Source organism: Niallia sp. MER 6 (assembly GCF_023714395.1).
Classification (GTDB): domain Bacteria; phylum Bacillota; class Bacilli; order Bacillales; family Cytobacillaceae; genus Niallia.
Genome location: NZ_JAMAUK010000010.1, coordinates 57,672 through 115,342 on the forward strand (window position 1 = coordinate 57,672; position 57,671 = coordinate 115,342).

56 protein-coding genes and 1 other annotated feature (2 of these 57 cut by a window edge) are annotated in these 57,671 nt (G+C 37.8%); of the genes, 40 read left to right on the forward strand and 16 right to left on the reverse strand.

Annotated features, from left to right (window positions below; translation table 11 throughout):
* Positions 1-65: the 3' portion of a Crp/Fnr family transcriptional regulator gene (locus tag M3600_RS14145; RefSeq protein ID WP_251646469.1), read on the forward strand. Its footprint begins 637 nt before the window's first position; the window shows 65 of its 702 coding nt (coding positions 638-702); its start codon lies off the left edge, out of view; it ends in the stop codon at positions 63-65.
* A gap of 8 nt (positions 66-73) precedes the next feature.
* Positions 74-550, forward strand: a complete 477-nt coding sequence (locus M3600_RS14150) for a DMT family transporter (protein ID WP_251646535.1) — start codon at positions 74-76, stop codon at positions 548-550.
* 37 nt (positions 551-587) lie between these two features.
* Here the strand turns inward: M3600_RS14150 and M3600_RS14155 are convergent, their stop codons facing one another.
* On the reverse strand, positions 588-1,490 hold the full coding sequence (locus tag M3600_RS14155) for a LysR family transcriptional regulator (RefSeq protein ID WP_251646470.1): 903 nt from the start codon (positions 1,488-1,490) through the stop codon (positions 588-590).
* A 149-nt stretch (positions 1,491-1,639) separates the two neighbouring features.
* Between M3600_RS14155 and ssuE the strand changes: the two genes are divergently transcribed.
* From ssuE to M3600_RS14230, 14 genes are all read left to right on the forward strand, one after another.
* Positions 1,640-2,170: an NADPH-dependent FMN reductase gene (gene ssuE, locus M3600_RS14160; protein ID WP_251646472.1), complete on the forward strand. Its 531-nt coding sequence runs from the start codon at positions 1,640-1,642 to the stop codon at positions 2,168-2,170.
* Between the two features lie 5 nt (positions 2,171-2,175).
* Positions 2,176-3,204 (forward strand): LLM class flavin-dependent oxidoreductase, encoded by a 1,029-nt coding sequence (locus M3600_RS14165; protein WP_237943359.1) that lies wholly within the window; start codon positions 2,176-2,178, stop codon positions 3,202-3,204.
* Positions 3,204-3,461 carry a glutaredoxin family protein gene (locus M3600_RS14170; protein ID WP_233316963.1) on the forward strand — a complete coding sequence of 86 codons (258 nt, stop codon included), beginning with the start codon at positions 3,204-3,206 and terminating at the stop codon, positions 3,459-3,461. The genes M3600_RS14165 and M3600_RS14170 overlap by 1 nt, the downstream gene beginning before the upstream one ends.
* A 64-nt stretch (positions 3,462-3,525) precedes the next feature.
* Entirely contained in the window at positions 3,526-4,857 is a 1,332-nt protein-coding gene (locus M3600_RS14175; protein ID WP_233316962.1) for an LLM class flavin-dependent oxidoreductase, read from the forward strand.
* Positions 4,858-4,871: 14 nt separating this feature from the next.
* A complete protein-coding gene (locus M3600_RS14180; protein WP_233316961.1) occupies positions 4,872-5,798 on the forward strand; it encodes an ABC transporter permease in 927 nt (308 codons plus the stop codon).
* Positions 5,799-5,812: 14 nt separating this feature from the next.
* Positions 5,813-6,706 (forward strand): ABC transporter permease, encoded by an 894-nt coding sequence (locus M3600_RS14185; protein ID WP_245400082.1) that lies wholly within the window; start codon positions 5,813-5,815, stop codon positions 6,704-6,706.
* Complete coding sequence (locus M3600_RS28980; RefSeq protein ID WP_282581447.1) at positions 6,706-8,712, forward strand: ABC transporter ATP-binding protein; 2,007 nt, start codon at positions 6,706-6,708, stop codon at positions 8,710-8,712. Before M3600_RS14185 ends, M3600_RS28980 begins: the two co-directional genes overlap by 1 nt.
* Positions 8,713-8,744: 32 nt before the next feature.
* Positions 8,745-10,376 carry an ABC transporter substrate-binding protein gene (locus M3600_RS14200; RefSeq protein ID WP_251646474.1) on the forward strand — a complete coding sequence of 544 codons (1,632 nt, stop codon included), beginning with the start codon at positions 8,745-8,747 and terminating at the stop codon, positions 10,374-10,376.
* Between the two features lie 35 nt (positions 10,377-10,411).
* Positions 10,412-11,476, forward strand: a complete 1,065-nt coding sequence (locus tag M3600_RS14205; RefSeq protein ID WP_233316959.1) for an LLM class flavin-dependent oxidoreductase — start codon at positions 10,412-10,414, stop codon at positions 11,474-11,476.
* A gap of 241 nt (positions 11,477-11,717) precedes the next feature.
* Positions 11,718-12,281, forward strand: a complete 564-nt coding sequence (locus M3600_RS14210) for a GNAT family N-acetyltransferase (RefSeq protein WP_233316958.1) — start codon at positions 11,718-11,720, stop codon at positions 12,279-12,281.
* Positions 12,282-12,299: 18 nt separating this feature from the next.
* Positions 12,300-13,067 (forward strand): amino acid ABC transporter permease, encoded by a 768-nt coding sequence (locus tag M3600_RS14215; RefSeq protein WP_251646476.1) that lies wholly within the window; start codon positions 12,300-12,302, stop codon positions 13,065-13,067.
* 25 nt (positions 13,068-13,092) lie between these two features.
* Positions 13,093-13,926 carry a transporter substrate-binding domain-containing protein gene (locus tag M3600_RS14220; protein WP_237943355.1) on the forward strand — a complete coding sequence of 278 codons (834 nt, stop codon included), beginning with the start codon at positions 13,093-13,095 and terminating at the stop codon, positions 13,924-13,926.
* A gap of 17 nt (positions 13,927-13,943) precedes the next feature.
* Positions 13,944-14,654 (forward strand): ABC transporter permease subunit, encoded by a 711-nt coding sequence (locus tag M3600_RS14225; RefSeq protein ID WP_251646478.1) that lies wholly within the window; start codon positions 13,944-13,946, stop codon positions 14,652-14,654.
* Positions 14,651-15,391, forward strand: a complete 741-nt coding sequence (locus M3600_RS14230; protein ID WP_233316954.1) for an amino acid ABC transporter ATP-binding protein — start codon at positions 14,651-14,653, stop codon at positions 15,389-15,391. The genes M3600_RS14225 and M3600_RS14230 overlap by 4 nt, the downstream gene beginning before the upstream one ends.
* 57 nt (positions 15,392-15,448) lie before the next feature.
* On the opposite strand, the gene M3600_RS14235 is transcribed toward M3600_RS14230, so the two are convergent.
* Positions 15,449-16,162, reverse strand: a complete 714-nt coding sequence (locus M3600_RS14235) for a CPBP family intramembrane glutamic endopeptidase (protein ID WP_251646480.1) — start codon at positions 16,160-16,162, stop codon at positions 15,449-15,451.
* Positions 16,163-16,410: 248 nt separating this feature from the next.
* Here M3600_RS14235 and M3600_RS14240 point away from each other — a divergent pair, with 248 nt between their 5' ends.
* The 4 genes from M3600_RS14240 to M3600_RS14255 all read left to right on the forward strand — a co-directional run bounded on the left by M3600_RS14240 (position 16,411) and on the right by M3600_RS14255 (position 22,488).
* Complete coding sequence (locus M3600_RS14240; RefSeq protein ID WP_233316952.1) at positions 16,411-17,997, forward strand: catalase; 1,587 nt, start codon at positions 16,411-16,413, stop codon at positions 17,995-17,997.
* Positions 17,998-18,238: 241 nt separating this feature from the next.
* Positions 18,239-19,678 carry a MocR-like pyridoxine biosynthesis transcription factor PdxR gene (pdxR, locus tag M3600_RS14245; RefSeq protein WP_233316951.1) on the forward strand — a complete coding sequence of 480 codons (1,440 nt, stop codon included), beginning with the start codon at positions 18,239-18,241 and terminating at the stop codon, positions 19,676-19,678.
* Between the two features lie 462 nt (positions 19,679-20,140).
* Positions 20,141-21,598 carry a benzaldehyde dehydrogenase gene (yfmT, locus tag M3600_RS14250; RefSeq protein WP_251646482.1) on the forward strand — a complete coding sequence of 486 codons (1,458 nt, stop codon included), beginning with the start codon at positions 20,141-20,143 and terminating at the stop codon, positions 21,596-21,598.
* A gap of 20 nt (positions 21,599-21,618) precedes the next feature.
* Entirely contained in the window at positions 21,619-22,488 is an 870-nt protein-coding gene (locus tag M3600_RS14255) for a methyl-accepting chemotaxis protein (RefSeq protein ID WP_233316949.1), read from the forward strand.
* Positions 22,489-22,555: 67 nt separating this feature from the next.
* Here the strand turns inward: M3600_RS14255 and M3600_RS14260 are convergent, their stop codons facing one another.
* Entirely contained in the window at positions 22,556-23,551 is a 996-nt protein-coding gene (locus M3600_RS14260; protein WP_251646484.1) for a hypothetical protein, read from the reverse strand.
* 1,085 nt (positions 23,552-24,636) lie between these two features.
* Here M3600_RS14260 and M3600_RS14265 point away from each other — a divergent pair.
* Complete coding sequence (locus tag M3600_RS14265) at positions 24,637-25,551, forward strand: ROK family protein (RefSeq protein WP_233316946.1); 915 nt, start codon at positions 24,637-24,639, stop codon at positions 25,549-25,551.
* A gap of 67 nt (positions 25,552-25,618) precedes the next feature.
* Here M3600_RS14265 and M3600_RS14270 read toward each other — a convergent pair whose 3' ends face one another.
* Together M3600_RS14270 and M3600_RS14275 are read right to left on the reverse strand one after the other, a co-directional pair.
* On the reverse strand, positions 25,619-26,272 hold the full coding sequence (locus M3600_RS14270) for an HAD family hydrolase (protein ID WP_233316945.1): 654 nt from the start codon (positions 26,270-26,272) through the stop codon (positions 25,619-25,621).
* A gap of 142 nt (positions 26,273-26,414) precedes the next feature.
* Positions 26,415-28,118, reverse strand: coding sequence for a 2-isopropylmalate synthase (locus M3600_RS14275; protein ID WP_251646537.1), 1,704 nt, complete (start codon positions 28,116-28,118; stop codon positions 26,415-26,417).
* Between the two features lie 73 nt (positions 28,119-28,191).
* Positions 28,192-28,412, reverse strand: a binding site (T-box leader).
* 190 nt (positions 28,413-28,602) lie between these two features.
* On the opposite strand from M3600_RS14275, the gene M3600_RS14280 reads away from it, so the two are divergent.
* Positions 28,603-29,457 (forward strand): YitT family protein, encoded by an 855-nt coding sequence (locus M3600_RS14280; RefSeq protein ID WP_233318253.1) that lies wholly within the window; start codon positions 28,603-28,605, stop codon positions 29,455-29,457.
* Between the two features lie 479 nt (positions 29,458-29,936).
* Complete coding sequence (bcaP, locus tag M3600_RS14285) at positions 29,937-31,322, forward strand: branched-chain amino acid transporter BcaP (protein WP_251646486.1); 1,386 nt, start codon at positions 29,937-29,939, stop codon at positions 31,320-31,322.
* Between the two features lie 171 nt (positions 31,323-31,493).
* On the opposite strand, the gene M3600_RS14290 is transcribed toward bcaP, so the two are convergent.
* Together M3600_RS14290 and M3600_RS29375 are read right to left on the reverse strand one after the other, a co-directional pair.
* Entirely contained in the window at positions 31,494-31,970 is a 477-nt protein-coding gene (locus M3600_RS14290; RefSeq protein ID WP_233318249.1) for a GNAT family N-acetyltransferase, read from the reverse strand.
* Between the two features lie 130 nt (positions 31,971-32,100).
* On the reverse strand, positions 32,101-32,397 hold the full coding sequence (locus M3600_RS29375) for a TIGR04104 family putative zinc finger protein (protein ID WP_396953812.1): 297 nt from the start codon (positions 32,395-32,397) through the stop codon (positions 32,101-32,103).
* Between the two features lie 329 nt (positions 32,398-32,726).
* Between M3600_RS29375 and M3600_RS14295 the strand changes: the two genes are divergently transcribed.
* Both M3600_RS14295 and M3600_RS14300 read left to right on the forward strand, forming a co-directional pair.
* Complete coding sequence (locus M3600_RS14295) at positions 32,727-33,260, forward strand: hypothetical protein (RefSeq protein ID WP_251646488.1); 534 nt, start codon at positions 32,727-32,729, stop codon at positions 33,258-33,260.
* Positions 33,261-33,339: 79 nt separating this feature from the next.
* The gene (locus tag M3600_RS14300; RefSeq protein WP_233318245.1) at positions 33,340-33,573 is read left to right on the forward strand and encodes a hypothetical protein; all 234 of its coding nucleotides are present in this window, start codon (positions 33,340-33,342) and stop codon (positions 33,571-33,573) included.
* Between the two features lie 53 nt (positions 33,574-33,626).
* Here M3600_RS14300 and M3600_RS14305 read toward each other — a convergent pair whose 3' ends face one another.
* Positions 33,627-34,067: a GNAT family N-acetyltransferase gene (locus tag M3600_RS14305; protein ID WP_233318243.1), complete on the reverse strand. Its 441-nt coding sequence runs from the start codon at positions 34,065-34,067 to the stop codon at positions 33,627-33,629.
* 108 nt (positions 34,068-34,175) lie between these two features.
* On the opposite strand from M3600_RS14305, the gene pdxR (M3600_RS14310) reads away from it, so the two are divergent.
* The 7 genes from pdxR (M3600_RS14310) to M3600_RS14340 all read left to right on the forward strand — a co-directional run bounded on the left by pdxR (M3600_RS14310) (position 34,176) and on the right by M3600_RS14340 (position 40,490).
* Positions 34,176-35,579: a MocR-like pyridoxine biosynthesis transcription factor PdxR gene (gene pdxR / locus M3600_RS14310; RefSeq protein ID WP_251646490.1), complete on the forward strand. Its 1,404-nt coding sequence runs from the start codon at positions 34,176-34,178 to the stop codon at positions 35,577-35,579.
* A 51-nt stretch (positions 35,580-35,630) separates the two neighbouring features.
* The gene (locus tag M3600_RS14315; RefSeq protein ID WP_251646492.1) at positions 35,631-35,786 is read left to right on the forward strand and encodes a hypothetical protein; all 156 of its coding nucleotides are present in this window, start codon (positions 35,631-35,633) and stop codon (positions 35,784-35,786) included.
* A 22-nt stretch (positions 35,787-35,808) separates the two neighbouring features.
* A complete protein-coding gene (locus tag M3600_RS14320; RefSeq protein ID WP_233318239.1) occupies positions 35,809-36,144 on the forward strand; it encodes a hypothetical protein in 336 nt (111 codons plus the stop codon).
* 138 nt (positions 36,145-36,282) lie between these two features.
* Positions 36,283-36,741 carry a DinB family protein gene (locus M3600_RS14325; RefSeq protein WP_233318237.1) on the forward strand — a complete coding sequence of 153 codons (459 nt, stop codon included), beginning with the start codon at positions 36,283-36,285 and terminating at the stop codon, positions 36,739-36,741.
* A 288-nt stretch (positions 36,742-37,029) separates the two neighbouring features.
* A complete protein-coding gene (locus M3600_RS14330; RefSeq protein WP_251646494.1) occupies positions 37,030-38,418 on the forward strand; it encodes a glycoside hydrolase family 1 protein in 1,389 nt (462 codons plus the stop codon).
* A gap of 37 nt (positions 38,419-38,455) precedes the next feature.
* The gene (locus tag M3600_RS14335; protein WP_233318234.1) at positions 38,456-39,202 is read left to right on the forward strand and encodes a MurR/RpiR family transcriptional regulator; all 747 of its coding nucleotides are present in this window, start codon (positions 38,456-38,458) and stop codon (positions 39,200-39,202) included.
* Positions 39,192-40,490: a PTS sugar transporter subunit IIC gene (locus tag M3600_RS14340; RefSeq protein WP_237943324.1), complete on the forward strand. Its 1,299-nt coding sequence runs from the start codon at positions 39,192-39,194 to the stop codon at positions 40,488-40,490. The genes M3600_RS14335 and M3600_RS14340 overlap by 11 nt, the downstream gene beginning before the upstream one ends.
* 53 nt (positions 40,491-40,543) lie before the next feature.
* Here M3600_RS14340 and M3600_RS14345 read toward each other — a convergent pair whose 3' ends face one another.
* The 5 genes from M3600_RS14345 to M3600_RS14365 form a co-directional block, all read right to left on the reverse strand.
* Positions 40,544-41,446, reverse strand: coding sequence for an ABC transporter substrate-binding protein (locus M3600_RS14345; RefSeq protein WP_233318230.1), 903 nt, complete (start codon positions 41,444-41,446; stop codon positions 40,544-40,546).
* Positions 41,447-41,467: 21 nt separating this feature from the next.
* Complete coding sequence (locus tag M3600_RS14350; RefSeq protein WP_237943322.1) at positions 41,468-42,478, reverse strand: FecCD family ABC transporter permease; 1,011 nt, start codon at positions 42,476-42,478, stop codon at positions 41,468-41,470.
* Complete coding sequence (locus tag M3600_RS14355) at positions 42,479-43,501, reverse strand: FecCD family ABC transporter permease (RefSeq protein WP_233318226.1); 1,023 nt, start codon at positions 43,499-43,501, stop codon at positions 42,479-42,481.
* Between the two features lie 203 nt (positions 43,502-43,704).
* Complete coding sequence (locus M3600_RS14360; protein ID WP_251646496.1) at positions 43,705-45,084, reverse strand: PepSY-associated TM helix domain-containing protein; 1,380 nt, start codon at positions 45,082-45,084, stop codon at positions 43,705-43,707.
* 240 nt (positions 45,085-45,324) lie between these two features.
* Positions 45,325-46,245 (reverse strand): Ppx/GppA phosphatase family protein, encoded by a 921-nt coding sequence (locus M3600_RS14365; protein WP_251646498.1) that lies wholly within the window; start codon positions 46,243-46,245, stop codon positions 45,325-45,327.
* A gap of 252 nt (positions 46,246-46,497) precedes the next feature.
* On the opposite strand from M3600_RS14365, the gene M3600_RS14370 reads away from it, so the two are divergent.
* The 4 genes from M3600_RS14370 to M3600_RS14385 all read left to right on the forward strand — a co-directional run bounded on the left by M3600_RS14370 (position 46,498) and on the right by M3600_RS14385 (position 50,416).
* A complete protein-coding gene (locus M3600_RS14370) occupies positions 46,498-48,723 on the forward strand; it encodes an RNA degradosome polyphosphate kinase (RefSeq protein ID WP_251646500.1) in 2,226 nt (741 codons plus the stop codon).
* A 156-nt stretch (positions 48,724-48,879) separates the two neighbouring features.
* A complete protein-coding gene (locus M3600_RS14375) occupies positions 48,880-49,362 on the forward strand; it encodes a DUF2975 domain-containing protein (RefSeq protein WP_251646502.1) in 483 nt (160 codons plus the stop codon).
* Between the two features lie 10 nt (positions 49,363-49,372).
* Positions 49,373-49,591: a helix-turn-helix domain-containing protein gene (locus M3600_RS14380; protein ID WP_233318218.1), complete on the forward strand. Its 219-nt coding sequence runs from the start codon at positions 49,373-49,375 to the stop codon at positions 49,589-49,591.
* A gap of 27 nt (positions 49,592-49,618) precedes the next feature.
* Positions 49,619-50,416 carry a DUF817 domain-containing protein gene (locus M3600_RS14385; RefSeq protein WP_251646504.1) on the forward strand — a complete coding sequence of 266 codons (798 nt, stop codon included), beginning with the start codon at positions 49,619-49,621 and terminating at the stop codon, positions 50,414-50,416.
* 216 nt (positions 50,417-50,632) lie between these two features.
* On the opposite strand, the gene M3600_RS14390 is transcribed toward M3600_RS14385, so the two are convergent.
* Positions 50,633-50,839, reverse strand: a complete 207-nt coding sequence (locus M3600_RS14390; protein WP_233318212.1) for a hypothetical protein — start codon at positions 50,837-50,839, stop codon at positions 50,633-50,635.
* A gap of 212 nt (positions 50,840-51,051) precedes the next feature.
* Here M3600_RS14390 and M3600_RS14395 point away from each other — a divergent pair, with 212 nt between their 5' ends.
* Positions 51,052-51,630, forward strand: a complete 579-nt coding sequence (locus M3600_RS14395) for a CBO0543 family protein (RefSeq protein WP_251646506.1) — start codon at positions 51,052-51,054, stop codon at positions 51,628-51,630.
* A 223-nt stretch (positions 51,631-51,853) separates the two neighbouring features.
* Positions 51,854-53,071, forward strand: a complete 1,218-nt coding sequence (locus M3600_RS14400; protein ID WP_233318208.1) for an MFS transporter — start codon at positions 51,854-51,856, stop codon at positions 53,069-53,071.
* A 60-nt stretch (positions 53,072-53,131) separates the two neighbouring features.
* Here M3600_RS14400 and M3600_RS14405 read toward each other — a convergent pair whose 3' ends face one another.
* Together M3600_RS14405 and M3600_RS14410 are read right to left on the reverse strand one after the other, a co-directional pair.
* A complete protein-coding gene (locus M3600_RS14405; RefSeq protein WP_251646508.1) occupies positions 53,132-54,112 on the reverse strand; it encodes an aldo/keto reductase in 981 nt (326 codons plus the stop codon).
* Positions 54,113-54,259: 147 nt separating this feature from the next.
* On the reverse strand, positions 54,260-55,495 hold the full coding sequence (locus tag M3600_RS14410; protein ID WP_251646510.1) for a cytochrome P450: 1,236 nt from the start codon (positions 55,493-55,495) through the stop codon (positions 54,260-54,262).
* A 296-nt stretch (positions 55,496-55,791) separates the two neighbouring features.
* Here M3600_RS14410 and M3600_RS14415 point away from each other — a divergent pair, with 296 nt between their 5' ends.
* Positions 55,792-56,697, forward strand: a complete 906-nt coding sequence (locus M3600_RS14415) for an AraC family transcriptional regulator (protein WP_233318203.1) — start codon at positions 55,792-55,794, stop codon at positions 56,695-56,697.
* Between the two features lie 200 nt (positions 56,698-56,897).
* Positions 56,898-57,671: the 5' portion of a sugar phosphate isomerase/epimerase family protein gene (locus M3600_RS14420; RefSeq protein ID WP_233318200.1), read on the forward strand. 168 nt of this gene lie beyond the right edge of the window; 774 of the gene's 942 nt are visible here — the first part of the coding sequence; the start codon lies at positions 56,898-56,900; its stop codon lies beyond the right edge, outside the window.

Consider the following 57,671-nt stretch of genomic DNA (forward strand, 5'->3'; position numbering starts at 1 on the left):
TTATTACGATTAAAGACAGTGCTGGACTTATGAAGATGGCAAAGGATAATATTTACGAACAATAAGGAGGAATATTATGCTGGGAATGATACTGGCTACTATGGCAGGAGCGCTTGTTGGAGTGCAAAATATCTTTAATAACAAAGTGATGGTGAAAGCTGGCTCATGGACAACAACGACATTAGTTCTTGGAATGGGATTTGCTGCATCGTTCTTCATTGGTTTAGCTGTGGAAGGGAAAAGCCTTTTTGACTTTTCTAATATGGAGCTATGGTATTTATTTAGCGGCTTTATTGGTGTCTGTGTCGTTTATTGTGTAACGAAAGGAGTAAAGCTGCTTGGGCCAACATTCGCTATTGCAATAGTGATGTTTGCACAACTCGGTTTTGCTGTATTATCTGATACTTTTGGCTGGTTCGGTACAGAGCCTATTCCATTCACCTTTAAACAGCAGCTAGGGGTATTGATTATTATTGGCGGTATTTTAATGTTTAAGTTAGGCGACAGCAAGAAAGGTAACGTTTCTGGAGTGTTAAAGAAAGCAAGTTAAAAGGGCTTGATAGCCCTTTTTTATTTTGTAAATAAGTTTAAACATTTTTTTGCAATATATTCTTCTTCAAGAAGGCTTCTTCAATTAATGATAATAAATGTGTGGAGGCTTTGCCGTTTAAATTGTTTGTTCTTCGTAATAGCCCGATTACAGGTGCAGCGTCTATCCCATTAATCTCTAATACTTTTGTGCCAGGAAAGGGGAAGGAATGAGCTGTACGGGTAAAAAGAGATATCCCTAGGCCAGCCTGAACATAATGCTTGTGTGCCATACTGCTCGAAATCTCAAGCTTTTTATAATTTGTACCGATTTTCTCTACAATTGTTTGTTCAATTTTTATTCTTATCGGGCAATTATGAGGTGTAAATAGAATGGTCTCCTCCAGTAAATCCTCCACTTCTGCTATTCCCTTTTCAGTAAGCGGATGCGACTCAGAAACTAGCAGAACAATGTCATCATAATATAACGGTTTAAATACATTCTCCATTGAAACTTCCGGTGCTCCGCAAATGGCAAAATCAATCTCGTCTTGATAAAGCATTGTACTTAATGTATTGGCATCAGCAACATGAAGAGAAATTTCTACTTTTGGAAACTTTTCAACAAAATCAGCGATAATGGCTGGGAGTTCAAGACTTGCTGTAGGCTCTGAAACACCAATGCGAATTAAACCTGCCAAACCGCCTTCCAAGTCCTGCAATGTTTTATCAAGGCGATCATACTCTCTTAATAAAGCATTGGCGCGTTCATAAAACAGCCGGCCAGCTTCTGTCATTTTTAATGTTTTGCCTCGCTCTAGCAGTTTTTCGCCGACTTCTTCCTCCAGATGTTTAATATGAAGTGTAATTGTTGGCTGCGAATAATTTAATGCTTCTGCCGCCTTTAAAAAGTTTCCATATTTTACAATTGTCGTGAATGTGCGGATTGCACGAATCTCCATGTTAAACACCTCTTTAAGTTATAAATTTAGTAATTCTGAATCCCAGCTTTAATTTTACTGATTATACTTTCTGAATTATTTGCTTTATTATAATCTATATTATCAACTAATCCAAGTGGTTTAGAGGGAATTTCGAAAGGGGAAGTAAAATGCCGACAATTACAATCGTAGCTGGTGGGAATTCTATTCACTCTCGTTTAACAGGCATATTGAATTATGCAGAGGAATTTTTGAAAAGCAACAGTATCGATGTTGAAATTATCCAAGTTCATCAGCTTCCAAGTGAAGCATTAATCAAGGCCGATTTCAAAAATGAGAAAATTCAAGAGGTAAATCAATTAATTGAAAAGAGTGATGGTGTGATCTTTCTAACCCCAGTGTATAAGGCAGCGTACTCTGGTATTTTGAAAACATATATTGACCTTCTGCCACAGAAGGCTTTAAAAGACAAGGCAGTGCTCCCACTAGCTTTAGGAGGTACATACGGTCATCTATTAGTGATCGATTATGTGCTTAAACCGGTGCTGATCAACTTAGGAACAACAAATATAAATGGCGGTGTCTATATACAGGATACACAAGTGACAAAGCAGGATGATAATACTTTTACGCTGGCAGATGAAACAATATCAAGATTAAATGAATCATTATCCCAATTTGTTAAATCAATCGTGAGGTGAAAAATATGGCATTTAAATTAAGCATTCTTGATCAGAGTCCTGTTGGTGAAGGAGAAACAGCAGAACAGGGGCTCCAAAATACGGTGAGGTTAGCACAGGCAGCTGATCAGTTGGGCTATCATCGTTTTTGGGTTTCAGAGCATCATAATAACGGTCAATTAGCTGGGTCTGCACCAGAAAGCTTAATCGGCTTTCTGCTGGCAACTACTAAAAATATTAGAGTCGGTTCTGGGGGCATAATGCTACAGCATTACAGCCCATATAAAGTTGCCGAAGTGTTTCATGTGCTCTCATCGCTCGCTCCAGGAAGAGTCGATCTTGGTGTGGGCAAAGCACCAGGTGGCTTAAACTTATCTACAAAAGCACTGCAGGAAGACAAAGTAGAAGCCCAAAAGTCTTTTGAAGAAAAACTGGCTGATTTAAAGCAATATATTTACCATAAGGAGCGTGACTTAGATTTAGTGGCTGCTCCTACTCCAAGGGTGAGACCAGATCTTATACTTCTTGGAGGAAGTGCAGAAAGTGCAGAACTGGCTGCAAAACTTGGAATATCCTTTGTGTTTGCTTACTTTATAAATGGAGAGCAAAATGTTCTAAAAGAAGCAAGAGAACGGTTTAAGCAGTTTTCACCGGCTGGTGGTGGGCAATTTATAGTGGCATTGACAGTAGCTGTTGCTGAAACTGATGAAAAAGCTGATTCCTTTATTAAGCAAAGAGAGTCTGTCAAGGTAATACTGGCAGATGGGAAGAAGTTAAATGTAGGTTCTTTGGAGCAGGCGGAAAAGGTAATCAGCCAGTATGAAGAAACAGATTATCAGCTTATCGTTCAAAAAGCGGGTTATGTTGCAGGTTCGAAGGAAAGTGTCAGGGATGCTCTTAGCAGTCTTGCTAAAGAGCATGAAATCGATGAAATCATTTCCTTATCACCAATTGTGGACATTAATGACAGGTTAAGTTCTTATAAGCTATTAAGTGAGGCATTTGCAGAAGAGAGTATTCACATAGAAAAAGAAAATGAAGGAGTGGGAATATAATGAGTCAAAATAAAAAAGTGGTAGTGTGGAGCAAAGTTGGATGTAGTTATTGTGAACAAGTCAAATCTTACTTATCAGATAATAATTTTGAGTATTCAACAATTGATGTGACAGAAAATGATTCTTTAAGAGATGTGCTTGAAGTTAAATATGGTATTCGCTATGTACCGGTAGTAGAGGTAAGTGACGGGGATTCTGCAGAATATAAAGCCGTTTTTAAAGTAGACCTGGAAGCATTAAAAGAAGCATTAGCTTAATTTTTTAATTTAAAGTTGACTATTTTCATTGGAATAATAAAAATTTGTGGAAGGTGGCTAAAACATGGTGAAGAAAATAAAGTTTGGTGCAATGATTCATGGAATTGGCGGGACAACAGATGGATGGCGTCACCCATCTGTTCCTGCAGATGCAAGTGTTAGTTTACCGTTCTATAAAGAACGAGCAAGGCTTGCAGAAAAAGCAAATTTCAGCTTCATTTTTGTGGCTGACGGACTGTCTATCAATGAAAAGTCACTGCCTCATTTCTTAAACAGGTTTGAGCCGATTACTTTACTGACTGCAATAGCAGGTGCTACAGAAAGGATAGGGATTGTCGGGACACTTTCCACTTCCTATAGCCAGCCTTTTAATGTCGCCAGACAGTTTCTATCATTAGACCATATAAGTGCAGGAAGAGCAGGCTGGAATGTTGTAACATCTCCATCAGCTGGAGCAGCTCAAAATTTCAATGAGACAGAGCTTCCTTCCCATGAGGAGCGCTATAAAAAAGCATCTGAACATCTCACTGTAGTTAAAGGACTATGGGATTCTTGGGAAGACGGTGCATTTGTCAGAAATAAGGACACTGGAGAATTTTTTGATAAAGAAAAAATGCATGCGTTAAATCATGAGGGAGAGTTCTTTTCCGTTAAAGGACCTTTGAATTTGGAAAGATCACCGCAAGGATATCCTGTTATATTTCAGGCTGGATCATCTGAAAGGGGCAAAAAATTTGCGGCGGAGTCAGCAGATGCGATTTTTACAGGTCACGAAACGTTAGAAGAAGCTATTGCGTTTTATCATGATGTAAAAACGAAGGCTGCTGAAAATGGTCGCAGTCATGATGATATTTTAATATTCCCTGGAATCAGTCCTATTGTAGCTGACACAGTAGAGGAAGCAAATAAGATATATGAGGATTTTATCAGCTTAGTGCCGATTGATAATGCGATTACGTATCTTGGAAGGTTTTTTGACCAATTTGACTTCAGTGTTTTTCCGCTGGATGAACCATTTCCGGATATAGGGGATATAGGCAAGGAAGCTTTTCAGAGCACAACAGACAAAATAAAAAGAATGGCAAAGGAAAATAAGCTGACACTACGCCAAGTGGCTCAGCAGGTTGCCGTTCCAAGAAGCACCTTTATCGGCACTCCTGAAATTGTGGCAGATAAGATTCAGAGCTGGTTTGAAAGCGGCGGTGCAGACGGCTTTATCATCAACTCTGACATTCCAAGCCAATTTAAAGTGTTTGTAGAAAAAGTTGTGCCAATTCTTCAAGCAAGAGGCATTTATGAGGAAGAATATTCAGGCAGCACATTAAGAGACCATTTAGGCCTAAAAAAGCCGATTAATCAGCACAGTCTAAAAAACAATAAAGCTTTAGAAGTATAAAACAGGTAGCGTTTATGGGGAAATTTATCGTTAACAGAATGATTGCTGCTGTTTTTGTCTTGTTAGGATCTTTGTTTTTAGTGTTTATCATTAATTATTCCCTCCCAGGAGATGCAGTCGATCAAATGCTTGAGGGGACAGGTGCCACTCCTGAGATGGCAGCTAATTTACGGAAAGAGCTAGGTCTGGATTTACCTTTCCACACTCAGTTTTTTGAATATTTAAATAATATTTTGCGAGGAGATTTCGGGAACTCCATTGTTAATCATTCACCCGTGTTATCCAAAATTATTACACAGTTTCCCGCTACCATTGCTTTAACTGTTGTTAGTGCGATTCTATCTATCGTGTTCGGCATTACTTTAGGTGTTTTTTCAGCAATCCACCATAACACCGTGATTGATTATGTTGCAAGATTAATCGGACTTTTTGGCATTTCTATGCCAACCTTCTGGTCAGGCATCTTACTAATTCTCATATTCTCCGTGACCTTAGGCTGGTTTCCTTCCATAGGATCTGACGGTTGGATTACATTAGTACTTCCTTCTATCGCACTTGGACTTGTAGGTTCTGGTGCAATCGTCCGTATGGTAAGGAACAGTATGCTTGAGGTGATGACTGAGCAATACATCCTGACATTAAGGTCGAAGGGGTTATCAGAAAAGGTGGTTATGTATAAACACGCTTTAAGGAATGCTCTAATTCCATCGATTACAATTATAGGAATGATGATCGGTGATATGCTGGGCGGGGCGGTAGTGATTGAAACGGTATTTTCCCGTCAAGGCATCGGAAGGCTTGTGGCAGATGCCATTACGGCAAAGGATTTGCCAGTTGTCCAAGGGGTAGTGTTTTTTTCTGCGATTGTTTATATATTAATAAATTTTATTGTGGACATCTTATATTCAGTTATTGATCCTCGTGTCCGAAAATCATTTTAGGAGGTGTGACTCACTTGAAAGAAACGGTATTAGCTGGGCAAATCAAAAAAACGACTGTAGTTAAAAAGAAAAAACGAATTTTCCACCCCGAGCATGTTTTTATCTATGTGGCCGGAAGTATTATTTTTTTCTTATTGGTTTGTGCAGTATTTCCACAGTGGGTAGCACCTTATGCCCCCACAAAAATGTTTACAGATGCAATTATGCAAGCACCTTCGGCCACTCATATTCTCGGTACAGACTACTTTGGCCGGGATGTTTTCAGCTTGATTGTCTTTGGAAGCAGGACATCTCTCATTATCGGTATTTTGTCCGTTATTGTGGCAGCTACTATCGGAATGCTCATCGGGTCTGTAGCTGGATATGCTGGAGGGATGATCGACCTTATTTTCATGAGAATTATTGATATTTTAATGACAATTCCAGGAATGCTGCTGTCTCTTGCCTTTGCCGCAGCATTGGGACCGAGTTTGATGAATATTATTCTCGCCATATCGATCTCGGCAGTGCCTGGCTATGCAAGATTGATGCGGGGACAAATTCTCACATTAAAAAGGAGGAATTTTGTCATTGCTTCAAAATCAATCGGGGTAAGCGATCTTGTCATTTTTTTTCGCCACATTTTGCCTAATGCTTACTCCCCGCTGTTAGTTATGGCGACTAATGGGCTAGGGTCCTCCATTCTTTTGGGAGCAGGGCTAAGCTTTTTAGGATTAGGAATCGTCCAAGAGGTTCCCGACTGGGGAACACTGCTGTCACAAGGCAGAGGCTACTTAGCAGCCGCTTGGTGGATTGCTACATTTCCTGGTATTGCAATCACTTCTTTTGTATTGTCAGCAAATATTATTGGTGACAGTCTCCGTGATTTCCTTGATCCAAAGAAACAGCAGAAAGGAGAAAACGCCTAATGCTCGATATAAATAAGATAAATATAGAATTTAAAACAAAAACAGGGCTCCTTACTGCTGTGTCTGAATTGAACCTGTCTATTAAGGCTGGTGAGTCTGTCTGTTTAGTCGGTGAATCAGGAAGCGGAAAAACAATAACATCAAAGGCCATTATGAGATTGATTGAGTATGAGAATGGCATCATCTCACAAGGAGATATAACCTTTCAAGGTACCAACCTTACTACCAGTGATGAAAAGATGCTCACGTCTATTAGAGGGAAAAAAATCGCGATGATTTTTCAAGAACCTTTGTCTGCTTTTGATCCAGTTTTCACAATTGGCCATCAGATAACGGAAATGATCAGAAAGCATCAAAAAACTTCACAGAAGGCAGCTTGGGAAAAAGGAATAGAACTGCTGAAAAAAGTGGGAATATCAGAGCCAGAGTATCGAATGAAGCAGTATCCGAATGAGTTCTCAGGCGGTATGTTGCAGCGGGCTATGATTGCAATGGCGATATCTTGTGAGCCTGATTTGCTTATAGCGGATGAGCCTACTACAGCATTGGATGTCACTATCCAACAGCAAATTATCGAGTTATTAAAATCATTAAAAGATGAATTTAATATGGGGTTACTGCTGATCACTCATGATTTAGGGATTGCTGCCGAGCTCGCAGACAGAATTGTTGTGATGTATGCAGGAGAAATAGTCGAGAATGCAACTGTTTCGCAGCTATTTCAAACACCGCATCATCCTTATACTAGAGGGCTGCTGAAATCTATGCCGAGCATATCAGCAAGTATTGGCAAGCTGTATTCCATTGAAGGTAGCATACCGAGTTTAAATGACCTGCCAGAAGGCTGCCTTTTTCATCCCCGCTGTCCATTTGCGACGGAAAAATGTAAAAGAGTAAGACCGAATCTTGAAATAGTAAATGACCGTTACTCTGCTTGTTTCTATGCAGAGGAGTTAGTGACAAAATCTGAATGGAGCTTAAGTGATCAACTACAAGAGGAAAAGCTCGCAGAAGACATCGTTATGGAAAAGGCTAACGATAACCCGGAAATCTTGTTGGATATTAAGCAAATCAGCAAGCACTATCCGCTTGGAAGTGGTTTGAAATTTACAAAAAAACAAGTCAAGGCAGTAGATGATGTGTCATTCTCCATTAAAAAAGGCGAGACTTTTGGACTTGTTGGAGAATCTGGAAGCGGGAAATCGACGTTAGGAAGGGCCATTTTGCAGCTGGAAAAACTGTCTGGCGGGGAAGTGCTCTATAATGGTAATCCATTATCAGGACTTAACAGCCGAAAAATGGGCAAATATCGGAAAGAAATGCAGATGATTTTCCAAGACCCCAATAGTTCTGTCAATTCTCGTCTAAAAATAGGAGAGATTATTGCAGAGCCATTAAAGTGGCATTTAAAGCTTTCCAAGGAGGAAATACAAGAAACAGTAGAAGAGCTGCTGGAAAAGGTCGGATTAAAGCGCGAATGGACTGCAAGATATCCTCATGAGTTTTCAGGCGGACAGAGGCAAAGAATTGGAATTGCTAGAGCGATTGCCTTAAATCCATCCTTTATTCTCGCAGATGAAGCACTTTCTGCTTTAGATGTTTCCGTACAGGCTCAAATTATTAATTTACTCCAAGATCTTCAGAAGAAAATGGGCTTGACGTATTTGTTTATTGGCCATGATTTAGGTGTTGTCCAGCATATTTCTGACAGAATTGGTGTTATGTATTTAGGAAAGCTTGTGGAGATTGCACCAAGTAAGGAGATTTTCGAAAAGCCAGCCCACCCTTATACAAGGACATTGATTGACTCTATTCCAAATAGGAAGGGCAAGAAAAAGCTTGAAGCAAAAGGAGAGATTCCCTCGCCGGCAAATCCGCCGTCAGGATGCCGGTTCCGTACGAGATGTCCGTTTGCGAATAGGAAATGTGCCATGGAAGAGCCGGTGTTAACGGAAATACAGAAAGATAGATTTACAGCATGCCATTATCCTTTAGCGTTTATTTAAAGTAGATAAAAAGAGATTAGGGGGAGACAAAGATGTTGCAATTAATTGGATTGCGAAAGCCTGTCCTATTTTATATAATGGCAGTTTTGCTGGTGCTGACTGCTTGCGGTAATGCTAACGAAAATACTTCTGCAAGTGAAGATGCAGAGCCCAAAGAAGGAGGCGAACTGGTTTATGGCCTGGCAACAGCGCCGGACAGTCTTGACCCTCATACGAGCGGGATGGCTGTATCCACGAGGGTGAATAACAGCATATATGAAAAGCTCGTTTATCAAACAGAAAATAATGAGATAAAACCGTGGCTTGCAACTAGCTGGGAGGTATCGGACGACCAAAAGTCTTTTACATTCAAATTAAGAGACGATGTTACTTTTCATGATGGCAGTAAATTCAATGCAGAAGTAGTTAAGTATAACTTTGACCGCATCGTAAATCCTGAAACGAAAGCTGCTAGTGCATATGCTTTGATTGAGAATTATGAGTCTTCCGAAGTGATAGACGAATATACCATAACCATTCATTTCTCAGAGCCTGCTGCAACCTTCTTAAGTAATTTAAGTCAGCCTAAATTGGCAATTGTTTCAAAAGAAGCTGCTGAAAAATATGGCTTGTCTCTAGCAACAAATCCAGTTGGCTCTGGGCCATTTAAGTTTGTGAATCTTGATGAGAACAATGAAATTGTCTTGGAAAGATTCGATGATTATAATCGGAAAGCTCCCTATGCTGACCATGAAGGAAAAGCTTATTTAAATAAGCTTACATACAAAATTATTCCTGAAGAGGCAACGAGAATAGGCAGTGTCCAAAGCAATCAATTAAATGCGGTTGAAACAGTGCCGCCACAAGATCTTAAGTCAATTAAAGCAAATGGAAACTTGCAAATTTATGAAACACAAACAGCAGGGATGCCATATGGTCTGTTTGTAAATCCGGAAAATGAGCCATGGAATGAATTAGAAGCACGATTAGCACTGAAGGAAACGATAGACGTAGATAATATTGTTAACACGCTTTATCTAGGAACATATAAGCGCGCATGGTCTGTCATAACACCAACAATTCTTGGATATGACAAGGCACTCGAAAATACAGAGAAAATTGATATAGAGAAAGCTAATAAACGATTAGAAAGCCTTGGCTGGACGAAGAATAGTGAAGGGATAAGAGAAAAGAACGGTAATCAACTGGTGCTTCGTTTAATAGACAGCAATGTTAACAGAGAGAAGCGCCACGATATTGCTACAATCATTCAGCAGCAATTAAAGGAAATAGGGGTAAAGCTTGAGTTTACTACATCAGCAGACTATTATAATATCACTAAAAATGGCAAGGATTATGATGTAATTGGCAACAGCAGGGTAGCTGGTGATCCTGATGTGCTCCGGCTATTCTTCCATTCTGATAATCTGCCTGAAAATGGCGGTTCAAGCCTCGCTCGACTTCATGACAGTGAAATTGATCAATGGCTGGAGAGTGGTGAGTTGGAGACAGATGCAGCTAAAAGGGCCGACTTATACAAAAAGGTGCAGCAAAAATTGATTGGGCAAGGATACTTTATTCCTATTTATGTCTTCCCATATACTGTAGCAACATCTAATGAAGTTAAAGGTTTAACCTTTGATTCACAAGGCTATCCGCAGTTCAACGATGTTTTCATTAATTAGTAATAAAGAGAAAATTATAAAGATGAGGGATCGCCATGAAATTCATTTTATTTTCACTTATCAGCAATCACGTGAATCCTGTGAGCGGTGAAACATTTACCGATTATCAGAAACTGGAAAATGTTATAAATCAAGCTGTTCTGGCAGAAGAGCAAGGATTTGATGGTTTTGGAGTGGGGGAAAGGCATGGTCCGCCATTCCTTTCCTCCTCTCCAGCAGTTGTACTGTCGACGATTGCGGCAAAAACTACAAAAATACGGTTATTGACTACTGTAACGGTTTTAAGTGTGTTGGACCCTGTCCGGGTTGCAGAGGATTTCGCTACATTGGATCAATTATCAAAAGGACGGCTTGATTTAATTATTGGAAAAGGCAATGACCCGCGGCATTATCCTTTGTTTGGAATAACAGAGGAAGAACAGTGGGAATCACTGTCAGAAAGGTATGATTTATTAAAAAGACTATGGGCGGAGGAGTCTGTTACATGGAACGGAAAGTACCGTGCGCCTTTAGAAAATGTCACAATTGAGCCAAGGCCATACCAAAAGCGAATTCCCATCTGGCATGGAAGTGCATCCAGCACGGCTTCTACTGAATTAGCAGCGAAAAATGGTGATCCTATTTTCTCATCTAATGTTTTTCATCCACTGAAAAAATATAAGCAGCTGATTGATCATTATAAGGAAAGACTGGAGTTCTACGGGCATGATTCTAATAAGGCAGTAATCGGATCTGGAGCAGGCAGCTTATATATTGCCAACACGAAGGAGAAGGCTATAAAGAAATATCGTCCTTATTATGATGCTTTTATGAATACAGATGCTTCCAAGCACAATAATTCACCTTTTAATGATTTAGAGGATTATATTGAAAATGGTCCGTCTTTAGTCGGATCAGCAGAATCTATCATTGAAAAGATTTTACTTTACCACAAAGCTTTCGGTCATCAAGTGCAGGGGTTAAGTGTGGATGGACTTAGCGAAACAGAACAAAAAGAACAAATTCAACGATTTTCTGAAGAAATTCTGCCTGTTTTGCGCAAGGAAATTCCCGATTTTATTTGGAATCAGCCGAAAAAAACAGCTTCTAACTACCTTTAAACCTAGTATTCTTATGGGATTATATTAATTATTAGTTTTATTGAATTGATGCTTTACTAATACTAATTAGTCAAAGAGTGAAAAAAATATTATAGTATACATATCCAATCAGATTACATGGATATAAAAGCAAGTAAGGAAGGAGCGGAGAGCTTAGGTAGGTAAATGCAACTTGACTTTCAATAACTAGAAAAAAGTATCAACATCTTTATTGAAAAAATATACAGAATGGAGAATTTGTATGAGTGAAGATATCTTTCGAATTGCAACAAAAGAAGATGCCCCAGCATTTCTAGAATTATTGTCCAGTGCATTCAAGTCGGTTGGAGAATTAGGCATCAACTGGCCTTCCACAAGAGCCACGCTTGAAATGGTTACGGAAAATATCGTTAATTCCACAGCTGTCGTCATGGAACGGGACGGCAGACTTATCTCAACTATTACAATCCGCTTTCCATGGGAAAGTAAAACTCCTGTATCGGGCTACCCGTTTGTTTGGTGGTTTGCGACAGCACCCGATTTAAGCGGACAAGGAATAGGCAATAAATTATTGGACTATGTAGAAAACACTCTGCTGCGTGACACATTTAAGGCTCCTGCCTTTACCCTTGGTACATCCGGCAAAAAGCATCCTTGGCTATTGGAAATGTACAAACGGAAAGGCTACAAGGAATATTTCCAGCATGAAAACGATGGAGACATCGGAGTACTGATGTATAAAGTGTTAATACCAGAACGCTTTGATAAGAGTATTCTCGGAACTCCGCCGTTTGTGGACGCTAAAGCTGAAAAGACTTCTGTATAACAAGAAAGGAGGCAACCTATGGGAGAGTTTTTTAAATGGGAATACGTAGTTTCCCTCTTCCCTAAAGTGTTAAGTGCTCTTCCGACAACCTTATTGATTGTATTGATTGCCACACTGATTGGAGCTGCTGTAGGCTTACTAATTGCGTATCTGCGTATAGAAAAGGTGCCTGTACTCAATCAACTTTGTATCCTATATATTTCCTTCGTAAGAGGAACACCGATATTAGTGCAAATGTTTATCGTTTTCTATGGTCTACCAAGCTTGCTTGGGGCCATGGGAATTGATCTTTCTCAATGGGATAAAATCTATTTTATTTATATAACTTACGGATTAAATACGGCAGCATTCTTTTCTGAAATTTTCCGTTCTGCCATATTGAGTGTGCCTGCATCACAATATGAAGCAGCTGCCTCGATTGGATTGACGAAAGGACAGACATATCGAAGAGTGCTTATACCGCAGGCGAGCAAGATTGCGATGCCAAGTCTCGGTGCCTCCATCATTAATCTTTTGCAGGACACTTCTCTTGCCTTTACTTTAGGGATATTAGATGTAATGGGCAAGGTGCAGACTTTAGGAGCTTTATACTACCGAGTTATGGAAGGTTATTTCATTGCTGCCGTTATTTTTGTCGTATTGAGCATTGGATTAGAGCAATTATTTGGTGTTCTCGAGAAGAAATATCGTTACCCGAAACGAAGCAAAAAAAGCATCAGAACACCTATTTTGACTAATGGCAAAAAGCTGCTTTTGATGCCGAATGGAAAAAACAAAGTGAATTAAATATTAAGGGAAAGTGGGAAAAGTCATGAGAATACTGCCGAAATTTAAATCGTGGAAGGTTATTGGTATTACAGCTGCATTAGGATTGGTGCTGGCAGGGTGCGGAAATGGAGATAATGCAGAAAGTGCCAGCGCAGACAACAATGATTCTGATGCGAAAGAGATAATCGTCGGAACTGGCAATGCGTATCAGCCATTTGTTTATTTGGATGAGAACGGGAAGCTGACAGGATATGAAAAAGCAGTGCTCGATGCAGTCGATGAAAAACTTACGCAGTATAAATTTAAATACGAGTCATTTGAATTTAAAAATATTCTGCCTGCACTTGATGCAAATAAAGTAGATTTGGCAGCACATCAGTACGAAGTGAATGAGGAAAGACAAGCAAAATACTTATATGGAAAAGTAGGTTACACGGATTACACAAGCTATATCGTAGTAGATGCTAATTCAGGTAGCAATTTTAATACATTAGATGATTTGGCAGGTAAGAAAGTTTATACATCAACAGGAAGCAACCACGCGTATATTTTGGAGCAGTACAATGAAGAGCATGACAACAAAATAGATATAGTATATGGCAGCGGTGCTAATGAGGTGCTTGTAAAGGATCTACAAACTGGAACAATTGACGCAACATTGCTGACTAAGTTTGATGTAAACAAATTAAATGAGCAATTTAAAGCCGATTTAAAAACATCAGGTGAGCCTGCCTATGTTTCCAAAACATATTATCTATACAGCAAGGATGATACAAAGCTGCAAGAAGATATAGATGGAGCTCTGCAAGAGTTAATTGATGAAGGCAAACTTTCTGAGATTTCACAAGAAGTTTTAGGAGGAGATTTTACTAAGTAAGAAAGGAGGGAAATGATATGGATTTTGATTTCCCATTTATGTTTAAGGCTTTGGCTGCGGCACTGCAATATTTGCCAACAACCTTGCTGCTAGGATTTTTGCCTTTGATATTAGGTTCAGTGTTTGGTCTTGTCATTGCGCTTGTACGATTTTATGAAATCTCGGTCCTTTCCACTTTCTTTAAGTGGTTTGTGACCATCTTTAAAGCGATTCCTGTCATTCTTATTTTATTAGTTACTTATATTATCAGTTCCGATATGTTGGATCAGCTGGCAAAGTCTTGGTCATGGGATATCAGCTTCAAAAATATTGACAGAAGATGGGTAGCAATTTTTGCTTTAACATTATACGCCACTAGCGGTTTGTCTGAAATCTTTAGAGGATCACTGTCTGCCATCCCAAAAGGACAGTTTGATGCTGCATATTCAATAGGACTATCTGGGGCACAAGTAATTAGGAGAGTAGTAATTCCGCAAGTATTTCCGATTGCCTTTCCTATGATAAACAGTACGCTAATTTCCTTGATTAAGGCATCCTCTTTAGTATCGATGGTTTCAGTTGTTGATATATTGAATGGTGCGCTAATTGAGGCAAACGTCAATTATCGCTTCCTAGAAGCTTATGTGGCTGCATCCTTAATTTACTGGCCCGTTTGTGCCGCACTAGAGGGAATATCATCCGGCTATGAACGTTATTTCAGCCGCAGCAAAAGGAGAGGCTTCGCATGATAGAAATTAAAAAAATCTCCAAAAAGTTCGGGAAAAATGAAATTCTTAAAGGAATTGATCTGCAAATAAAAAAGGGTGAGGTTGTCGTCATACTAGGCCCAAGTGGTTCAGGTAAAACAACTTTCTTGAGATGCCTGAATTTTCTGGAAAGGGCAGATTCCGGCGAGCTGACAATAAGTGATAAAAGGGTTCATTTCAAGAAGGCAAGTTCTAAAGATATATTGGAGCTCAGACGAAAGACAGCGATGGTCTTTCAGCAATATGACTTATTCCTCCATAAAACAGCGATAGAAAACATTATGGAAGGACTAGTGATAGCTAGGAAGGTGTCAAAGGATAAAGCGTATCAAACTGGATTAGAACTGCTGGAAAAGGTCGGCCTAAAGGATAAGGAGGATTTTTATCCCCACCAGCTGTCAGGCGGTCAGCAGCAGCGTGTCGGTATTGCGAGGGCACTTGCTTTGAATCCAGAGGTCATTCTATTCGATGAACCTACCTCCGCCCTTGATCCAGAATTAGTCGGAGAAACACTAGATGTCATAAAAAAGGTTGCCGAAAGTGGTGTCACAATGGTTATTGTCACACATGAAATGAGCTTTGCATATGACATTGCCGACAGAATCGTTTTTATGGAAGATGGTGTCATTGTTGAGCAAGGCACCCCAAAGGAAGTTTTTGAACAAACAAAGGAAGAACGAACAAAACAATTCCTTGCTAGGTTTTCCTATGAAAGATAACAGTAAACATCCCAATTGTGTAAGCAGCTAATCAATTGGGATGTTTTTTATTTATTGCTATCGAACAATAAGTACTAATAAGTAGGATATAAAGTTATTAAAACCATGCGCAATGATGGAAGTTTCTAAACGATTTGTCTTTATATAGACTAAGCCTAAGAAAAATCCTAACCCGCTGTACAATATCATCCCAGGCAAAGAGAAACCGGCAAGCATATGCATACCGCCAAATAATATGGAGCTAAACAATAATCCTAAATATTTATGCTTGGTGAAAATATGTCCAATGATAACTTTGCGGAAGAAAAATTCCTCAATAATTGGCGCAAGTATCGTTACTTGAATAACAGTAATGAAGCTTGTACGAATCATTTGCTCTACCGCTTGCTGGTTTTGCGGAGCTTCCTCCATATTCAGACCGAACAACAAAGAGATAATGACAACTACAATCGCAGTTGCTATTTTTCCTCCGAAAAAAACATAAACAGCATATAACAGATCTTTACCTTTTACAATTGGTTTTTTCCACTGTAATAATGACGTTTTTACATAGAGAAAAACGATAAATCCTAATATGAAAAATAGAATGAGAAGGTTAAGAACAACGCTCAGCATTGGACTGCTGATTTGATAATCCCCAAAAGCTACCTCCTTCGTTGTTCCTACTCCAACTAAGTAAAAAAGTAATTTAATCCCTATCGGAAAAATTGTCATCATCAATAAGTATGTAATAAAAATCCATATGTATTTATTTTTGATGAGTGTTTTCAAAAGCATGTCTCCTTAAAACAATAATAAAACAATTATACTAGATTTATTTTCCAGTTCATAGCAAAAGGGTGGTTATTGGTGAATGTAATCAAGCTAATGTAAGAAATGTTAAGGTTAAAGGAAAATACCTGACGCTTTTTTATATTTATTCTTAAATAAGGATTATTTTAATAAAAACGGGGTAATAGTTTCATAGGATAAAATTGGACAATATTGTCCAAATAGTAATGAGAAAGGGATGAAGAAGGTTGAGAAACGAACAGTCAAAGAATGAAAATAAACGAGAAAACGAAGATACATTAACGAATAGACAGGGACATCCTGTAACGAATAACCAGAATATTCGGACTGTCGGCAACAGAGGTCCCGCAACGTTAGAGAATTATAATTTCATTGAAAAAATTAGTCATTTTGACAGGGAGCGTGTTCCAGAGCGTGTTGTACATGCCCGTGGTGCAGGTGCTCACGGTTATTTCGAGGCATATGGCACAGCTGGGGATGAACATATCTCCAAATATACACGTGCTAAGCTTTTCCAAGAAAAAGGCAAGCGTACTCCTGTCTTTGTTCGTTTTTCATCTGTCATACATGGAGGGCATTCACCGGAAACGCTTCGTGATCCAAGAGGGTTTGCTGTGAAATTCTATACAGAAGACGGAAACTGGGATCTTGTCGGAAATAACTTGAAGATATTCTTTATTCGTGATGCAATGAAGTTTCCTGATATGATACATGCCTTTAAGCCAGACCCAGTCACGAATATTCAAAGTCCAGAGCGGTTCTTCGATTTTTGTGCAAGCTCACCGGAAACATTCCATATGGTGACTTTCGTTTATTCTCCTTGGGGAATTCCCGCAAACTACCGCATGATGCAGGGATCAGGTGTCAATACATATAAATGGGTGAACAGCGAAGGAGAATCGGTTCTGGTGAAATACCATTGGGAACCAAAGCAAGGAATTAAGAATCTTACTCAAAAGGAAGCCAATGAAATTCAGGCTACTAATTTCAATCATGCCACTCAAGACTTATACAATGCCATCGAACAAGGGGATTACCCAGAGTGGGAGCTGTTTGTTCAATTTATGAGCGATGAAGAACATCCTGAGCTAGACTTTGACCCGCTTGATGATACGAAGCTGTGGCCGAAAGATGAGTTCCCTTGGATTCCAGTAGGTAAGATGGTTCTTAACAAAAATCCAGAAGACTATTTTGCAGAAGTAGAGCAGGCAGCATTTGGTACAGGTGTCCTTGTGGACGGCTTAGAGTTCTCAGATGATAAAATGCTTCAAGGACGAACATTCTCTTATTCTGATACACAGCGCCACCGTGTAGGAGCAAATTATCTTCAGCTCCCAATCAATGCACCGAAGAAGAGAGTTGCTACTAATCAAAGCGGCGGTCAAATGCAGTATCATGTGGACCGAAAGGACAAGCATATTAACTATGAACCTTCTATTCTCGGCGGCTTGAAGGAAGCAGAGCCTTCTGGCAAGGATTATAGTCCAAGAGTTGAGGGTAATCTTGTCCGCGAATCTATTGACCGAAACGACAATACAAAACAAGCAGGTCAAACGTACAGGGAATTTGAACAATGGGAAAAGGATGAATTAATCTCCAATCTTGTCGGAGACTTGTCTCAATGTGATCAAAGAATTCAAGATGCAATGATTGCACTTGCTGAAGAGGCAGACGAGGAATACGGGCACCGTTTGCGAGAAGGATTGGCTAATGCTGCAAGCGATAAGCCTAGCAGTCATCCATTAGGAAACAAGGAAAGTGATAAAGCACCAGAGCAAGCGGTTGAAAAGGGGCATGATGCAGATCCTTATTAATTGATATACACGTAAAGAACACCCTTTAGGTAGAGAGCAGCATAAACTCTCATTAACGAGAGATGCTGCATTTCTCCCTGAAGGGTTTTTTATTTGTGATTAACCATGATAACGTGCCAAAGTTATAAAAGTGATATTTAAAAGGAGTAAACGGATAGTATATAATATTAATTCTAGGCAAATTAAGAGAAGAATAAATGATAGTGAATGAAAAATAATTAATTACTGGAGATTCAAAAAAATGGATTGGAAACCAGATAAAAGTAAAGGAAAAGCCGTTTATAAGCAGATTGCAGAGCATATAGAACAAGGGATACAGAATGGATTGTTTCCGATTGATAAACCATTGCCATCCGAACGTAAGCTTGCAGAGGCTTATAAGGTCAACCGCAGTACAATTGTTGCAGCCTATTCAGAGCTGGAAGCAAATGGTCTAGTCGAAAGAAAGCGAGGGAGCGGGACGATTGTCAGCAAGGATATATGGGGGCTGACAAAAAGGCGAATCCCAAGCTGGAATAAATATATAGAAAGAGGTTCTTTTCAGGCTAATATGCCTGTTGCTCAGCGGATAAGACATATATCTGAGGAGTCTAGTCTTGTGAATTTTGCCAGCGGTGAGCTTTCAAATGAACTTATGCCGGAGGATTATGTCAAAAAAATAATCAATTCCCAAAGTTTTACTGGCCACTTAGGATACGATCATCCACAAGGGAATATTGAGCTTCGTAAAACGATCAGTGATCATGTAAAACGCGATAAGGGGATAGTAACTACCCCCGATTCCATTCTAGTTACTTCAGGAGCCCAACAGGCTATTCATCTAATTATTGAATGTCTTTTGAAACCAGGGGATGCTGTAGTTATTGAAAATCCGTCTTATCACTACAGTTTACCGATTTTTAAATCAGCAGGGCTAAAGGTATTTCATTTGGATGTAAGCAAAAAAGGTATTAATCCAGAGGAGCTTATTGATTTGCACAAAAAGCATCAAATAAAAATGATATTTTTGAATCCTATCTTCCAGAATCCTACAGGGATGATTTTGCCTGCTGCTAAACGGAAAAGAATATTAGATATTTCCTCAGAATTCGGCATCCCCATTGTCGAGGATGATCCATATAGTCTCCTTAACTATACAGAGGAAGATACAAATACATTAAAGTCATTAGATGAAAATGGGAATGTCCTGTATATAAGCTCCTTAACTAAAATTGCTGCTTCTGGTTTCAGAATTGGCTGGGTAATCGGACCAACTCCCGTTATAGAGAGGCTTGCAGATGCAAAACAGCAGTTTGATTTCGGGCATTCTGTCTTCTCCCAATGGATTGGCACTGAATTCTTACGTTCTGATTACTTTACAGAGCATATTGAGGCTTTAAAAAGCAAATTGGAGCAAAAACGGGATATTATGATAGATAGTATAGCAGAAATTCTGGGAGAGCAAGTTGACTACTATTTTCCCCACGGAGGTATCCATTTATGGTGCAGATTAACTGGCGGAATGGACGAAATTCGCTTGTTAGAACAATCGATTGAAGAGGGGGTTATATTCACACCCGGCTCTATCTTAGGCACGAAATCTGGCTATATGCGGTTAACATACGGTAAAGTAGACGATCAAGAAATCCCGGTCGGTATAAACAGGCTTGCTAAGGCATTAAGAAAAATAACCAGCACCTAAACATAGAATTAATATATGAAAAATAAAATTTTAGCCGATTAATCATCCATTAATCGGCTTTTTTGTGTGGAAAACAGTATTAATGAGTATGATTACCATTATCGATTAGGTATTTAGAACTATTTAGATCGATTTATTTATGACGAAATAATTATTAAAGAATAATATACCAACAATGTTGTTATTTAGTAATTATGGTAAATGTGTTTTACAGCTTTTACGATAAATTATAGCTTAGGAGGATACAATAACAACAGTATGCTAGAAAAAGCTTTTACCGATTTTCTAGTATTATGGTAGCACTTTCTTTTATGCAGTATCTTCTTGAAACAAATTAGCACTGTTTATACATTTTGCTTATCGATTGATAAATAAAGTTAGTGCTTAGTTTTTTTATTAGAGGAATGCAGGAGCATGTATCTGCAAGCAAATCTTTTACACAATTAAAGGAGGATATTCAATATGTTAAGTTTTGAATCATTAGGAAAGCAGTTTATAAACGGTGAGTGGCGAGATGGTAATAGCGGCAAAGCGATGGAAAACATTAATCCTTATAATGATGAGATTTTAACAAGCTTTATTATCGCAGACAAATCCGATGTGGATCTGGCATACCGTGCAGCAGAGAAGGCAAAGGAAGAATGGGATAAGGTAAATCCTTATAAGAAGCGGGATATCCTCGAGAAAGCAGTATCTTACATAGAAGCACATGAAGAAGAAATTACAGACCTAATCATCGACGAACTTGGTGGCACAAAACTTAAAGCAGCGTTTGAAATTGGTTTAGTAAAAAATATGATAAAGGAAGCTGCAACTTTCCCATTGCGTATGGAAGGTAAAATCTTGCCTTCTGTAGAGGATGGGAAAGAAAACAGATTATATAGAATTCCAGCAGGTGTAGTAGGGGTAATTAGTCCATTTAATTTTCCTTTCTTCTTATCAGTTAAATCAGTAGCACCTGCTTTAGGAGCGGGAAATGGTGTTGTCTTAAAGCCACATGAACATTCGCCAGTAACAGGCGGAACACTTATTGGCAAAATTTTTGAAGAAGCAGGAGTTCCGAAAGGGCTATTAAATGTAGTAGTCACAGATATTAAAGAAATTGGAGATACATTTGTAGAACACCCAATTCCTCGGATCATTTCATTTACTGGTTCAACTAAAGTCGGAAGCTATATTGGCCAATTAGCTGTGAAAAACTTTAAAAAGCCATTACTTGAACTTGGCGGCAATAGCGCGTTTATTGTGATGGAAGATGCTGATTTAGAATATGCAGTTAATGCTGCAACTTTTAGTCGATTTACCCATCAAGGACAAATTTGCATGTCTGCAAATCGTATTCTAGTGCATGAATCCATTTATTCCACATTTATTGACAAATATGTTCAAAAGGCAGCGTCATTGAAAACAGGGGATCCTAGAGACCCAGAGACAGTAATTGGACCTGTAATCAATGACAGACAGGCACAAGTATTAGCAGACATTATTGAAACTGCGATAAAAGAAGGTGCAAATCCATTGTTAAGAGGAAAAATTAAAGGGAGATTAGTAGAGCCTACTATACTTGAAGTAAAAGATCCAGAATCTAAACTAACTCAAGAAGAATTGTTTGGCCCGTTAGTTTGTGTCATACCTTTCAGCACGGATGAAGAAGCCATCACTATTGCTAACAATACACCTTTCGGATTGAGCGGTGCTATTCACACAGCTAATGTGGAAAGAGGAGTAGAAATTTCTAAGAAAATCCATACTGGTATGATTCATGTAAATGACGTAACGATTAACGATGAACCAATCGTAGCCTTTGGCGGTGAAAAACAATCAGGGCTTGGCCGCTTAAACGGTGAGTGGAGTTTAGAGGAGTTTACGACATTAAAATGGATTTCCGTTAATTACGGACAAAGGTTATTCCCTTATTAATGATAGAAAGAGGTGGAGAAATGATAGATGTAAAAGAGGAAAATAAAGGTGCTGTAACTTCTGAATTGCTGGAGGCTTTTATTAAAGTAGCACCTTATTTAAATAATTTAGTCCAAGACGATATCACTATCGGAATTTATGATACGGAAAAATTATTAATGAATGTGCCTGGTAAGAGTTTTTCTTTGAATGTAACTCCTGGGGATCCATTAGCGGAAGGTGACATCATTACAGAGGCAGTGAGACGTAATGAAGCCAAAGCGGCGATGGTACCGAAAGAATTATTTGGTTTTCCATTGATAGCAAGAGCCATCCCTTTACATGACGAGAATGGAAGAGTAATAGGGGGAGTCGGTTTAGGGACAAGTCTAGAGAAGGCAAACCAGCTTTATGAAATGGCTGAAAGTTTTTCGGCTATTGTGGAAGAGACAGCAGCATCCATCGAGGAAATCAGTACATCTGTCTCCCAGCTTTCTGAACAAGTAACAGAAGTTTCCTCTCAAATAAGCCAAGTAAGCAACAGTGCTGAGGAAATTGGAAACATATCGACTGTAGTAAAAGGAATATCAGACCAGAGCAACCTGTTAGGCCTAAATGCTGCAATTGAAGCAGCCAGAGCCGGAGACTCTGGTAAAGGCTTCTCAGTTGTAGCAAATGAAATTAGGAAACTGGCCACTAATTCTAAAGATAATGTTGGTCAAATTAACGATATTACAAAAACCATTCAGAACTTAATTAAAGACCTGGGAAATGCGTTTAATAATATTAATAAATTAACAGATACGCAGGCTGGTTCCATTCAAGAATTCTCTGCAACCATGCAAGAAATGAGCAAAACCGCTCAAGAGCTGGCAGAATTAGCTGAGAAATCGATACAGACAAATAACTAGAAGCAAAAAAAGAATTCACTGGTATGTGCAGTGAATTCTTTTTTTATATCAATTGGTTTGTTCATTGCTATTCAACCTCTATCGTAAAACGATAACCGGTTTCTATAGAAGAATAATACTCATCATTTTTATGTTTATATGGATCTGGGACAATAACTGCAGAATATTCATATAACCCCTCTTTATCCGGAGCTGTAATAAAAAATGTGCCGTAATCAATAAAATTAGGATCATTTTTTATAAATAAATAAGGAGCACCATTCATCTCTATTTGTTTCCAATCTAACATACTTATAATTAAATAATCCTTTGCCTCTGGATATTTTCCAGCGTTATAAGCTAGTTTAATTTTTTCACCCTTTTTGGCTTTTAGGTTGTATGGCGGATATAATATTTCTTTAAAATTATTAAAATTTTCATTTACCATTAATCCTTGATATTCAGCTTTTATCTTTTTTTCAGGAGAAGTATACTCCTTATTAGAGTTAAACGATTGATTGCTTTTATTAAAAGTAATCTCATAGTCTAGGGTCATTCCATATTCATTTGTCATGGCTTCAATTGTACTTGCATTTTTTTCAGGAGATGCATAGACAGCCACTAATAGCTTATGTGAATGCTTATCTGCAGTTATATTTGAGGCTAGCTCAATTGGAAACCTAATTGATTTACCTGTCTCCAAATGAAAGGGGTATGAGCTCTGATAATTTTTATTATCAATTTTAAAATCGACTTCTTCGTAATCATATAATACTTTTAAAATATAGTTACCAGTATTTCCTCGATTGTCAAAGTGAACTTCTAATTTATCTTGCGGGCTATCCATTACAATGGTTCCATATACTTGGCTTTCTTGTTCTATGACTAGACTGTTTAATTCTAGTGAATAACCTGCGCCTAGGTCTAAGCTATCTTGAGGTACATTAGAAATCTTTATATTGCCTGTTTCTTCTCTTCGTTCTGAATTTTTAGACAAATTTAAATGTATAATTAAAAAAATCACTACAATTAAAAGTAATAAAGCTAAAAAAAATGTTTTTTTTCTAAATAGAAAATTAATCAACGACATCTCCTTCCGTTAAATAAAGCTACAGAAATGTCTGTAGCTTTTAATTTTAGAATTTTAAAGTTGTGTTAGCTGTTTCTAACGATGATGTTTTCTTTTTCTTTAATTGATGATATCCGTGGAAAGTAGCTTTTTCTGTAGAGGCTACTAGTTTTGAAGTACTCACCTTACTAGTATTATTTAAACTATGCCATCCGGTTGAACTTGTAGAAGTACCATTATTGTTACTATTAACTTTAGCCTTTAAAAAATAAGCTGTACCGCTATTAACAGTTGTTGAAGCAGAAGCACGAGGTTTAAGTCCTAATGGATTGGAACCAGTTAAAGTTCCCTTACCTGAAGAAACAGCTCTTGCTGAAGCACTGTTGCTAATACTAGACTCGTCCTCTAAGGTGATTGCTGGTCCTTCAACATCCTCATTTTTTACATCAGTAGCACTTACTGAACTTGCTAATAATCCAAGGGCGATAGCAAAAGAAATTACAACTTTGACATTGTTTAATCCACACTCCTTTTATAAATATTTTGATGTTACAAAACAATCATATATTAATCTGAACATGTCTAAAATAAACTTGTGTAATCGTTCATAATATGGACGAACAAGTTTGAATATTTGTTGAAGGTTTGTTTTTCTTAAAGGGTTTTAGAGCAAATTTCCTGAATTAACGAAATAACTTACTATAAAAATCAAAAACTTACATCAAAATTTGGATATTTGTATATTTTGTTCTTAATTTAGACAAAAACATTTTTTATATAAAGGGAGAATAGGAAAATTACCTCAAAAAACAAAAATAAATTATAAGTTGCTTTACTTTAGGATAAGTATTCTTTGGCTTAGTCCTTATCTTTTCACAACACAAGGTGTTTTTTATGATAAATATATAGCTTTTGAATAGGGGAATTAGGTTATAAGTGTTCGCACTTTTAGTATGAGTCCTAGCTTTAGGGAAGGAATGAGTAATAGTAAAATGCCTATTCATTAAAAAAGGAAAAATCCATTTCTATGGCGAAATATAATAGTACTTCAACTATTCTGATAAACTAAAAATTATTAAAAAAGACTAGGAGAATTATACATGTATTTCGTACTAGATATCGGTGGAACATTTGTTAAATATGCGTTGATGGATACTGCAGGAAATATTTCTTCTAAAGGGAAAAAACCAATGCCTCGTACGAATTTGGCTGATTTTGAAGAGGTGTTGTTCAGTATCTTGGATAATCATGATTTATCTGCAGTAAAAGGAATTGCTGTCAGCTGTCCAGGGACAGTGGATGTAGAGACTGGCACGATTTATCATGGTGGATCTTTCCCGTTTCTTCATGAAGTGAATCTAGCGAAAAGAATTGGGGATAGATATGGAAAGGATGTTACCATTGAAAATGATGGTAAATGTGCGGCATTAGCTGAACTATGGCTTGGCAGCATTAATGGTGCTAAGGATGCAGTTGTCTTAGTGCTTGGCAGCGGTGTAGGCGGAGGTATAGTTATTGACGGCAAGCTGCATCGAGGGGTTAATCTCTCAGCAGGTGAAATGAGCTTTGTAATGGATAAAATCAACATGGAAACAAGAAAAGCCCAATACTTTGGCTCTGATTGTTCGGCAGTGCAAATGGTGCGCCGTATTGGTGAAGCAAAGAATTTGGACGATCCAACGGACGGTGAAGCGGTATTTGAATACATCATCAACCAAGATGAAGAAGCGAATGCTATTTTTGATGGATTTTGTATTTATCTTGCTTCTCAAATATTAAACTTGCAATATATATTAGATCCGGAAATCTTTGCGATTGGCGGCGGTATCAGCGCACAGCCAATACTTATTGAAAGAACAAAATGGGCATTAGAGGAAATAAAAAAACAGAACCCGCTCCATATGGCAAATCCTAACATTACAGTCTGTAAGTTTCAAAACGATGCTAATCTTTATGGTGCACTTTATCACTTTTTTGTTAATAGAGAAAAGGAAATAGTGATTAAAGAAATTTAACTGGTATGGAAAAAGAGGAAAAAGAGGAATAGCCTCCTGTATGGGGGTATTCCTCTTTTGCTCTCTATTACTTATACTTACTAACCAATTCACTAAGCGGCATTGCCAGCATGGAATCAAAGCGGTAATCCACTTCACAGAACTGCATGGCATTTGTTACTTCGTTTGGGAATATGACAATATTCAAGCCTGCTGTTTTTGCAGCTTGCGCTCCGTGTGCTGAATCTTCAAATGCGATACATTCTTTCGGCTCCAATCCCAGGCAGCGGGCTGCTTCTATGTAAAGTGCTGGATCTGGTTTTACTTTTTCTACATCATCAGAGGTTTTGATACAGTCAAAGTAATCAAATAGACCTAATCTTTTTAAATGACTTGAAACCCACTCATAATTGGAGCTGGATGCAAGGCCGATTTTTAAGCCTGCTGATTTGGCTGTTTCCAGATAATCTCTTACTCCTGGTCGCTCCTGTTCTGATGCCAGCTTTTTCAAAAAGTTCTCTTTGAAGGTACTTTCTATTACCGCTAAGTCCAGTTTTTTCTTAGCTTGCTCTTCCAGGTATACGTATGGGGAAAAATCGGTGTGTGTGCCTATTTCCTTTTGCCATAATTCTAATGGCAATTCACAGCTGTGTTCTGCAAACAGCTCTTGCAATAAATGATACTGATGTGTTTCTGTGTCAAAAATAAGCCCGTCAAAGTCGAAGATGATACCTTTTATCATATGTTCCTCCTTAGATACACTTTTGTTAACATTAACATGAGAGTATGTAGGGGTTCAATACGTACCCTTACACTTCATAATATTAACATAATCTAAATAAACATAAAAAAACCCCACACAAAGGCAGGTTTTTTTATTTCACTTAGCTGTTCGACAAGGAATATCCTTGCTTTGTTGCAGGCTGTTCACTGCTAACCATTTTGTTAACGGCACTGAATAATGCCTTAATGGAGGAAGTCATGATGTCAGCATCAATTCCGCATCCCCAATAAATAGCGCCTTTATCGGTTGCAAAGCCTACATAGGAAACTGCTTTCGATTCAGAGCCTGTTTCTAGGGCATGCTCTGTATAAACAAGGTCTTTATATTGGATACCTAACGAAGATTGAAGGGCATTGCTGATGGCATCAAGTCGGCCATTTCCTGTACCGCTGAATTCCTGTACAGCTCCATTCTGTTTAACTGACACGGTTGTGTCATAGCTGTCATTTTGTGAAAATCTATACTCGATATACTCAATAGGCGAGCTGATATTGACATATTCCTCTATAAATATGTTATGAATTTCATCTGGCATAAGCTCCTTATGAAGGCTGTCTGAAACTTTTTTGACAGCATATCCGAAGCTCTCACGCATTTTTGCAGGCAGATCCAAGCCGTAATTCTGTTTAAGTATATAACCGATTCCGCCCTTGCCTGATTGGCTGTTAATTCGGATAATATCTCCTTCATATTGTCTGCCGATATCCTTTGGATCAATTAAAAGATAAGGGACTGTCCAATAGTCGCGTTCCTTTTCTTCACGCCATTTCATCCCTTTAGCAATAGCATCCTGATGGGAACCGGAGAACGCTGTGAACACTAGCTCACCGCCGTATGGATGTCTTTCATGAACCGTCATTCTAGTCAATTTCTCATACTTTTCTAGAATGCTAGGAATGTTATCGAAATTCAGCTGTGGATCAATTCCATGGGAATACATGTTCAATGCTAGTGTAACAATGTCAACATTACCTGTTCTTTCACCGTTTCCAAACAATGTGCCTTCCACTCTTTGAGCACCTGCAAGCATCCCAAGCTCAGCATCTGCAACGCCTGTTCCTCTGTCATTATGTGGATGAAGAGACAGGATTACATTGTCCCTAAAGCTTAAATTTTCGCTCATGTACTCAATTTGACTTGCGTATACATGAGGCATGGACATAGAAACCGTTGCAGGCAGATTGATGATTACATTGTTTTCAGCTGTTGGCTGCCAAATATCCAGCACACTGTTACAAATCTTTAGGGCGAATTCTATTTCTGTTCCAGTAAAGCTTTCAGGTGAGTATTGGAACTTGAAATTGCCTTCTGTTTCAGCCGCATATTTTTTTAAAAGCTTAGCGCCTGTCACAGCAATATCAATGATCTCTTCCTCTGTTTTTTGGAATACTTGTTCCCGCTGTGCAACGGAAGTGGAATTATACAGATGCACAACAGCTTTATTCACACCTTCTAATGATTCAAAGGTTTTCTTAATGATATGCTCCCTTGACTGTGTAAGCACTTGGATTGTGACATCTTCTGGGATTAGGTTTTGTTCAATTAGTGTCCTCAAAAAGGCGTATTCTGTATCAGATGCTGCGGGAAAGCCTACTTCTATTTCTTTAAAGCCTACTTCTAACAGCAATTGAAAATATTCCAGTTTTTCTTCTAAGCTCATCGGCACAACAAGCGCCTGGTTTCCGTCACGAAGATCCACGCTGCACCATGTCGGAGCCTTGTCAATATACTCCTTCTCTGTCCATTTCAAACTTGTTACGGGAGGGGTGAAATAACCTCTGGAATATTTTTCGATATTTTTCATCACTGCCAACCACCTTTTTGAATTAATTTACTCATGAAATTTTGAAAGAAAATAAAAAAAGCCTATCATCTCAATAAGAGACGACAGGCTTTGCCTTCGTGGTACCACTCTTTTTGATCTGCCTGAAATAAGACAGACCCACTTTACGACTTGATTACGGGAGTCAGCCGTTAAGACTTACATTTCAGCCTTACCACTCCTGGGCGAGTTGGGGGAGTTTATTGTCTGTCTTTCACCAGCCGACAGCTCTCTAAGCAATAAATATCCCTTAATACTCCCAATCCTAGCGTTTCGTTTTCTTAATTTTCTCCATTTTATAATTAATTTTGAATTCAGTCAACAGAGGATTTTTCTCATTTTGAAACTTTTCTAAATTGTCTAGTAATTTGTTATATTTTCTGACATTGTTTTTCTCTATTGTAGGAAATCTATTGTTCGGTTATTATTAATTCTTATATTCAGTATTAGAAAGGATTTTTACATCATGCAAAGTAAGCAAGAATTTCGTTCTTATAGTTTAATTATTCTTGGAACATTTTTAGTAGGTTTAGCATTTAATATATTTCTATTGCCTGCATCCATTACAGCAGGAGGAGTGGCTGGGATTAGTATTATTTTAAACAAATTGAATGGCTGGAGCCCAGCAATTGTGCAATGGGCAATAAATATCCCAACTTTTGTTTTAGGCTATTTCCTACTAGGTAAAGATTTCAGCATCCGCACCTTTATTGGAACAGTTCTGCTGCCTACATTCATTTGGCTGACATCTTATTTGCCGTTCTCAGTGGAAGATCCATTGCTTGCTTCCATTTACGGTGGGATCCTCAGCGGGATCGGAATTGGTCTTGTATTTCGTGGTAAAGGGTCTACTGGAGGGACAACAATTTTCGGACAGCTTATTAAGAAATACACACGTTTATCAAGCGGTTATTCGCAATTTTTAATTGATGGCTGTATCGTAATTGTTGCCATGTTCGTTTTTGACTTTGAAAGAGCCCTATATGGTATGATTGCCATGTTTATTATAGGAAAGTCTATTGACGTGGTTCAGCTTCGTTCATCTACTTCTAAGCTTGTCTTAATAGTGACGGAAAACGAACAGAAAATCACAGATTTAATTCGCAATGAAATCGACAGAGGCTTCACGAAGGTTTGGTCAGAAGGAGGATACAGCAATCAGAAAAAAGCATTGCTGTTCAGTGTGGTCGAACAATCAGAAGCGGTATACTTAAAAGAATTAATTCAAAGAAGTGATAATAACTCCTTTGTTATTTTCTTAAATGCATCTGATATTATCGGCAGAGGCTTTTCAATTCCAAGAGATTTCCCAAGAAATTAGGAGTTTTGGTGTACCTATATAGGTACACCTTTTTTTTATTAGTATTAAAATTCCATCTTAAATTTCAAGTTTTTACGAAAAACATTAAGATAAAAAAAGTCTATTGGATTAATTATATAAAAATAACAATTTTGAAACTGTACGGAAGGATTTGATTAATAGGAAAAACAGGAAAATAGGTATATTAATAATAGAATGCGAAATGTTTCACAAGACTGGTAATTGTTTATAGCAGCATAGTTCTTTTAAATAGAGTTATCTGACTTAAATAATAGGATAAATTAAAAATATTATTGCGTTAAAACATTATTTAGATACATTTAAAAATTGCAAAAAATCTGCCATTGACAGTAGGCGTTTTTAGCTTTTATAATCAGCGAAGTGAAATTTTAAACAAATAATAGACTATATCCATTTTTAGATATAATTGTTTGAAAATTTTAACATTATTTAATATTCAATTTGGGAGGATTACAGCTTTGAGTCAACTTTTTCGCAGGAAATCAGTAAATACTATGATTTCACAATCTCAAAATAAAATGCTGAATCGGACGATGGGAGTTATGGATCTCATCTTCTTGGGAGTCGGCTGTGTTATTGGTACAGGTATTTTTGTAATAACAGGTGTTGTTGCTGCAGAAAGTGCAGGTCCGGCAATTCTTCTTTCCTTTGTTCTTGCTGGAATAGCTTGTGCACTTGCTGCGTTTTGTTATGCTGAATTTTCTTCTGCAGTGCCGCTGTCAGGAAGTGTATATACTTACACATATGCAACATTAGGTGAGTTTTTTGCCTTTTTAATCGGCTGGGATTTAATGTTGGAATATGTTCTAGCAATCGCCGCAGTGGCAACAGGGTGGTCTGCATACTTCCAATCTTTAATTGCAGGGTTTAATATTGTGCTTCCAGCAAGTATTTCATCTGCTCCTGGATTAGATAAAGGTGGAATTGTCGATTTACCGGCAATGCTTATTATCTTAGGTATTACTGCTTTGGTTTCTAAAGGCGTAAAAGAAAGTATTAAATTCAACAATATCATGGTTTTCGTTAAACTTGGCGTAATCTTGTTGTTCATTATTGTTGGTGTTTGGTATGTGAAGCCGGATAACTGGACACCATTCATGCCATTTGGATTCGATGGGGTCATTACAGGTGCAGCTACTGTATTCTTTGCTTATATTGGATTTGATGTTATTGCAACTGCTTCAGAAGAAGTAAAAAACCCAGGCAGAACAATGCCTATTGGTATAATTGGGTCTCTAGCTATTTGTACGGCATTATACATTGCTGTTTCCACTGTTTTAACAGGAATGATTCCTTTCACACAGCTGAATGTTGGAGCACCAGTTTCTCTTGCGTTAGAATCAGTTGGTCAAAATGCAGTTGCAGGGATTATTTCTATCGGGGCAGTAATGGGGATTACTACTGTTATTCTTGCCTTGGTTTATGCACAAGTACGTCTAAGCTATGCAATGAGCCGTGATGGTCTTCTGCCGAAGATGCTTTCGTCTGTAAACAGTAAAACAAAAACACCATTTAAAAATACATGGCTGACAGGTATTGTTGCAGCATGTATCGCTGGTTTTGTTGATTTGTCTACATTGGCTCATCTAGTAAACATGGGGACATTGGCAGCATTTACGCTGATCTCTATTGCAATCATCGTATTGCGCAAGAAATTCCCAGAATTAAAAGGTTCCTTCCGTGTACCTTTCGTACCAGTATTGCCAATCATCAGCGCACTTCTTTGCATAGGACTGGCAGTCAGCCTGCCAGGAATCACTTGGATTTCCTTTGTAATTTGGCTGGCAATTGGAACGAGCATATATTTCCTATACTCGAGAAAAAACAGTAAGTTGAATAATTAATATCGAAAGCAGCCATTGGCTGCTTTTTTTGTACTTAACAAGGACAAAAGACTACCTATAGGGAATAAGGATGCTAGGAGTTTGTAATAGAAGATATTGATTCGGATTTCTTCGGAATAAAAACAAAGTAAAAGACAGCTGCACTAGTTGCAGCTGCCGTGATTATGATGTTTATGTAAACTTCTTTATGTACCAGGCATCCATAGCAGAATGCTCAGACCCGGCTAAAGGTGCAGAAAGCAGTTCAAACCCAAACTTTTCATATAGAGCACATGCAGCCTTTAATTGCTGACGAGTTTCCAAGTAGCATGCTATATAATGCTTTGCAGCAAAGTCTAAGGCCGTTTCCATCAAAAGGTTAGCATAGCCCTTCCCTTGAGCTTTAGGGCTTAAATACAGCTTCTGTAACTCGCAAATGCCTCTTTCCTCATCAAAGGGAGCGATACCGATGCCACCGACCACTTCACCATCAAGTACTGCAACCCAATAAGCAGCTGATTCTAGCGAATTGTAATACTCTGACAGTTTGTCTAAGGAAGGGTCAAAATAAGCAGTGCCTTTTATATTCAAACCGACAGATTCAAGTGAATGACGGATGATGGATGCTACTATCTCATTATCTTGTTGTTCTATCTCTCTAACAATCATTTTAAAATCCCCTTTATTAGTATGGATAAGTAAATGTTACCTTATTTTTTTGAAAATACAAATATTTTTAGTTTTTTATGTGACAGATAGATTTAACCAAAAGGGAAATGACTTTTAAAAAGATAAATCCTCAAGATGTGGAGGATTTATATTTAGCAAGAAAAGGATAGGAGAATGAAATGGAAACAGAAGAGATGAGTGCTAATAATAAGGATAAACCAAAATTAAAGTGTAGAAATTCTAATAGTAACCAATAAATTAGAAAGAATGGAACAACGGAAATAGCTACAGCTATAAGCCGAGAAAAAAACCGGACATTATGAGAGGTTTCACAGTATGTACAAGTAATAGGCTTATAGTTAAATAGAAAGGAGTTGTATAGAGCAATCCAGTTAAATTCGCGCTTGCAATGGCTGCATTTTTGCATATATATTACCTCCGAATTGTTGTTGTGTTATTTACGTTTTAATAGTTAGAAGGTTTCATTGAAATAGAATTTACGATACAATACATCAGGCAGTTAGTACAAATGATAATCCTTTTACTGAGGCTGGTAGACAAGGATTTTAAGAAAGCATTGTTCCTTAAGGAATAATGCTTTTTTTACTTTTTTTAAGTATAAATATGGGAAGTTTGTGATGAAGGAGAATTCCAAAGAATATAGAATATAAAATGGATAAATTTGCATTATATTGAAGGTTATGGTGTTTAATTATGAAAATGATAAAAAGACAGTAATTATGGGGGATCAACTTGATGAGAAATATATGTACTGGAGTATTATTATGCATCGTTACTTTAGTTGGGTGCTCAATTGAACAAACACTTGAGGAATACTTTCATCAAAAAATGAAAGAAATGCATAAAGATGAAAAAAATTTTTCCTATTCACTGGTTCATACAGAGTTAAATGCTGTTCACGAAAATGATGGAATTGTAGTGTTCGAAGAGCATAATAACCATCAAGGAGATCAAATATATATAGCTTATCTAGAGAAGGAAGAACAGCAATGGGAATGGAAGAGAACAAGAGGAGCAAAATGGAATAGCCCAGTAAAATGGTCTTCCATGAACCAACCACCTTATATATATTCTGGTGCAATAAGTGATAATTCAATCACTGAAGTATATGCAGGCAATCAATCTGCAAAGATCATTCAAGTGGAAGAGGATAAAAGGTTTTGGTATGCAATCAGTTCTATTAAGGATGTAAAAGTTAAGATGGTTAAAGAAGACGGAAGTGAAGAGTTTATGGAAGAAATAAACTACGAGGAATTAGAAAATCAATAATATGTGTAAGGTAATAAACTTGTAAGTATCATGGGGAGTATTCTAAAAAGGAGAATCTATGCCTAAGGAGGAAGATTTCATGGAGCTTAAGGAATTCATTCGTTTCCTTAATAGATTAGAAGAAAATGATATATTTTATAAACTGGATAAAATTAGGAATGATGCTGTTTTAGTTGAAATTGCCGTGCCAGGTCAACGTTGGGAAGTTGAGTTTATGGAGGATGGTACTGTAGAAATAGAAAAATTCATCAGTGATGGAGACTTTTATGATGTTAAGGAAATAGAAATATTAATAAAAGAATTTAGTGATTAGGTAATAAATAGGAGAAAGACTTCAATTAAGAAGTCTATTCCTATTTATTATTGTTAAACTTCTTTCAAGAATACATAACTAACCTTATTATACTTCATTTTTTTCTCATAGAAGCGGTGAGCATCTATGCGTTTTAATCCGGACGAAAGTGAGACAATATCGTAACCATTATTCTTTGACCAATTTTGTATATACTCTAGAAGGGCTTCTCCATATCCTTTAGAACGGTAGTTGTTATCCGTTATTAAATCACAAACCCAAGTAAACCTGCCATTATAAAGAGTTATCATAGGCATAAAGCCTGCAACAGCAATTATATTCTTATTAATAAATAGTGCAGCCATTCTATAATTATCTTTTTTCGCTGCCGCCTTTACTAATTCAAGGTAACTTTTCTCATCTAAGTGAGTTCTTAATTGTTTCATTACGGAAAAGGCTTCTAACCATTCGTGTTCCTTATCTAATTCTCTTATTTCAAAAGATTGTTGCGGCATTGTTCATTCTCCTTTAATTTTTACTAATATTAAAACATATCTTGATATAATCAAAAGTATCAGATTCAAGAAAGTTAATGGAACCAGTTAGTGTGGAGGAGAAGAGTAATGATTGAAATTACACCATTATTAGAAAGCGAAAATAAATCACCACTCTACATTCAATTATCCAACTATATAAAAGAGGAGATAAGTTCTGGAAGGATAAAACCAGGTGAGAAACTTCCATCTAAAAGAAAATTAGCTGAGCATTTAGGGCTAAGCATCAATACAATACAGACCGCATATGAGCAATTAATTGCAGAAGGGTTTGTGGAAAGTATACTTCGAAAAGGATTATATATAAAAGTCTTAGAAGACGAACTGACTCATAAATTATTTGAAGCCGAGAAGCGTCCGTTAACTAGGTGTGAAAAAAGTGTAAATGTTGAGATTGATTTTAATTCAGGAAAAGTTGATGTGGAAAATTTCCCTTATTCCTTGTGGAAAAAAACTACTGTTCAATCTTTATATGAAGATCAAGGTGAACTGTTTAATATGGGTAACCCTCAAGGAGAATTACAATTAAGAGAAGAAATAGCAAAATACACATATATGTCTAGGGGTGTTAAATGTACTCCCGAGCAAATTGTAATTGGAGCTGGTACACAGGTGCTTATGACATTACTTTCCATACTAATTGGAGACAATATGGTATATGCACTAGAAAATCCTGGATTTCATCGTACGAGAAAAGTCCTGCAAGATTTGGGAAGAGCAACTACCTCAATTCCTCTAGATACAGACGGTATTAACATAGAACAATTAAAACATAGTGGAGCAAATGTAGTTTATGTAACACCCTCGCACCAGTTCCCAGTTGGGATAATTATGCCTATAAAACGCAGGCTGGAATTGTTAGAATGGGCCGAATCTACTCATGGTTATGTTATTGAAGATGATTATGATGGTGAATTTCGTTATGAAGGAAAGCCGATTCCTTCTTTACAAGGACTTGATATACTGGGAAAGGTAGTCTATATGGGGACTTTCTCTAAATCTTTAATACCTTCCATTCGAATTAGTTATATGGTTCTTCCTCCAATCTTAATAGAAAGATATAAAGAAAACTTATTGCTGTATAAACAAACGGTATCTCGCCTTCATCAAGATACCTTATATCGATTTATGAAAGAAGGTTATTGGCAAAGCCATTTAAATAAGATGAGAACACTGTATCGAAAAAAACATTCGTTCTTCATGCAAACCATAAAAAAACATCTTCATAATCAGGTGCGAGTTATAGGAGAAAACTCAGGTCTACATCTTATTCTACAGGTAAATAATAACTGGACCGAGAAGGAATTAATAGATACAGCATTACAAGAAGGTGTGAAAGTATATCCTTTATCTGTTTACTATGAAAATGGAAGTAATGTTAATTCTAGTGTTCTATTAGGTTTCGGAGGTCTATCGGAAAAACAGATAGATATTGGCATCCAATTATTAAAAAAGGCTTGGCAGATTGATTAGTTTTGGAACTCTTTTAAGCGATTAAACGTATGTAATATGAAGGTGATAAAAATGATGAAATTAATGTTCATGCTTGCAGCGATTACGTTTCCTTTATGTGCTTCTCTGAATAAAGGGGCCTCTGGTATTTTACTATCCATGTTCTTTTTATTGCTTGCAGCATTCGTAAACCAAGGTTTACTAAAAAGAGTCAGTGAAAGATTTTAATGATTACATATGGAGGATTGTAATGGCGGAAATCAGGAGAGATAATTCAAAGCGCAATAAGTTGTTTATTGCCATAGGAATAGTCCTTCTAGTGGTAGTAGGATTATTCATATGGCAGTCTGTGGACAGATACAAGGAAGTCCAACAAATAGAGTCGAAATTGGGTTTTGAGATTACAGTGGTAGATAGACAATCACATGAAGCATGGTGGGCAGCTACGAGAACGTATTTAGTAAAACCAGTGGACGATGAAAGTAATCTGGAATACATGCTTTACTTGAATAAAGAAAATAAGATTGAACAATGGGCTAAAGTGGAAAATGGGGAAGTTCAAAACATAAAGTATGAAGATATGTAACTAATGGGAGCATTAATCCAGGGAGATTAATGCTCTTTTGGCAGTTAGCTGAAGTTATGCTGTTACCAAAAATTCAACAAGGGAAAAAATAAAAGGTGCCGAATAATAAATATATCTTTATTAGAAAGGAGAGAAAAAATGGAGGAACGCCATAGGATTCTTTTTAAACAGTTAGAAACGTACCGAGAAGATGTTTTAGATAGTTTAAATGGTGTAAGTGCAGAGGCAGCTGAGATAGTACCACATAATTTTAATAATAATATTAGATGGAATATGGGGCATATTTACTTGGATCAATACTTATGGATTGAGAGCCTAACAAAGGAAAAAACAGATGTTCCTGATGTTTTTCGCAATTGGTTTGGTTATGGAACAACACCGGTTCATTTCTCAGCTGAAACGCCTTCTTATCTAGAACTGAAAAAATTGCTGAAAGAACAACCTGTTAAATTGATGGAGAACTATGGAAGCCGATTAGAAGAAGTATATCCCCCTACTGAGATGGGAATGCGAACAATAGAACAAGTGTTAATTAGAACCATCTTTCATGAAGGTATTCATTTGCAAGCGATAAACGACATTAAAAAGTGTTTATAATAATTATATTTCCCTGTCTAAAGTTATTGGACGTAAAAACCATAAATAAACCAGTTGCCTATATACAAGACAGGCAACTTTTTTCTTTGTGAATGGATGTACTTAACACCTCTCTTTCAATCTTTGCAAAATCACCTGCTAACAAACCCTCATTACCTTCCTTTATTTGAAAAAGATTAGAACTTTATTTAAGGAGAGTACAAAAAAGAATACGATAGTACAGTCAGCTCTATAAACATTTACAAAGTCCCTTCAGAAAAATATAGTGTTGATAGGAGGTGCAACAACATGACAAAAATACAATTTCCGAAAGATTTCTTATGGGGAACTGCTTCTAGCGGGCCTCAAAGTGAAGGATATAAACAAAAGACAAATGATTCTATATGGGATTATTGGTATAAAAAAGATTCCGAAAGATTTTATGAAAAGATTGGACCAGAAACGACTTCCAATGTGTATGAACAATATGCGGAAGATGTGAGCATAATGAAGGAGCTGAGCTTGAATTCCTTCCGAACGTCAATCCAATGGTCGAGATTGATAAAGGACTTCGAAACAGGTGAAGTTGATCAGGAGGCTGTTCAATTTTATAACCATTATATCGACGAAATGATTGCAAATGGGATTGAGCCGATGATGAACCTGTTCCATTTTGATATGCCTTATGAGCTTGAACAGAAATACGGTGGCTTTAAAAGCAGATATGTTGTCGATCTTTATGTGAAGTTCGCAGAAGCTGCATTTGCACTGTTTGGTGATCGAGTGAAGTATTGGATTTCTTTTAATGAGCCTGTAGCTTATACAAAGGGAGCATATTGGCATAATCTTATTTACCCAAATGAAATGAGCATGCAATCATATGTTCAGGCTAACTATCATATTTTGCTAGCCCACTCGTTAATTGTAAGCGCATACCGTGAAGGCGGTTATAGTGGTGAGATTGGGATTGTTGTTGATCTGCTGCCGCCAATACCTCGCAGTGAAAATCCTGCTGACGTGGAAGCGGGCCGGGTGGCCGATTTATTTATTAACTTAATTTTTATGGATCCATGTGTAAGAGGAGAGTATCATCCTGATTATTTGAACATCTTAAAGAAACATGACTGTATGTTTCATCATCATTTAGAAGACTTAGTTGCAATAAAGGAAAATACAGTAGATTTTATCGGCATTAATTATTATCAGCCTATGCGCGTAAAAGCAAGGGATGGTTTGCCGAACCCATTTTCACCTTTCACGCCAGAATGGTATTATGAGCCATATGAAATGCCAAACAGAAGAATGAATGAATACAGAGGCTGGGAAATATATCCGAAAGCCTTATACGATATTGCTATGCGTGTAAAAAATGAGTATGGCAATATCAAGTGGTATGTTTCTGAAAACGGCATGGGTGTGCAAGGAGAAGAAAGATTTAAAAATGATGATGGCTTCATTGAAGATAATTACCGAATTGACTTTATTAAGGAGCACTTAGGCTGGCTGGCAAAAGCCATCGACGAAGGCTCTAATTGCTTCGGTTATCATTTATGGACTTTTGTTGATAACTGGTCTTGGACGAATGCTTATAAAAACCGATATGGCCTTGTGTCCTTAAATTTGGAAAATACGGAAAGAACGATTAAAAAGTCTGGTTACTGGATGAAAGAGGCAATTAAAAATAATGATTTCTCTTAAAAAAATTTAAAAGACCTTCTTAAAGGAATGATTAACTTTGTCTATCAGAGTGAACTTAGCAGAGTTTAGTGAAATTGAAAAGCAAGCCTATGAATTTATGCTTAAGAATCCTGACAAGGTGATTAAGCTTTCGGCAGATACGTTAGCTAAAGAGATGTTTGTCAGTAAACCGACTATTTTTAGGGTGTGCAAAAAACTAGGTTTTACTGGAATCGTAGAATATAAGCATTTTTTGATTAAGAGTAAACAAGAAAAAATGAAGGAGCTGAATCCTACCTTGCAGATGGTTGAACAGCTTTTAAAAGAGTTTGACAATGATTTCACACCTGGAAACATTGATATCTTTGAACAGACGAAAATAGTGATATTGTATGCAACACAAGCAAGTACAATTGCTGCAAGTTTTCTGTCGAGGCAGCTGACTAATTTAGGCTACTTTACAAGAATTGTGGAAGATGAATATGAATTTAAACAAGTTTCGGAAACGATTCCTAATAGATCAATCATTATTGCCATAAGCAATACAGGTGAAAATCATCTGCTGACACAGCATTTGCTAAAGGTCACTAATAAGGTTCCAATCTTTGCGATTACGAAAAAGAATTCTTCGCTAGCAAGAATTGCTGATTATGGTTTATTCCATAATCTTGATATTAAGTCTGCATCTAAAACGGTAGATAGAGAAAACCAGCTGCCATTAATGATTCTTATTCACGAGCTGGTTGAAAGACTATGGTCATCATTGCAGGAGAGAAACTTACCGAGGGGGGATTATGATGAATAATTTACTATCTAAACTAGAAAGTAAACTAGTACCATTAGCAACGAGAATAAGCAGCAATAAGCCTTTAAATGCAATAAAGGATTCGATGATCACAATCATGCCATTTTTAATTATCGGCTCCTTATTTCTCTTGGTTGCCTATTTGCCTATTCCAGGATACAGTGAATGGATGATTGGCATTTTCGGCGAAAAGTTTCAGTCCACATTAACGAAAGTAACGGATGCTACATTTGGTATTATTGGCCTTTTTACACTTATAAATGTTGCTTATCAATATGCAAAACAGCTGGATATGGAACCTATTTTCCCAATCATGTCCTCTGTTATGTCATTTATTATTTTAACAACTGTGACAGACGGAAGCTTTGGATTAGAGTGGCTTGGAACGAAAGGGATGTTCGTGTCGATTCTAATTGCGCTAGTGTCGACTAGATTATATAAGAAATTTTATGAATTTGGTATCGGACCAAAAATGCCGGAAGGAGTGCCGCCTGGAGTAATCAGGTCATTCTCCTCATTAATTCCTGTTGGATTGATTGCAGCAATCGTTCTTGCTGTTCAAATTGGCTTTAGCTTTACGCCATATAAGGATATCCACCAATTTATTTACCATATTGTACAGATGCCATTGTTAGGTTTAGGTGATAGTCTAATTTCCATTATTATAGCTGAGATAATCGGTCAGCTTCTTTGGTTCTTCGGTCTTCATGGCAATGCAATTGTAAACGCTATTATGGACCCGATTTGGCTCGGCTTATCTGCAGAGAACTTAAATGCTTTCCAGCAGGGGCAAGATTTGCCTCATATCATTACAAAGCAGTTCAAGGAAATCTATCTGCAAATGGGAGGTTCTGGTTCTACGATTGCATTGGCACTTTGCATGACATTGTTCTCGAAATCAAAGCATTTAAAGACACTCGGATTGCTTGCATTGCCTGCTAGTATCTTTAATATCAATGAACCGATCATCTTCGGATTGTCGATCGTGTTAAACCCAATAATGTTTATTCCTTGGCTGATAATGACTCCAATCTCTGCTGTCATTTCATTTACTGCCATGAGCACAGGCCTTGTATCTGCAACAAGCGGTGTTATCATTCCATGGACTACACCATTATTTATCAGCGGATACTTAGTTTCCGGCGTTAGTGGAATGGTCCTGCAGATTGTATTGCTTCTTGTCGGATTCCTTATTTATATGCCATTCTTTAAATTGCTGGATAAACAGCTTTTGGAAAGAGAGATGGAAGAGGCGAGAGGTTCTGTGGATTTGAAAATGTATAAGTAAATACAAAAAAGGCTCTCCAGTGTGATATTCGCCGTGGAGAGCCTTTTTAATGTTTATTTTGAAAACAACTCTTTCGCTTCCTCCATCGCAAGCTTGTTGCCAAGGGCGGAGTAATCAAGCCAAGGCTGATCAGAAACAACATAGACATGTTTGTTTTTAACCGCTTTTAAACCTTGATAGATTGCAGATTCTTCTAATTGCTTGAAGCCAGTTTGTGCTTCATCATCACTGTTTACTACTACAAAAATCGCATCTGCATCAAAGTCAGGCAAGACTTCCTGGGATATAACTTCATATGGCTGTGTGGAATCTAATTCTTCGATGCCAGCAGCTGGCTTAAATCCTAAATCTTCGAATAGCATTGGGCCAAGTGGGCGTTTTGTCGTAAATACACGAAGCTCCTTGGCTGTTACTCGGATAGCCATTACTTTACTGTTTTCGCCAAGTTCATCTGAAGCTAACGTTTTAACTTCATTTGTGAGGCTCTCATAGTCTGCGATGAAATCTTCTGCTTCCTGTTCTCGATCGACGAGTTTACCAATTTTATTTAAATGATCGCGCCATGTTCCTTCATCAAGGTTAAAGCTTACTGTTGGAGCAATGTCTTCATATTTCGAAATATCCTCACCTGAAATTCCTTCATCGATATAGATGACAGATGAATCTAAAGCAATTAAAGCTTCCATATCAGGGTCTTTTGCTGGACCAAGCTTTTTTGTATCCTTCAATTGATTTTTAACATGTGGAAGGAAATCATTTAACTCACCGCCGACAACAGAGCCGACTGGAGTTATTCCTAATGCGAGCAAATCATTTGTTAAATGGATAGAGAGGGAAGCGATTTTCGGTTCCTCGGTCTCTTTTTTTTCGCTACTATCATTTGAAGCTGATTGTCCACATGCTGCGAGAATTAATAAAAGCATTGCTGTAAATAACATAGCTAGTTTCTTTTTCATCTTGTTCTCCTTTTTCTTGTTTTACTTTGTTTTTGTTAATAAATAAAGAAAATAAGGTCCACCTATCGCTGCGACGACAATTCCAGCTGGAATTGGATTAGGTTGAAAAATGGAACGCCCAACCGTATCTGACAAGACGAGTATGACCATTCCAAGCAGCCCTGCGACTGGGAGGAAATGCTGATGTCTTGGCCCTACTAACCGGCGTGCGAGATGGGGCGCGACAAGGCCGATAAAACCAATTCCTCCAACCATAGCAACACTGGCACTTGAAAGAGCAACAGCAATAGCTAGCATGTACAGACGGGAGCGTAAAACAGAAACACCGAGCCCAACAGCTGTATTGTCTCCTAAAGACAAGGCATCTAGCTTTCGTGCTTGCAGCCAACCGAGAGGGGTTAATGTCACTATCCATGGTAAAAGTGCAATAACATGTATCCAGTCTCTTCCCCATACATTACCCACTAGCCATCTTGAAGCGAAAGTGTATGTATCTTCATCAAGACGGAGTGACAGGAACAAGGTGATCGCATTAAAGCAGGCAGAAATAGCAATCCCGACAAGTATAAGACGAATTGGCAAGATCCCTTTATAGCGGTCATATGTAAGCAAAATGATAATAACAGCTGCCAGTAAACCTCCTGAAAAAGTGAATAATGGAATGAGCAATGCCGCTTTATCATTTAAAGAATGAAAATAGGTAACAAACAAAATAAGACCGAATGAAGCACCTGCATGTAATCCTAAAATGCCGGGATCTGCAAGTGGATTTCTTGAAACACCCTGCAGAATAGCTCCAGAAACACCAAGGCCGATGCCGGCAAGAATTGTAATGATGATACGAGGAAGGCGGTATTCAAACAGTACTAGTGTATTTTTGTAATCCCCAAATCCAAACAAAGTTTGAAGAACTTCTGTTGGCGCAATTCGCAGTGAGCCTGTGTTTAAACTGATCATGATGACAATGATATTTATGATGATTAACACTAGAGCAACTGAAATGGTTTTTGTGCTGCGCAAATCTGTTTTCATCTATAAATCCCTCCCAACTTTACGTGCTGTATAAAGAAAGAAAGGAACACCTACTGCAGCTACTAAAATCCCAATTGCCAATTCACGGGGAGGATTTACAGTCCGTGTCCCTAAATCGGCGAGCATTAACAGGATAGCCCCTAAAATACCTGACATCGGAATGATTAATCTATAATCCGTGCCTACAAGCTTGCGGGCAATATGGGGAATAACAAGTCCGATAAATCCGATGGAACCTACAGCAGAAACGGATACCCCAGCTAAAATGACGGCAGCAATGATGGAAAACACTTTAATCCGATTCACCTTAATGCCGAGATTCACAGCTGTTTCTTTTCCTATCGCAATAAGCGAAATAGAGCGTCCCATGCTTATTGCCCAGAAAATTGTAATCAGAATAACTGGAACAAGCACCCTTAAATGCTCCCATTTAACACCAGCGACTCCGCCAGCGTACCAAAAAGCAAGGTCCTGGCTTAAGTCGTAATAAATGGCGATACCTGCACTTAAAGAGTGCAATAGTGCAGCAATTACCGCTCCAGATACGGTTAATCGCATCGGTGTCAAGCCGCCAGGCACAGACGCACCCATCATAAAAATTAACAGTGTGCAAAGAGCAGCTCCAATAAAGGAAAAAACCATCAATAAGGAGTAAGAGATTGTTGGAAAAAAGGCAAAGCATAGAGTTACAATAAACATCGCTCCAGCATTGATGCCGAGTATTCCTGCATCAGCAAGAGGGTTGCGGGTTACACCCTGCATCAGTGCTCCGGCAACAGCAAAGGCTGCACCGACAATTGCAGCTCCAATCACTCTCGGCAGCCGCAGTTCATAAATGATTTGCTGCTCAGTCAGCGAAGCATCATAGTGGAAGAGTGTTGTCCAAACCGTATGGAAGGTAATGTCTTTTGCTCCGAATGACACGGCTGCTATTAAAGTGCCGAGCAGCCCAGCTATAAAGGCAAGGAAAAGAACTAATCTCCACAAATGATGAAACCTAGTAATCTTATTTTTTAGGAACATAATAGTAAGTCAGCCTTTACTTAATTAGTAATAATGAAAATCATTATCAATTGTATTTTCCTATTATATGGACAATATTTCTGTAAATCAATCTTTTTTAAGTTTATTAATTAGGTAGTTAGTTAATTAGGTAGTTAGTATTGTTATTGGAACATAGGTAAAAAGAAAAAAGAGCTGTGCAGCTCTTTTTTCAGAATTATTATCTATGCATTTAATAACCTTTTCACACTAGCTATCCTTTGAATCAACAACCAGTCAATAAGCCCAACAACGATAAGTGATAGGCCGACTAATGGAAATAAAATACCTAACACGATAAGAATGATAAGCAGGATTTTCATATTCTTTATACTTGGTGCCTTTGGAGCTCCAAGGCCTTTGTTTGGCTTACGCTTCCACCACATATAGACACCGGAGAAGGCTACAAAAAGAGTGCCAAGGCAGATAAGTAAACTAATGAGCTGGTTAATGAAACCTAATTCTGTTCCTTTGTGCAAAGTAATACCAACAGCTATTATCTTTCCAAGAAGACCGTAGTTATCATAGCGGTAATCAGCTAACACTGCACCAGAATATTGGTCGATATGAATGGTTGCTTCGTCTTTTGCTTTCGGTGGAAAAGCAGACAGCGTATAGACACCTTCCTTAGAAGCTGGGAAAATAACAGAATAACTTGGATGCATGCCTTCCCGATTTGCAGTGGCTACTATATCATCAATGGATACGGGAATAAAGCCTTCCATATTTGACTCTGGTACTTCTAAATTTTCAGCTGCCCAAGGAACCTCTGCAATGTCCTTTGTCTTTATATTTGATGCAGGAGCATCGCCAATCCACACAGAGGGAGGATAACCTTCTCCTGTATTGGTAACTAAAGCTTGGAAATTAGTTCCCCAAAATCCGGACCAAGGCAATCCAGTCAAAATCAACAAAACAAGTCCGCCTGTAATCCAGACAGCAGGGACGGCATGTAAATCTCTTCTAAAAGTCTTTCGTCCTTTAGTTAATCGAGGTATAAAAGTGCCAGCAATTCTTAATTTTTTTTGCGGGAACCATAAGTATATTCCAGTTACTATTAACACTATAGTCCAGCATGATGCTAGTTCGACAATTCTGTCACCTAGAGTTCCAGCCATCAATTCGCCATGAATTTTTTCGATTAAGTCCATAACTCGATCATTACTGTTTAATTCTCCGAGTATCTTACCTGTATACGGATCAACAAATATGGTCAGTGATTCTTTTTGATAAGTTATGCTGACTTCACTGGAACGCGTTTTTTTTTCTCCAGGCCGATAGCTTGTAACCTCTGCTCCGGTATAGTGGTTTTTTACAATATTTAGCTGTTCAGAAGCAGGTATTCTCTCCGTTTTAATGGTTACCTCATTTAAGTCTTGATACAGTATTTGTTCAATTTGAGGTTTAAATAAGTAAACAGATCCAGTTACTGCCAATATAATTAAAAAGGGAGCAAAGATTAAGCCGGCATAAAAATGCCATCTCCATACAGTTTTATAGAGAGATGCTTTTGTTTGTTTTCCGTTTGTTTCTTCCAATTGTTGTTCAGATGTTTCAGACTCCACTTTTTCCTCCTAGTATACAAATGTTATTAAGGTCAATCTCTTGCTTATATCGGCTATTTTTATAGTTTGATAAACTATGTTAATGGAGAAGTGTTTACAAGAATTTACAAAATCTTAAAACAATCAGTAGTCTTTTCCGTTTATAATGAATATAGTTCCTAATTTCAGCATGTCTTGTTCGACCTTCCATTGAACAAACAATAGTAGAAAACCACCGGGCTAGTGTCCGGTGGTTTTTTTCTAAGAGGCATTATTAGTTTTTTCAAGCAGGTTATAAATAAATCCGTCACGTACAGATTGCGTACAGTATAGGAAATAAGGAGATTGTGTCATCTCCATTAAGATAGAGATAATCTGCACTGCTGGTATGATTATATCTTTTCTCTTCTTGGATAGTCCCTTAATATTGGCACGCTCTGTTACACTTAATGAGGATAACTCTTCATATACATGATGAATATCCTGTATGGACATATTTAATGAATTTTTCTTGCATTTAGCTTTATGTATGCGTGATAAATTTTTAGCACTTCCGCCAATCCCGATAACAGGAAGTCCTGCTTTGGACAACCATGGGAGAGTTTGAAGCTGTTCGACAAGATACGCTTGAAGCCGCTCCGTTTGCTGTGCTGTCACATTTTCACCTTTTGTGAATTGGTCGTTTAAGTTGACTGCGCCAAAAGGGAAGCTGTGGTATTCGACCATTTGGCGGTTTCGGAACAGGGTAATTTCGGTGCTTCCGCCGCCAATATCAATGGTAATGCCATCTTGCAAATCTGTTGCTTGAATGATGCCAAGAAATCCAAAATACGCCTCTTCATAGCCGCTTAGAATCGAAAAAGGTATACCTGTTTCCTGTTGAATCTCTGCTAAGACATCCTCTTTGTTGGCTGCATTGCGGATGACAGCTGTCGCAAAACCAATAATTCGGTTCACTCCACTTTCCTCGCCATGTTTCTTAAACTCTTTTAAAATTTGCAAGGTAAAGTCTATTCCTTCTCGTGTAATGTTACCTTGACTATTTACGTAGCTGATGAGACGTGCAGCCACTTTGACGCGCTTTGCTTCTTCCGTTTTTACTAAGTTGTTTTCAATTTGATAGATAGCAAATTGAATGGAATTTGAGCCGAGATCAATGATGGCAATTGAGTTATCTTTCAATTATCGAATCCTCCCTTTGTAATTGTTAATATGTATATCTTATAAGAAAATGTAAAGAAAAAATATTAAGCTTTTGTAAAGTATGCCTATCCATTGTACCCCTAAGAATCCGATAATAATCTTACATTCTGGAAATCTTGCATATATCTACAAATATTTACAAAAATTTTACAAAGTAACCTGATATTCATCTGAATATTCGTGGTATTCTTATTATAGAATATTAGCAATAATTGTTAAGGGGATGTAAAAATGCAAACTCATCATGAGCAATGGAGCACCACTAATTTAGATAAACCTTCCTATTACAATAATCGAGAGTTGAGCTGGCTGGATTTTAACAGCCGAGTGCTGGAAGAAGCTGTGGATGACCAGAATGCTTTATTGGAAAGATATAAATTTTTATCGATTTTTAGTTCAAATCTGGATGAGTTTTTCATGGTGCGTGTCGCAGGACTGATCGATCAAGTAAAGGCTGGGTTTAACAAACCCGAAAATAAGGCGGGACTTACCCCAAAAGAACAGCTATGTGCTATTTCTCAAAAAGCCCATTTACTAGTAAAAAAACAAGATGAAGTATATCGAGATTTATCAGGAATTTTAGACAATGAACAGGTGAGCATCATTACAATTGATCATGCTGCACCACAGGAATTGGATATTCTGGAGGATTTTTTTGATGAACAAGTGTACCCTGTTCTGACGCCAATGGCGATTGACGCTTATCGTCCATTTCCAATGCTGTTAAATAAATCTCTAAATCTAGCAGTAATAATTGAAGAGAAGTCGCTGGAAAAGCGGAAGGAGCAGGAGCTGAACGGCAACTTAGTGATTGTGCAAGTTCCGGCTGTTATGGACCGCTTAGTTGAAATAACGCAAAAAGGAAAGCAAAGAAAGTTTGTCCTTTTGGAAGAAGTGATTTCCCGTTTTATTTATAAATTGTTTACAGGCTATAAAGTGGAATCTGTCACTTCCTTTCGAATTACCCGAAATGCAGACTTAACTATACATGAGGACGAAGCAGAAGATTTATTACTGGAAATTGAAGAAGAGCTGAAAAAACGAAAACGGGGAGCTGCTGTCCGTCTAGAATACCAAATGTCTCAAAGCAATCAAGGGGTTATAGATTATCTTAGAAAAGTGCTTGAGATACATTCAAAGGATGTTTATGTTGTCCAAGCTCCTTTAGACTTGACGTTCTTATTTTCATTTTATAAGAAAGTCGCAGCCACTCATGAACATTTAACAGCAAGAACCTTTATTCCTCAGCCTTCTGTTGATTTAGAAGGAGAAGGAGACATGTTTGAAAAGATTGCTGACCATGATGTTTTACTGCATCATCCTTATGAGTCTTTCGAACCAGTTGTGGAGTTTATGTCACAGGCAGCAGATGATAAGAATGTATTGGCAATAAAGCAAACCTTATACCGTGTCAGTGGAGATTCGCCGATTATTGAAAGTCTTAAACGAGCAGCGGAAAATGGAAAACAAGTAACTGTCCTAGTGGAGCTCAAGGCCCGTTTTGATGAGGAAAACAATGTTCAGTGGGCTAAGGAATTAGAACAAGCCGGCTGTCATGTTATATATGGAATGACGCATTTAAAAACCCACAGCAAGATAACTCTTGTTATCCGCAGGGAAAAAGGTAAAATTCAACGTTATGTTCATTTGGGAACAGGAAATTATAATGATGCCACAGCCAGAATTTATACTGATATGGGGCTTCTGACAAGCAATGATAAAATAGGCATTGATGCCATCAATTTCTTTAATTATTTAAGCGGATATATGGAAAAGCCATCTTATCATCATTTATCTGTTTCACCTTATGGTATTCGGGATACGTTCATTGAGCTGATTGACAGAGAAATTGCCTATCATAATGAATATCAAAATGGCAGAATTATTGCAAAAATGAACTCTTTAACAGATAAAATAATTATTAAGAAATTGTATGAAGCATCGATTGCTGGTGTAAAAATTGACCTCATCATAAGAGGAGTATGCTGCCTGCGTCCCGGTATTGAAGGAGTCAGTGAAAATATTAAGGTTCGAAGTATCGTAGGAGAATTTCTCGAACATACGAGAATTTTTTATTTCCATCAAAATGGGAATGAAAAGGTATATTTGTCATCAGCTGATTGGATGACGCGCAATATGGAAAACCGAGTAGAGATACTATTCCCAATTTTAGAGAATCATTTAAAAGAGAGAATCCATGAATGCCTGCTTCTTATGCTTCAAGACAATTGCAAGGCTCGCGAGCAAGATCGCAATGGCAAGTATAAATATGTGCCAAGAACCAATGGAGAAAGACATATAAACAGCCAGAGGATCTTTTGTGAAGAAGCCATTCAATATAGGACCAAAATTAAAACAGCAAACTTGGAAACTATGAAGAATCGCACAAAGTTTTCAAGTTTAACAGACTCCTATTTTTTTCGTCTTAAAGAAATTGTTCCATTACTAAAGAGATAATCTACAGAGCATTCCTTATTTAAGAGGAATGCTCTTTTTATTGAAATGAAATGGTTGTTTATCAATAATAATAAAATAAAAAACAATATTATTTTATTGTAAAACGATAAATACTGTGGTAAATTAAAAACACATTAATTAGTGAGGTGTTTTTTGGTGAACAAAGTGTCAACGCTGTTTTTAAAAATAGCTGTAATTTTTATTGGACTTCCAATTCTTGCTTTATGTATCTTTGCGGTTCCAGCTATCGGGAGATTTGCTGAAGAGCTGCTGCCGGATATTGCCTTTATAAAATTTCTTGTTATCGCCTTTTTTTATGTTTCGGCAATTCCTTTTTATATCGCTCTATACGAGGCATTTAAATTATTAACTTATATTGATAAAAACAAAGCCTTCTCAAAAATATCAGTGAAATCCTTAAAGGTAATTAAATTTTGTGCCATTACAATAAGTGGCTTATTTGTACTAGGATTGCCGCTCTTTTATTTCGTTGCAGATGCTGACGACGCACCAGGAATAATAATTATTGGCTTAGTTATTATATTTGCCTCTTTGATCATTGCGGTCTTCGCCGCTGTTCTGCAAAGGCTTCTTCAAGAAGCTATCGAGATAAAATCAGAAAATGATCTAACGGTCTGAGGTGAAAAAAATGGCGATTATTATAAATATTGATGTAATGCTAGCAAAAAGGAAAATGAGTGTTACCGAACTTTCAGAGAAGGTTGGAATAACGATGGCTAACCTGTCTATATTGAAAAATGGAAAAGCGAAAGCGATTCGATTGTCAACGTTAGAGGGGATTTGTAAGGCATTAGATTGTCAGCCTGGAGACATTTTAGAATACAAAAGTGATGAAGATACAGAGTAGATAATAATTTTTAGCAGGAGGCTGCTCATGAATGTAACAATTGAAAAATGGAGACAAAGATCAGCGTTGAAGCAATTGCTACTTTTTGGTTGGGAGCAGGCTCTGTCATGCTTGTTTCCAGTCGTTATCTTTGCCTCCTTGGCAGTTACACAATATTTTCCGCTTCCCTTTCTGCCAAGGTATGACTGGCTGCTGTTAATCTGCCTGTTTATGCAGTGGATGATGGTACGGTCTGGAATGGAAACAAAGGATGAGCTAAAGGTTATAACCTTATTCCATATTATCGGTCTTGCCCTTGAACTGTTTAAGGTGCATATGGGCTCGTGGTCTTATCCTGAAGAAGGATATTCTAAGATTTTTGGAGTTCCGTTATACAGCGGCTTTATGTATGCAAGTGTAGCGATTTTTCTGTGTCAGGCCTGGAGAAGGCTTAAGGTGGAGCTTATTAAATGGCCGCCATTTTGGGCAGTGGTTCCACTCGCATTTGCGATTTACTTAAATTTTTTCACCCATCATTATTGGATCGATCTGCGTTGGTGGTTATCTGGATTAGTTTTAATTGTTTTTTGGAAATCATGGGTAGTCTACGTGGTGGATGGAATTCGTTACCGCATGCCACTATCACTGTCCTTTGTACTGATTGGTTTTTTTATATGGATAGCCGAAAATATTGCCACTTTCTTTGGAGCTTGGCAATATCCAAATCAAAGAGAAGCATGGAGCCTTGTTCATCTTGGCAAGGTAAGCTCATGGCTGTTATTAGTGATAGTAAGCTTTTTAATTGTTGCAACACTCAAGCAGGTTAAAGGGAAGAGTACAGAATAAAAGTGGAAAAGGCAGCATATTTTGCTGCCTTCAGCTTGTCGCTAAAGTTATGAGATTGGTTGGAGCGGTAGGGGGGAGACTGTGCGTGAACAGAGAAAAAGCGGCTCGGCGCATTAACCACTGCATCAAAAAACTAATCATCCTGTTGTAACAGGACAGGAGATATCTACTGCCTAATAGGCTGAAGACAATTATCAAGATTAAGTGCAGTCTATTTTATTCTATTTCAGAAAGTACTTTTTTTAGTAATGCTGGCGGTAAGTCATAACTTAATCGTCCATTAAGACTGCTATGAAGTTCAATGGTAATTTGCCTTGAATCTTTATTAGCCTTTTTAACTCTCAGTACCATTCGTGGGTCTGTATATATTTCAACTGTATTTTCCCTTTGTTTTATTGTATGTTCCCCATATTTTTTTATCATGGAACTTCCTCCTATTAGACTGCAGCGATTGCAGTCTTCTTTTATCAGCATTCTTTTTATATTATACATAAACTACCTTCAGTTGAAGGCTGTGGAATTAAATTTCATTATTTGGAAAAATTCCATTATCGCTTTATGAAATCTTAGTAAAACGGAAATAATAACACTATATAAATATAAAGAGTCTTGGTCAGAATGTGATGGTGTTCATAATGAATTTCCAGAAATATATATTGTTAGCTGTTATTTTATTATCCGCTGCAGGGTGTTTGGCAATTATCCGATTTGACTGGAAGCGATACGGTCTTATTTATTTAATTAGTGCAGTTACAGGGAACTTGTTATGCTTTTCTTTAACGTATATAGGATTTTATACTTTTTTTAACTATTTGCTTGAAGATTATTCGATAACTCCAGTGCTGCTCGTTTCCACACTTTTTCCATTGATTGCTTTATTTGCAATAAGGTATAGTCCAAAACTATGGATTTGGAAAATACCTTTTTATTGGGGAATTATCCACTTAGGATTAGTTGGGGAAGTTATCTTAAAAAACTCTGTTATCTTTAAATTTGAAGCGGAATGGGATTTGTGGGACAGTTATACGCTTTGGTGGATAAATTATTTGTTATTTGAGTTATTAGGCGGAAAGATCGTACCACCAGAAAAAAGAAAACCATTGAATGCTGAGTCCTTTCGATATGGTGCATGGGCTTGGATTTTACTGCATTTTATATTCATCACAACGATATTTTTAGCAGGTATATATGTGGGAGTAACTGTCTTTAAATAATAGAAATCATAAAAAATGATTGTCAAGATTTTTAGAGCATGATACTATTAGTTGAAATTAAATCCCTTTAATCTGGTCCAGAGAGTCCAAAAAGGCGAAAAGTGAACTCATACATATTCTTTCATGATGTCTATGACTACCCTTTTGTCCTTTGGATGAAAGGGTATTTTTTATAACTATACTTTAATTAAGTCCTGTGAGGCTTGAAAGGAGAACGACAAAATTGGATTATCGCAAAAAAACAGTAGTCGCATCAGTAGCCGGATTGACATTAGAGGGCATGGATATTATGTTTATTTCCTTTGCAATGTCAATGATTATCGCAGATTTTCATATTGATATGGCTGCAGGCGGACTAATTTCCTCAATTACTAACATAGGTATGCTTGCTGGAGGAGTTATCTTCGGCATATTGGCTGATAAATTCGGGAGAGTCAGGGTCTTTACGTACACTATTCTTCTATTTGCAATCGGGACAGCATTAACAGGTCTGGCGCAGAATATTGAACAAGTATATATCTTTAGGTTTATTGCAGGTCTTGGTGCAGGCGGAGAATATGGTATTGGCATGGCACTTGTGGCGGAAGCTTGGCCAAAGAATAAACAAGGGCGCGCTTCTTCTTATGTAAGTGTAGGTGCCCAGTACGGTGTTATTTTAGCAGCCTTGCTTAGTGCGATGATTCTTCCTGCATGGGGATGGAGAGGGTTGTTCTTCGTTGGTTTGGCACCAGTAATCTTTGCCTTTATTGTTCGCAAAAAGCTGGATGAATCACCAGAATGGCTGGCTTCACAACAGAAAAAGCAAGCTGTGAAAAAGGAAGGGAAACTAAAGCAATTATTTGCTAGCCCTAGAATTACTGCAACAACCATTGCATTAGCTGTGATGGCAACTGTGCAAATTGCCGGATATAACGGTCTGATGATATGGCTGCCATCCATGCTGCAGCAATCTCAAGGACTTTCTGTTTCAAGCTCTGCCCTTTGGACAATCAGCACAGCAGCTGGAATGATTGCTGGGATGCTGACATTTGGACAATTTATTGATCGTCTTGGCATGAAGCTCTCATACGGAATCTTCTTATTCGCTTCGGCAATTGCGGTATTTCTTTACTCCTTTGCATCAGGCAGTATCGGTCTATTAGTAGGCGGCGCGATTGTAGGCTTCTTCTCGAATGGAATGTTTGCAGGGTACGGCGCATTAATCAGCAAGTATTATCCAGTAGAAATACGCAGTACAGCAACAAACACAATTTTTAATTTCGGAAGAGCTTTAGGGGGATTATCTCCAATACTAGTAGGTTATATCCTACAGCATGCCAACGTAACAGCGGCAATGGGATATTTGGCCCTGCTTTACTGCATTTCCTTCATTGCGATGCTTAGCTTGCATAAAAGAGCAGGAAGTGAAAGTAAACTTAAACCTTTAGCAAAAACAGTTTAATATGGAAACAAGCCATTCTCCGCATTAGAGAATGGCTTGTTTATTTTTTCAGAGAAGAAATCAGCTGTGGCCGACTATTGCATGCGGAACGTAAGGCTCTTCAAGGAAGGTGATGTCTTCAGGTGTTAGTTTAACATTCAAGGCACCAGCAGCATCCTCAAGATGGGACAGCTTTGTAGCACCGATAATAGGTGCTGCCACTTGTTCTTTTTGCAATATCCATGCAAGTGCAATGTGAGTGCGAGGAACACTATATTTTTCTGCCAACGATGCGACACGCTCAATAACTAAGCGGTCTGCACTCGATGTAGCATCGTATTTAGACTTCTGAATCTGGTCTGTCTCTGAGCGATGTGTTGTAACAGACAAGTCACGGGTTAATCTTCCAGAGGCGAGCGGGCTGTATGGAGTAATCGCTATTTTTTTTTCCTTGCATAGTGGCAGCATTTCTCGTTCTTCTTCACGGTAAATAAGATTTAGATGGTTTTGCATGGACACAAATTTAGTCCAGCCATGTTTTTCCGCTGTATGCAATGCTTTTTGGAACTGCCAGGCAAACATGGCAGACGCGCCAATATATCTTGCTTTTCCTGCCTTTACAACATCATGCAAAGCTTCCATCGTTTCTTCAATAGGGGTATGATAATCCCAACGATGAATGATATACAGATCCACATAATCTGTTTCTAATCTTTGCAGACTTTTATCCAATTCACTCATAATTGCTTTTCGAGATAACCCAGAACCATTAGGTCCTTGGTGCATTTGACCGTGTACTTTCGTCGCGATAACAACCTCATCACGATTAGCATAATCCTTTAAAGCGCGCCCAAGAATTTCTTCACTGGAACCAAGTGAATATACATTGGCTGTATCAAAAAAATTAATTCCTAAATCAAGGGCCTTCTTAATAACAGGGCGGGAGTTCTCCTCATTTAAGACCCATTGATGCAGCCACTTGCTGGCATCACCAAACCCCATACATCCAAGACATAATCTAGATACATCTAATCCTGTATTACCAAGCTTTACATACTCCATTTGCTTCTTCCTCCCTGTCTTTATGTGATATAGGATTATTATCGCATAAAGCAGGTGAGGTCTTTAGCCCAATACTATCAAGTGTTTGCCTAATCCTCTCATAAAACTAAATGAACAGCAGAAATGTTTCTGCTGTTCATGTTTTCATTATTCTAAAATTCGCATATGCAAATTAGTCAAAGATTGACCTGTTGCAGAAGCGGTTAAGTTTGCTTCTAAGTCAAAGCCTTCAACCGGTTCTATGCGGGAAAATTTAAGCAAAAAAGTCTCTAGCACAATTCTCATTTCCAGGCGGGCGAGCGGTGCTCCTAAACAGAAATGAGGTCCATTGCCAAAGGTAAGGTGTTTTTTGTTGTTTGACCGGTGAATATTTAGCGTGAAGGGATTTTCGAACATATTTTCATCCATATTGCATGCACTCATCCAGGCAATCACGACATCCCCTTTTTTCAGCTCTACACCTAATAGATTGTTATTCTGTTTAACAGTCCTGTCTCTTCTTGACAAGTGAAACCGATAACGGAGCATTTCCTCGACTGCATTTGGGACGAGCTCGAGATTGCTCCGCAGCTCTTCGTATAAGGCTTCATCATCATACAGCAATGAATAGAAGGTATTAGCAATGGCATGACTCGTAGTTTCAACGCCTGCACCTAACAGCACCATTGTAGCTTGGACAATTTCTTCATCAGTAAACCTGTCTCCATCCACTTCGGCACGGATGAGGTCGGAGATAATATCATTTGTTAAATTTGTCCGTTTTTGAACAACAATCGGATAGAGGAATTGAAAGTATTCCTTGGCAGCCTGTTGCTTCTCGAGTTCAATATCCGCTAGCCGCTGTCTGTCGTACGGCTGGAAGAGAATATCCACCCATTTTTTGAACTGATGACGATTGTTAACTGGCACACCAAATAAATCAGCGATAACAAGACTAGGGAAAGGGGCAGCTAGAGCTTCAACAATATTAACAACATCGTTCGCTTTTATATCATCAACCAGTTCTGCGGCAATCTGCCTGATTCTAGGTTCCCATTCTTTTAAGCTCCGAGGAGTAAAAGCAGAGGCTAACAGCGACCTGCTTTTTCTATGCTGCGGAGGATCAAGATTGGTGATGTTTATTGGTGATGGTTTATCGGAATTACTTTCGTTCTTGGCTCCAACAAAAATCGTTGTTCTAGTACCGGCGCTGGAAAAATACTCATGGTTGCTTAACACTTCTTTGACATGCTCATATTGAAACACATTCCATGTATTGGTTTCCTTATGAAAAAAAATAGGATGCTCCTTTAGCATTTTTTGGTACCAGGCAATCGGAAAAAATTCGTCTGTACGTGATTGGAAATTGGTGATTTCTTTAATGGGGATTACTTCTTTTACCATTTTGCAGTTTCTCCTCCTTTAAATAGATCAAATGTTTTTATATAATCATGTCCGTTTAGCATCTGTAACTGCTAACAGCATGTCATTCACGTTGTTGTGCGAGAAAAGCATGTGCGTCTATTTCTACTATACTCTAATTTGAGTAGTAAAAAGTAGCGATTACGATGAAAATTAACAAAAATAGGTAAAAAATCCTGAAATCTTAAACTAGCAAACTTGTTATTGTAAGCGTGTTCTTTTATAATCAGGAAAAGATGTTAGAAAAAACTAACTTGGTTATTTTTAGGAGTGATTTAGTGGATTTAAATAAGTATATATCCGGAAAAATTTCTCTAAATGATTATGTTCATCGTATAAACCAGGGTGGAGCTGCTTTTCATGTTCATTATTGGGGAGTTATGCCTAAGCATTATGATAATCAGCTGCATAAGCATTCTTTTTTCGAAGTATGCTTTGTTGTCGAGGGAGAAGGCTTTTATATCGATGAACAGTGCAGTTATCCGCTCCAAGGTAACACCATCTTTTTATCAAGACCAGAAGTGCCACATCAAATAAAAAGCGAGCAAGGACTATCACTCTTGTATGTAGCCTTTGAACTAATGGAATCAGAGTCGACAGAAAGCTGGGTTAATATAATGAATTCAGCTAAAAAATGCGCACCGGTGCTTTTACATAATAGTGATACAGAGACCGGCTATTTGTGGAAATCTCTGCTTATTCAGGCTACAAAGCATAAGCATGAATTCTTTGAAGAGATGCTAGTTACTATTGCCGGTTCGCTTATCATTTCGATTCTACAGGATTTTGTTCCTGATTTGAATAAAAGCAGTCAGAAAGAAGAGCCAGATCAGCATTCTGATCTTCTTACACAGGCACGCCTGTATATTCATGATAATTTATCTAATTGCTTAAAGCTGACAGAAGTAGCAAGGCATCTGCATATATCTGGAAGACACTTGTCTAGGGTTTTTGTTTCTGAATTAGGTATGAGCTTCTCGAAGTATGTGCAAGATGAAAGGATTAAGAAAGCGAGCATGCTGTTAAAAAAGACAAATTTATCATTAAAGGAAATTGCTGAAGAGACAGGATTTATGAATGTCCAATATTTTACGAGAGTTTTCACCTCGATGATGCAAACCTCACCAGGGCGGTTTAGATCAATGTTTATCAATATACATACAACAACATATTCTGATACTTGACCTCCATGAAAAGGGAGGTCTTTATTTTTTCTGAGTGGAAAGATGTCTTAAAAGTATAAAAACATGTCTTCAAAATTTAAATACTATTCATTAAATCTTTACTATAATTACATACGTAAACACAGTGTTAATGTATGAATGCGAACAATAGTGAAAACGTATTCAATTTGGATGGATTTAAAAAGGGAGGAAGGCATTCAATGAAATTATCTTATGTAACGGACAGTATGGCACATTTATCCTTTGAGGCAATGCTTGATGAAGTAGCTGAGCTTGGAATTGATACTATTGAAATGACGACAGGGGGCTGGTCTCCTGCACCACATTTAAATCTTAATGAACTATTGGAAAGTGAGCAAAAAAGAAACCACTTCTTGAATAATCTTGAGAAACGCAATATAAAACTATGTGCCTTGAATTGTTCTGGCAACCCTTTGGATCCAGGCGAATTAGGAAAGCAGCATCGAGAAATCACCGATAAAACGATGGAATTGGCAGAGCTATTAGGAGTTAAAAAGGTCATTATGATGAGCGGCCTGCCTGCTGGAGGTCCGGAAGATAAAGTTCCTAATTGGATTACCTATACAGTCAGCTGGCCGCCGGTATTAAAAGAAATACTAGATTACCAGTGGAATGAAGTTGCGATTCCTTATTGGAAGGAACTTGTGAAAAAAGCAGAATCATGTGGTGTTGAAAAAATTGCACTTGAAAATTTCAGCTCACAATTAGTCTATAATCCTGAAACATTATTTAAACTCCGCAATGAAGTTGGTCCAATTGTTGGTTTAAATCTTGATCCTAGCCATCTTATCTGGATGGGTGCAGACCCAATTCTAGCTGCCCGAGAACTAGGAGTGGCGATACATCATGTTCACGGCAAAGATGTGCGAATCGAAAGACATCTATCTGCTGTTAATGGCATTTTGGAAACAAAGGAAATAACAGATGTAGCCAATCGGGCTTGGAATTATGTA

Coding starts and splice junctions, on each gene's coding strand:
- M3600_RS14155 (WP_251646470.1), bottom strand. CDS start 1,490: ATGGAGATTCGTGCAATCCGCACATTCACGACAATTGTAAAATATGGA.
- ssuE (WP_251646472.1), top strand. CDS start 1,640: ATGCCGACAATTACAATCGTAGCTGGTGGGAATTCTATTCACTCTCGT.
- M3600_RS14165 (WP_237943359.1), top strand. CDS start 2,176: ATGGCATTTAAATTAAGCATTCTTGATCAGAGTCCTGTTGGTGAAGGA.
- M3600_RS14170 (WP_233316963.1), top strand. CDS start 3,204: ATGAGTCAAAATAAAAAAGTGGTAGTGTGGAGCAAAGTTGGATGTAGT.
- M3600_RS14175 (WP_233316962.1), top strand. CDS start 3,526: ATGGTGAAGAAAATAAAGTTTGGTGCAATGATTCATGGAATTGGCGGG.
- M3600_RS14180 (WP_233316961.1), top strand. CDS start 4,872: ATGGGGAAATTTATCGTTAACAGAATGATTGCTGCTGTTTTTGTCTTG.
- M3600_RS28980 (WP_282581447.1), top strand. CDS start 6,706: ATGCTCGATATAAATAAGATAAATATAGAATTTAAAACAAAAACAGGG.
- M3600_RS14200 (WP_251646474.1), top strand. CDS start 8,745: ATGTTGCAATTAATTGGATTGCGAAAGCCTGTCCTATTTTATATAATG.
- M3600_RS14205 (WP_233316959.1), top strand. CDS start 10,412: ATGAAATTCATTTTATTTTCACTTATCAGCAATCACGTGAATCCTGTG.
- M3600_RS14210 (WP_233316958.1), top strand. CDS start 11,718: ATGAGTGAAGATATCTTTCGAATTGCAACAAAAGAAGATGCCCCAGCA.
- M3600_RS14215 (WP_251646476.1), top strand. CDS start 12,300: ATGGGAGAGTTTTTTAAATGGGAATACGTAGTTTCCCTCTTCCCTAAA.
- M3600_RS14220 (WP_237943355.1), top strand. CDS start 13,093: ATGAGAATACTGCCGAAATTTAAATCGTGGAAGGTTATTGGTATTACA.
- M3600_RS14225 (WP_251646478.1), top strand. CDS start 13,944: ATGGATTTTGATTTCCCATTTATGTTTAAGGCTTTGGCTGCGGCACTG.
- M3600_RS14230 (WP_233316954.1), top strand. CDS start 14,651: ATGATAGAAATTAAAAAAATCTCCAAAAAGTTCGGGAAAAATGAAATT.
- pdxR (WP_233316951.1), top strand. CDS start 18,239: ATGGATTGGAAACCAGATAAAAGTAAAGGAAAAGCCGTTTATAAGCAG.
- yfmT (WP_251646482.1), top strand. CDS start 20,141: ATGTTAAGTTTTGAATCATTAGGAAAGCAGTTTATAAACGGTGAGTGG.
- M3600_RS14255 (WP_233316949.1), top strand. CDS start 21,619: ATGATAGATGTAAAAGAGGAAAATAAAGGTGCTGTAACTTCTGAATTG.
- M3600_RS14265 (WP_233316946.1), top strand. CDS start 24,637: ATGTATTTCGTACTAGATATCGGTGGAACATTTGTTAAATATGCGTTG.
- M3600_RS14270 (WP_233316945.1), bottom strand. CDS start 26,272: ATGATAAAAGGTATCATCTTCGACTTTGACGGGCTTATTTTTGACACA.
- M3600_RS14275 (WP_251646537.1), bottom strand. CDS start 28,118: ATGAAAAATATCGAAAAATATTCCAGAGGTTATTTCACCCCTCCCGTA.
- M3600_RS14280 (WP_233318253.1), top strand. CDS start 28,603: ATGCAAAGTAAGCAAGAATTTCGTTCTTATAGTTTAATTATTCTTGGA.
- M3600_RS14290 (WP_233318249.1), bottom strand. CDS start 31,970: ATGATTGTTAGAGAGATAGAACAACAAGATAATGAGATAGTAGCATCC.
- M3600_RS29375 (WP_396953812.1), bottom strand. CDS start 32,397: ATGCAAAAATGCAGCCATTGCAAGCGCGAATTTAACTGGATTGCTCTA.
- M3600_RS14295 (WP_251646488.1), top strand. CDS start 32,727: ATGAGAAATATATGTACTGGAGTATTATTATGCATCGTTACTTTAGTT.
- M3600_RS14300 (WP_233318245.1), top strand. CDS start 33,340: ATGGAGCTTAAGGAATTCATTCGTTTCCTTAATAGATTAGAAGAAAAT.
- M3600_RS14305 (WP_233318243.1), bottom strand. CDS start 34,067: ATGCCGCAACAATCTTTTGAAATAAGAGAATTAGATAAGGAACACGAA.
- pdxR (WP_251646490.1), top strand. CDS start 34,176: ATGATTGAAATTACACCATTATTAGAAAGCGAAAATAAATCACCACTC.
- M3600_RS14315 (WP_251646492.1), top strand. CDS start 35,631: ATGATGAAATTAATGTTCATGCTTGCAGCGATTACGTTTCCTTTATGT.
- M3600_RS14320 (WP_233318239.1), top strand. CDS start 35,809: ATGGCGGAAATCAGGAGAGATAATTCAAAGCGCAATAAGTTGTTTATT.
- M3600_RS14325 (WP_233318237.1), top strand. CDS start 36,283: ATGGAGGAACGCCATAGGATTCTTTTTAAACAGTTAGAAACGTACCGA.
- M3600_RS14330 (WP_251646494.1), top strand. CDS start 37,030: ATGACAAAAATACAATTTCCGAAAGATTTCTTATGGGGAACTGCTTCT.
- M3600_RS14340 (WP_237943324.1), top strand. CDS start 39,192: ATGATGAATAATTTACTATCTAAACTAGAAAGTAAACTAGTACCATTA.
- M3600_RS14345 (WP_233318230.1), bottom strand. CDS start 41,446: ATGAAAAAGAAACTAGCTATGTTATTTACAGCAATGCTTTTATTAATT.
- M3600_RS14350 (WP_237943322.1), bottom strand. CDS start 42,478: ATGAAAACAGATTTGCGCAGCACAAAAACCATTTCAGTTGCTCTAGTG.
- M3600_RS14355 (WP_233318226.1), bottom strand. CDS start 43,501: ATGTTCCTAAAAAATAAGATTACTAGGTTTCATCATTTGTGGAGATTA.
- M3600_RS14370 (WP_251646500.1), top strand. CDS start 46,498: ATGCAAACTCATCATGAGCAATGGAGCACCACTAATTTAGATAAACCT.
- M3600_RS14380 (WP_233318218.1), top strand. CDS start 49,373: ATGGCGATTATTATAAATATTGATGTAATGCTAGCAAAAAGGAAAATG.
- M3600_RS14385 (WP_251646504.1), top strand. CDS start 49,619: ATGAATGTAACAATTGAAAAATGGAGACAAAGATCAGCGTTGAAGCAA.
- M3600_RS14390 (WP_233318212.1), bottom strand. CDS start 50,839: ATGATAAAAAAATATGGGGAACATACAATAAAACAAAGGGAAAATACA.
- M3600_RS14395 (WP_251646506.1), top strand. CDS start 51,052: ATGAATTTCCAGAAATATATATTGTTAGCTGTTATTTTATTATCCGCT.
- M3600_RS14405 (WP_251646508.1), bottom strand. CDS start 54,112: ATGGAGTATGTAAAGCTTGGTAATACAGGATTAGATGTATCTAGATTA.
- M3600_RS14410 (WP_251646510.1), bottom strand. CDS start 55,495: ATGGTAAAAGAAGTAATCCCCATTAAAGAAATCACCAATTTCCAATCA.